This window comes from Acidovorax sp. HDW3 (genome assembly GCF_011303755.1).
Lineage (GTDB): Bacteria > Pseudomonadota > Gammaproteobacteria > Burkholderiales > Burkholderiaceae_C > Paenacidovorax.
Map to the genome: position 1 here is coordinate 1,749,842 of NZ_CP049885.1, position 56,006 is coordinate 1,805,847.

General features: G+C 64.4%; 54 protein-coding genes and 3 pseudogenes (2 of these 57 running past the window's edge). 26 read left to right on the forward strand and 31 right to left on the reverse strand.

Annotation, left to right across the window (positions count from 1 at the left end):
• From G7045_RS07920 to G7045_RS07995, 15 genes and pseudogenes are all read right to left on the reverse strand, one after another.
• A protein-coding gene (locus G7045_RS07920; RefSeq protein ID WP_166159135.1) for a TrbI/VirB10 family protein crosses the window boundary here: on the reverse strand, positions 1-423 show its 5' end (the start). 840 nt of this gene lie to the left of the window's left edge; the window shows 423 of its 1,263 coding nt (coding positions 1-423); it begins with the start codon at positions 421-423; the stop codon falls past the left edge of the window.
• Positions 424-425: 2 nt separating this feature from the next.
• On the reverse strand, positions 426-1,412 hold the full coding sequence (gene trbG / locus G7045_RS07925; protein WP_166160395.1) for a P-type conjugative transfer protein TrbG: 987 nt from the start codon (positions 1,410-1,412) through the stop codon (positions 426-428).
• 8 nt (positions 1,413-1,420) lie between these two features.
• Positions 1,421-2,122, reverse strand: coding sequence for a conjugal transfer protein TrbF (trbF, locus tag G7045_RS07930; RefSeq protein WP_166159136.1), 702 nt, complete (start codon positions 2,120-2,122; stop codon positions 1,421-1,423).
• Between the two features lie 18 nt (positions 2,123-2,140).
• Complete coding sequence (gene trbL, locus G7045_RS07935; RefSeq protein WP_166159137.1) at positions 2,141-3,472, reverse strand: P-type conjugative transfer protein TrbL; 1,332 nt, start codon at positions 3,470-3,472, stop codon at positions 2,141-2,143.
• Positions 3,473-3,484: 12 nt separating this feature from the next.
• Positions 3,485-3,661, reverse strand: a pseudogene (locus G7045_RS07940) (P-type conjugative transfer protein TrbJ); the annotation flags it as partial.
• Complete coding sequence (locus G7045_RS07945) at positions 3,651-4,634, reverse strand: IS481 family transposase (RefSeq protein WP_166159138.1); 984 nt, start codon at positions 4,632-4,634, stop codon at positions 3,651-3,653. The gene G7045_RS07945 and the pseudogene G7045_RS07940, both read right to left, overlap by 11 nt.
• Positions 4,635-4,738: 104 nt before the next feature.
• Positions 4,739-6,088, reverse strand: a pseudogene (locus tag G7045_RS07950) (relaxase/mobilization nuclease domain-containing protein); the annotation flags it as partial.
• Positions 6,089-6,536: 448 nt separating this feature from the next.
• Positions 6,537-7,112, reverse strand: coding sequence for a S26 family signal peptidase (locus tag G7045_RS07955; RefSeq protein ID WP_166159139.1), 576 nt, complete (start codon positions 7,110-7,112; stop codon positions 6,537-6,539).
• Positions 7,109-7,666, reverse strand: a complete 558-nt coding sequence (locus G7045_RS07960; RefSeq protein WP_166159140.1) for a DUF2840 domain-containing protein — start codon at positions 7,664-7,666, stop codon at positions 7,109-7,111. Before G7045_RS07960 ends, G7045_RS07955 begins: the two co-directional genes overlap by 4 nt.
• Positions 7,663-7,923 (reverse strand): chromosome partitioning protein ParB, encoded by a 261-nt coding sequence (locus tag G7045_RS07965; protein ID WP_166160396.1) that lies wholly within the window; start codon positions 7,921-7,923, stop codon positions 7,663-7,665. The genes G7045_RS07960 and G7045_RS07965 overlap by 4 nt, the downstream gene beginning before the upstream one ends.
• A complete protein-coding gene (gene parA, locus G7045_RS07970; RefSeq protein ID WP_166159141.1) occupies positions 7,920-8,558 on the reverse strand; it encodes a ParA family partition ATPase in 639 nt (212 codons plus the stop codon). Before parA ends, G7045_RS07965 begins: the two co-directional genes overlap by 4 nt.
• A gap of 253 nt (positions 8,559-8,811) precedes the next feature.
• Positions 8,812-9,669 (reverse strand): replication initiator protein A, encoded by an 858-nt coding sequence (locus G7045_RS07980; protein WP_166160397.1) that lies wholly within the window; start codon positions 9,667-9,669, stop codon positions 8,812-8,814.
• A gap of 26 nt (positions 9,670-9,695) precedes the next feature.
• Positions 9,696-9,977, reverse strand: a complete 282-nt coding sequence (locus tag G7045_RS07985; protein WP_166159142.1) for an AlpA family transcriptional regulator — start codon at positions 9,975-9,977, stop codon at positions 9,696-9,698.
• 83 nt (positions 9,978-10,060) lie between these two features.
• A complete protein-coding gene (locus G7045_RS07990) occupies positions 10,061-10,846 on the reverse strand; it encodes a DUF2285 domain-containing protein (RefSeq protein WP_166159143.1) in 786 nt (261 codons plus the stop codon).
• A 345-nt stretch (positions 10,847-11,191) separates the two neighbouring features.
• Entirely contained in the window at positions 11,192-11,539 is a 348-nt protein-coding gene (locus tag G7045_RS07995) for a DUF2958 domain-containing protein (RefSeq protein WP_166159144.1), read from the reverse strand.
• A gap of 224 nt (positions 11,540-11,763) precedes the next feature.
• On the opposite strand from G7045_RS07995, the gene G7045_RS08000 reads away from it, so the two are divergent.
• A complete protein-coding gene (locus tag G7045_RS08000) occupies positions 11,764-12,057 on the forward strand; it encodes a helix-turn-helix domain-containing protein (protein WP_076841609.1) in 294 nt (97 codons plus the stop codon).
• Between the two features lie 377 nt (positions 12,058-12,434).
• Here G7045_RS08000 and G7045_RS08005 read toward each other — a convergent pair whose 3' ends face one another.
• On the reverse strand, positions 12,435-12,749 hold the full coding sequence (locus tag G7045_RS08005; protein WP_166159145.1) for a DUF736 domain-containing protein: 315 nt from the start codon (positions 12,747-12,749) through the stop codon (positions 12,435-12,437).
• A gap of 904 nt (positions 12,750-13,653) precedes the next feature.
• Between G7045_RS08005 and G7045_RS08010 the strand changes: the two genes are divergently transcribed.
• Positions 13,654-14,322 (forward strand): hypothetical protein, encoded by a 669-nt coding sequence (locus G7045_RS08010; protein ID WP_166159146.1) that lies wholly within the window; start codon positions 13,654-13,656, stop codon positions 14,320-14,322.
• Here G7045_RS08010 and G7045_RS08015 read toward each other — a convergent pair.
• From G7045_RS08015 to G7045_RS08030, 4 genes are all read right to left on the reverse strand, one after another.
• Entirely contained in the window at positions 14,312-14,494 is a 183-nt protein-coding gene (locus G7045_RS08015; protein WP_166159147.1) for a hypothetical protein, read from the reverse strand. The genes G7045_RS08010 and G7045_RS08015 overlap by 11 nt on opposite strands.
• Complete coding sequence (locus G7045_RS08020) at positions 14,491-14,703, reverse strand: hypothetical protein (RefSeq protein ID WP_166159148.1); 213 nt, start codon at positions 14,701-14,703, stop codon at positions 14,491-14,493. The genes G7045_RS08015 and G7045_RS08020 overlap by 4 nt, the downstream gene beginning before the upstream one ends.
• A 61-nt stretch (positions 14,704-14,764) precedes the next feature.
• Entirely contained in the window at positions 14,765-16,819 is a 2,055-nt protein-coding gene (locus tag G7045_RS08025) for a ParB/RepB/Spo0J family partition protein (protein ID WP_166159149.1), read from the reverse strand.
• Between the two features lie 65 nt (positions 16,820-16,884).
• Complete coding sequence (locus G7045_RS08030) at positions 16,885-17,712, reverse strand: DUF932 domain-containing protein (protein WP_166159150.1); 828 nt, start codon at positions 17,710-17,712, stop codon at positions 16,885-16,887.
• A gap of 520 nt (positions 17,713-18,232) precedes the next feature.
• Here G7045_RS08030 and G7045_RS08035 point away from each other — a divergent pair.
• A complete protein-coding gene (locus tag G7045_RS08035) occupies positions 18,233-18,601 on the forward strand; it encodes a DUF3892 domain-containing protein (RefSeq protein ID WP_205737176.1) in 369 nt (122 codons plus the stop codon).
• A gap of 60 nt (positions 18,602-18,661) precedes the next feature.
• Here the strand turns inward: G7045_RS08035 and G7045_RS08040 are convergent, their stop codons facing one another.
• Positions 18,662-19,012: a DUF2958 domain-containing protein gene (locus G7045_RS08040; RefSeq protein ID WP_166159151.1), complete on the reverse strand. Its 351-nt coding sequence runs from the start codon at positions 19,010-19,012 to the stop codon at positions 18,662-18,664.
• A 556-nt stretch (positions 19,013-19,568) separates the two neighbouring features.
• Here G7045_RS08040 and G7045_RS08045 point away from each other — a divergent pair.
• A complete protein-coding gene (locus tag G7045_RS08045; RefSeq protein ID WP_166159152.1) occupies positions 19,569-20,495 on the forward strand; it encodes a hypothetical protein in 927 nt (308 codons plus the stop codon).
• Between the two features lie 79 nt (positions 20,496-20,574).
• Here the strand turns inward: G7045_RS08045 and G7045_RS08050 are convergent.
• Positions 20,575-20,853: pseudogene (locus G7045_RS08050) on the reverse strand (DUF2958 domain-containing protein); the annotation flags it as partial.
• A 77-nt stretch (positions 20,854-20,930) separates the two neighbouring features.
• Here G7045_RS08050 and G7045_RS08055 point away from each other — a divergent pair.
• The 6 genes from G7045_RS08055 to G7045_RS08080 all read left to right on the forward strand — a co-directional run bounded on the left by G7045_RS08055 (position 20,931) and on the right by G7045_RS08080 (position 28,781).
• A complete protein-coding gene (locus G7045_RS08055; protein ID WP_205737177.1) occupies positions 20,931-21,701 on the forward strand; it encodes a Hachiman antiphage defense system protein HamA in 771 nt (256 codons plus the stop codon).
• A complete protein-coding gene (locus G7045_RS08060) occupies positions 21,688-25,092 on the forward strand; it encodes a DEAD/DEAH box helicase (RefSeq protein ID WP_166159155.1) in 3,405 nt (1,134 codons plus the stop codon). Before G7045_RS08055 ends, G7045_RS08060 begins: the two co-directional genes overlap by 14 nt.
• Before the next feature lie 105 nt (positions 25,093-25,197).
• Complete coding sequence (locus G7045_RS08065; RefSeq protein ID WP_166159156.1) at positions 25,198-26,181, forward strand: IS481 family transposase; 984 nt, start codon at positions 25,198-25,200, stop codon at positions 26,179-26,181.
• Positions 26,182-26,298: 117 nt separating this feature from the next.
• Entirely contained in the window at positions 26,299-26,994 is a 696-nt protein-coding gene (locus tag G7045_RS08070; RefSeq protein ID WP_166159157.1) for a helix-turn-helix domain-containing protein, read from the forward strand.
• Between the two features lie 13 nt (positions 26,995-27,007).
• Entirely contained in the window at positions 27,008-28,288 is a 1,281-nt protein-coding gene (locus G7045_RS08075; RefSeq protein ID WP_166159158.1) for a hypothetical protein, read from the forward strand.
• 109 nt (positions 28,289-28,397) lie between these two features.
• Positions 28,398-28,781, forward strand: coding sequence for an AlpA family transcriptional regulator (locus tag G7045_RS08080; RefSeq protein WP_166159159.1), 384 nt, complete (start codon positions 28,398-28,400; stop codon positions 28,779-28,781).
• 14 nt (positions 28,782-28,795) lie between these two features.
• On the opposite strand, the gene G7045_RS08085 is transcribed toward G7045_RS08080, so the two are convergent.
• From G7045_RS08085 to guaB, 5 genes are all read right to left on the reverse strand, one after another.
• On the reverse strand, positions 28,796-29,320 hold the full coding sequence (locus G7045_RS08085) for an AlpA family transcriptional regulator (RefSeq protein WP_166159160.1): 525 nt from the start codon (positions 29,318-29,320) through the stop codon (positions 28,796-28,798).
• Between the two features lie 4 nt (positions 29,321-29,324).
• Positions 29,325-29,600 carry a hypothetical protein gene (locus G7045_RS08090; protein ID WP_166159161.1) on the reverse strand — a complete coding sequence of 92 codons (276 nt, stop codon included), beginning with the start codon at positions 29,598-29,600 and terminating at the stop codon, positions 29,325-29,327.
• Between the two features lie 59 nt (positions 29,601-29,659).
• Positions 29,660-30,916, reverse strand: coding sequence for a site-specific integrase (locus G7045_RS08095; RefSeq protein ID WP_042550681.1), 1,257 nt, complete (start codon positions 30,914-30,916; stop codon positions 29,660-29,662).
• Positions 30,917-31,217: 301 nt separating this feature from the next.
• A complete protein-coding gene (guaA, locus tag G7045_RS08100) occupies positions 31,218-32,834 on the reverse strand; it encodes a glutamine-hydrolyzing GMP synthase (protein ID WP_166159162.1) in 1,617 nt (538 codons plus the stop codon).
• A 99-nt stretch (positions 32,835-32,933) separates the two neighbouring features.
• The gene (gene guaB / locus G7045_RS08105; protein ID WP_166159163.1) at positions 32,934-34,409 is read right to left on the reverse strand and encodes an IMP dehydrogenase; all 1,476 of its coding nucleotides are present in this window, start codon (positions 34,407-34,409) and stop codon (positions 32,934-32,936) included.
• A 68-nt stretch (positions 34,410-34,477) separates the two neighbouring features.
• Here guaB and G7045_RS08110 point away from each other — a divergent pair, with 68 nt between their 5' ends.
• Positions 34,478-34,975, forward strand: coding sequence for a DUF4124 domain-containing protein (locus tag G7045_RS08110; RefSeq protein ID WP_166159164.1), 498 nt, complete (start codon positions 34,478-34,480; stop codon positions 34,973-34,975).
• 16 nt (positions 34,976-34,991) lie between these two features.
• On the opposite strand, the gene G7045_RS08115 is transcribed toward G7045_RS08110, so the two are convergent.
• Positions 34,992-35,312 carry an RnfH family protein gene (locus G7045_RS08115; protein ID WP_166159165.1) on the reverse strand — a complete coding sequence of 107 codons (321 nt, stop codon included), beginning with the start codon at positions 35,310-35,312 and terminating at the stop codon, positions 34,992-34,994.
• Complete coding sequence (locus tag G7045_RS08120; protein ID WP_166159166.1) at positions 35,305-35,745, reverse strand: type II toxin-antitoxin system RatA family toxin; 441 nt, start codon at positions 35,743-35,745, stop codon at positions 35,305-35,307. The genes G7045_RS08115 and G7045_RS08120 overlap by 8 nt, the downstream gene beginning before the upstream one ends.
• A gap of 122 nt (positions 35,746-35,867) precedes the next feature.
• On the opposite strand from G7045_RS08120, the gene smpB reads away from it, so the two are divergent.
• On the forward strand, positions 35,868-36,341 hold the full coding sequence (gene smpB / locus G7045_RS08125; protein WP_166159167.1) for an SsrA-binding protein SmpB: 474 nt from the start codon (positions 35,868-35,870) through the stop codon (positions 36,339-36,341).
• A gap of 40 nt (positions 36,342-36,381) precedes the next feature.
• On the opposite strand, the gene G7045_RS08130 is transcribed toward smpB, so the two are convergent.
• A complete protein-coding gene (locus G7045_RS08130; protein WP_166159168.1) occupies positions 36,382-37,470 on the reverse strand; it encodes an enoyl-CoA hydratase/isomerase family protein in 1,089 nt (362 codons plus the stop codon).
• An 81-nt stretch (positions 37,471-37,551) separates the two neighbouring features.
• Positions 37,552-38,175, reverse strand: coding sequence for an outer membrane protein OmpA (gene ompA, locus G7045_RS08135; protein ID WP_166159169.1), 624 nt, complete (start codon positions 38,173-38,175; stop codon positions 37,552-37,554).
• A 228-nt stretch (positions 38,176-38,403) separates the two neighbouring features.
• Between ompA and gyrA the strand changes: the two genes are divergently transcribed.
• The 14 genes from gyrA to G7045_RS08205 form a co-directional block, all read left to right on the forward strand.
• Positions 38,404-41,040, forward strand: a complete 2,637-nt coding sequence (gene gyrA, locus G7045_RS08140) for a DNA gyrase subunit A (protein WP_166159170.1) — start codon at positions 38,404-38,406, stop codon at positions 41,038-41,040.
• 114 nt (positions 41,041-41,154) lie between these two features.
• The gene (gene serC / locus G7045_RS08145; RefSeq protein ID WP_166159171.1) at positions 41,155-42,261 is read left to right on the forward strand and encodes a 3-phosphoserine/phosphohydroxythreonine transaminase; all 1,107 of its coding nucleotides are present in this window, start codon (positions 41,155-41,157) and stop codon (positions 42,259-42,261) included.
• Between the two features lie 20 nt (positions 42,262-42,281).
• Entirely contained in the window at positions 42,282-43,379 is a 1,098-nt protein-coding gene (pheA, locus tag G7045_RS08150) for a prephenate dehydratase (RefSeq protein ID WP_166159172.1), read from the forward strand.
• 9 nt (positions 43,380-43,388) lie between these two features.
• A complete protein-coding gene (locus G7045_RS08155) occupies positions 43,389-44,270 on the forward strand; it encodes a prephenate dehydrogenase/arogenate dehydrogenase family protein (protein WP_166159173.1) in 882 nt (293 codons plus the stop codon).
• A 4-nt stretch (positions 44,271-44,274) separates the two neighbouring features.
• Positions 44,275-46,302: a bifunctional 3-phosphoshikimate 1-carboxyvinyltransferase/cytidylate kinase gene (locus tag G7045_RS08160; protein ID WP_166159174.1), complete on the forward strand. Its 2,028-nt coding sequence runs from the start codon at positions 44,275-44,277 to the stop codon at positions 46,300-46,302.
• A gap of 56 nt (positions 46,303-46,358) precedes the next feature.
• A complete protein-coding gene (rpsA, locus tag G7045_RS08165) occupies positions 46,359-48,161 on the forward strand; it encodes a 30S ribosomal protein S1 (protein ID WP_370521590.1) in 1,803 nt (600 codons plus the stop codon).
• Positions 48,162-48,221: 60 nt separating this feature from the next.
• A complete protein-coding gene (locus tag G7045_RS08170) occupies positions 48,222-48,521 on the forward strand; it encodes an integration host factor subunit beta (RefSeq protein WP_166159176.1) in 300 nt (99 codons plus the stop codon).
• 25 nt (positions 48,522-48,546) lie between these two features.
• Positions 48,547-48,858: a lipopolysaccharide assembly LapA domain-containing protein gene (locus G7045_RS08175; RefSeq protein WP_166159177.1), complete on the forward strand. Its 312-nt coding sequence runs from the start codon at positions 48,547-48,549 to the stop codon at positions 48,856-48,858.
• Complete coding sequence (lapB, locus tag G7045_RS08180; protein WP_166159178.1) at positions 48,848-50,005, forward strand: lipopolysaccharide assembly protein LapB; 1,158 nt, start codon at positions 48,848-48,850, stop codon at positions 50,003-50,005. The genes G7045_RS08175 and lapB overlap by 11 nt, the downstream gene beginning before the upstream one ends.
• 29 nt (positions 50,006-50,034) lie before the next feature.
• Positions 50,035-50,412: a helix-hairpin-helix domain-containing protein gene (locus tag G7045_RS08185; protein ID WP_166159179.1), complete on the forward strand. Its 378-nt coding sequence runs from the start codon at positions 50,035-50,037 to the stop codon at positions 50,410-50,412.
• 105 nt (positions 50,413-50,517) lie between these two features.
• Entirely contained in the window at positions 50,518-53,508 is a 2,991-nt protein-coding gene (locus G7045_RS08190) for a monovalent cation/H+ antiporter subunit A (protein WP_166160400.1), read from the forward strand.
• On the forward strand, positions 53,508-53,873 hold the full coding sequence (locus G7045_RS08195; protein WP_166159180.1) for a Na+/H+ antiporter subunit C: 366 nt from the start codon (positions 53,508-53,510) through the stop codon (positions 53,871-53,873). Before G7045_RS08190 ends, G7045_RS08195 begins: the two co-directional genes overlap by 1 nt.
• Positions 53,870-55,573: a monovalent cation/H+ antiporter subunit D gene (locus G7045_RS08200; protein ID WP_240919182.1), complete on the forward strand. Its 1,704-nt coding sequence runs from the start codon at positions 53,870-53,872 to the stop codon at positions 55,571-55,573. The genes G7045_RS08195 and G7045_RS08200 overlap by 4 nt, the downstream gene beginning before the upstream one ends.
• Positions 55,570-56,006, forward strand: partial view of a Na+/H+ antiporter subunit E gene (locus G7045_RS08205; RefSeq protein WP_166159181.1) — the 5' portion only. The gene runs 52 nt beyond the window's last position; 437 of the gene's 489 nt are visible here — the first part of the coding sequence; it begins with the start codon at positions 55,570-55,572; the stop codon falls past the right edge of the window. Before G7045_RS08200 ends, G7045_RS08205 begins: the two co-directional genes overlap by 4 nt.

Here is a 56,006-nt window from a genome sequence, read left to right on the forward strand (position 1 = left end):
CGAGGAAGCTGCAGCCGCTTCAGCCTCTTTGCGCAGGGCGTCCTCGGAATCATGTCCCGGTGGCCCATACACCGGCTGCTGCGACTTCACAATGGCCGGCCCCAGATCGCCAGGCAGCGGTGGCCCCAGTTCAGGCACCCTCCGCAGTTTCGAGTAATCGGATGGAAGCTGGTCCAGGCCCTCCGACTTCGACACGCGGTCCACGTTGTACAGTTCGTTCTGCTCGCCAGCGCCACGCCGATGCGGCTGCAGCGACCAGATCATGGCGCCGAGTACGGCGACCGACAGACCGCCAGTCAGCATGGCCAGTGTGCGCCGGTTCAGGCGTGTCACCGGGCGGGGCGGGGCGCGCAGCGCTATGGCTTCAGGCGCCACCTTGCCCGGCTGCTGCACGGCTAGATCGGGAGTGTCTTCCTGGCTCATGCTCAGCCTCCCCGCTTGCCATCCATGCGCTCGATCCGCACCACCTCACCCTTGTCACCGCCCAGGCGCAGCTCCGCCGCGCCAAACAGCCGGTCCACGATGTAATACGGTGCGCGAAACCGGTAGTTCACCAGTTGCCCATCCCCCTGCGCCCCGATCACGAACAGCGGGGGCAGCTCGCCCTGGGCAATGCCCTGCGGGAACTGGATATACACCTTCTCGCCGTCATCGAAAGCAAGCAGTGGCTTCCACGGAGGGTTGCTGCCGCTGACCGCGTAGCGAAATCGGATCTTCTCCAGTGTCAGCCCGGACTCCACCGGCGCGGCAGCGCTGGCCGCTTGCGCCTGGCGCTGCAGGGCCAGCATCTTGTCCTTGGGATATTCCCAGGACACCGAGGCCATCCAGGCCTTCTCGGTCGAGGTCAGTTCGACCAGGTAGGTTCGGCGGTTGGTCGTGACGACCAGGTTGGTCTTGAGCCCTGAGCGGATGGGCTTGACCATAACGTTGACGCGCAGCGCATCACCCGCGCCGCTGGAGGTATCGCCCACGATCCAGCGCACCGTGTCGCCTGCGGCGACTGTCACCAGTTCCTCGCCCATCTGCAACGAGATCACCGTCACGCGCCCCACGGCCGCGTAGACCTGGTACAGCGCGCCATCGGTGAAGGGCCAGACTTGGATGGCGTTGACATAGCCTTCGCGCGTGGGTGCGACACGCGCCTCGAAGTTGGCGCGGGAAACCCGCTGCTTTTCATCGGCGGACTCGGGCGGCACCTTGGCTTCGGCGTCCGCCAGGGACTTCATCTGCGCCGGCATCGGCAGCACCTTGGGCACCTCGACCACTTCAACCGGCTTGGGGGGCTCGGGCAATGGGGTTGCCTGCACGGCTTCATCGAGCGCGATGGTCGGCGGCGGTTTGCCTTGCGTGGCACAGCCTGAAAGGGCCACGACTACAAGCGCAACTGCACCAATGCGAGAAAGCGGATTCAGGGATTTCATCATTTGGCTCCTTCGTTTGCATCCAGTTCCCGGCTCCACGACAGGCCGTTGACATAGATGCCCAATGGGTTCTTGCGCAGCCGCTGCTCGGTGCGCGGGGTTTGCAGCACCGTGGAAACCACGGCGTTCCAGCGTTCGGTGCCGGCGGGCGCGCCGTTGACGAAGCGCTGCTCCGTCCAGCGCACGTTGAACGAGGCATCGCTCGCCCGGACCACGCTGGTGATCTGCACCGACACCGATTCCTTGCCGATGCGGGTGAACGGATCGTTCACCCGTGCGTAGTCGTTGAGCACGACCGCACCCTTGTCGGTGGCGTAGTCGTAGGCGTCGAGCCAGTTCTGCCGCACCACGATGGGATCGATGGACAGCGAGCGCACCAGGCCGATGAAGCGCCCCAGGTGGTAGGCCACCTGGGCGTCGCTCGGCCGGTAGGGCGTGGCCGCTTCGCCCACCGCGCGCACTTGCCCTGCCTCGTCCACCTCGATGACATAGGGGGTGACGATGGACTGCGCCGAGCGCCAAACCAGGCCACCGGCCATCAGCAATGCCAGCGACAGGCAGCCAAAGGCCATCAGCCGCCAGTTCCTGGCCTGCACGCGGGCCGAGCCGATGCGCTCATCCCAGACCTGGGCGGCCGATTGGTAAGGGGTCGCAGGCTGCGGCGTATCGCCATAGCGCACCTGCGGTCGTTTGAATCGCATGAGGGTTCTCCTTGAGGGTCAAGAATCGGAATCGCGCAGGCTGGGCCCACTGCTTGAGCCGCCACCGTCCCCACCACGCAGCGAGTGGGCGGCGGTCGTGGCGGCGTGGGTGAGCTGCTGCCGGCGATGAAGGCGTTTGGCCCATGCCGGTTGCTCGGTGGCTGCGGCTGGGGCATTGCTTTCGGCGGCGGCAGCGCTGCTGGATGCCGAGGCAGCGTCCTCAGGCCGGAACGCTGCAGCCGCGCGCTCCTTGAGCGAACGCGCCCCATCCGCCACCTTCTGCCCGGCAGCTTGCGCGCCGGCCTTGGCGACGTTGCCCACGCCGGCCGCAGCACCCCGGACGCCACCGCCCGCAGCCGCGGAGCCTTCGTCGAAGGCCGCCTTGGCGCCGCGCGCGCCGCTGCCAGCGAGCTTGGCGGCACCCGGCGCCATGCGCGCCCCGGCAGCCACCGCACCGCCAACACCGGCTGCGGCAGCGCCCACGGCAACGGCAGCGCCAGCAGCGCCCACCGCCGTGCCGGCCATGGCTCCCGCACCCAGCTGCGGGCCGCCAGAGACCAGCCCCGTCGCGATCCCTGGCCCGAAGATCCCAAGTGCCAGCAAGCTCAATGACGCCAGCATGATGACCAACGCATGGTCGAGGGACGGCTCGCTGGGATGCACCCGGAACTCGGCGAACAGCCCCGAGCCGATGCCCACAATCACCGCCAGCACCAGCACCTTGATGCCCGACGACACTACATTGCCCAGCACCTTCTCCGCAAGGAACGCCGTCTTGTTCCACAGCGCGAACGGCACCAGCACGAAGCCCGCGAGTGTCGTCAGCTTGAACTCAATCAGCGTCACAAAAAGCTGCACCGCCAGCACGAAGAAGCTCAGGACGACGATGAACCACGCGATGAACAGCACCACGATGGGCGCGAGGTTGACGAAAACCTCGGGGAAGCCGGCCAGGTCGTTGATCTGCTTGAGGATGGGTGTCCCTGCATCGATGCCCTCTTTCGCGAGCCGCCCCGGCTGCAGGAAGTTGCCCATGCTCAAGGACGAGCCGCTTGCCGTGAGCCCAAGCCCCGCGAAGGATCTAAAAACGATCCCCGCGAGCATGTTGAAGTTGCCGATGATGTAGGCGAATGCGCCCACGTACAGCACCTTGCGCAGAAGCTTGGCGAACACGTCCTCACCCTGGCCGCTGGCATGGCCCATCGCCCAGAACAGCCCCGCCAGCGTAAGGTCAATGACGATCAGCGTGGCCGTAAGGAAGGCCACTTCCCCCTGCAGCAGCCCGAACCCGGAGTCGATGTAGCGCGAGAAAGTATTGAGAAAGCGGTCGATGACCGTCACGTCGTTCATGGCCTGGTCCGGTCAGTTGCCGTAGAAGCTGGTGGCCTGCGGCGAGTACGGAGTCCCCGCGCCCATGAACCTGCGCGTCACCTCCCGCCCTCGCTCGGCTGCCGCCGTCTGGCGGGCCAGCTCCAGCGACGCCGCCCGATCCTGCGTGATCTGCAGCCGCTGCACCTGGATGGACTGCTTAGCTGTCAAGTCCCGCTTGTTTATAAACACGCTTCTTGAACAATTCCGGTTTTTTGGCATACCAATCCTTCAACGCCTGAACGGGTGAAACGTGCTGGAGTGCACGCTGTGGAATCTGGTGGTTGTAGGTTTTGACGTAGTTCATCAATGTGGCCTCCAGTTGCGCTGCGGATGCAAAGCGCGTTTGCCGGATGACTTCGCTGATACGCCCGTTGAAGCGCTCCACCATGCCGTTGGTCTGCGGGTGACGCGGCGGACACAGCCGGTGCTCAATGCCCAACGCCTTGCAGCGCATATCGAACTTGTGCCGCCCGCTGGGTTCGCGTTTTTTGTTCGTGAACCGATCCGTGAACTGACTGCCGTTGTCGGTGAGTAGTTTGACGATCTTCATGGGTGCTGCACGCTCTAGACGCTCCAGGAAGTCCACGCTGGAGTCCTCGCTCTGGTCGGCATAGATGTGCATGAACACCCAGCGCGTTGCCCGGTCTATGGCCACGAACAGATAGCGCCGCTGGCGCTCGTCGGGCATCTGCGGCAGGTATTTGATGTCCACATGCACAAAGCCTGGTTCATAGTCCTTGAAGGTCTTGACGGGCTTGTCAGCAGTGCCTGCGTCGGCCTGGGCCTGGGCCTGAAGTTCACGCAAACTGGAGACACCGTGGCGGCGCAAGCAACGATCCAGACCTGCACGGGAGACCTGCGGGTTCACAAACTCTCGCACCACCGCCAGCAGGTCATCCAGGGGCAAAAACAGCAGGCGGCGCAGCTCCACAGCGATGGCCTCTTGCACGGGCGAGAGCGTTGTATGCAGCGTGTGCGGACGGTGCGAGAGATCATCCGGGCTGTCTCGGTGCTTCCATTTGCGTGCCGTCGCACGGGTGATGTTGTAGAGCTCGGCCAGTTGTGCAATGGATGCTGGAGAATCTTTGATCTCGGCTCTCGTACGCGGTGTGGTTCGTGCTTGCGCGTGCACTTGGCTCATGTCGATTGCTCCTGTTTGAAGGATTCCACCACGTTGCGCATTACCTCTCTTGCTTGGAAGAATGCCCAACTCCTGTGGGGTATATGATCACACGAGATGGGACAGATAACCTCCTGCGGATCGCGTCCGGGCGTGGCTCGGCCCCGTTCGATCGCCAAGTGGTGATCGGTGCGGTACAAACCACCGCTCGCCAGCGAGGCGATGTTCTCGTCGGCTGCGCGCACGTCGGAAAAACCCTTCACTTCAACCACCGCACCCGTTGGGTAGTTGGCCAGTTCGTCGCGGGCGTTGAGCGCGACATAGTGAGCTTTGCCGTCGATTCCGTCGATGACGAGATAGGCCCGGTCGCGCAGCTCGTCGGCCAGACCCTTGGCGGCCACGCGGCCGATGACCGTGCGGCCACCTCCTTCATCTTGACCAGGCTCGAAGACCGTCAGTTCACGCGGCTGGCCGCTCATGGCGCGCTGCATGGTGCGGATGATGTCGCCACGCTCGCCCAGAGCGCGCAAGGTCTTCTCGGCATCAGCATGGATGGCCCAGGTACCGGGCTGCACCTCATCGACCAGGCCCAGTCGCTGCAAGCGTTGCAGCCGACCGATCAGCAGCGAGCGCTGGCGTTGCAGCCGCGGTTCATTGAAACGTTCTACCTGCGCCCGGCCGTTTTCGCCAAATTCGCTCATCAGTGTGCGATCCAGGCTCGTCCACCGCTCCTGTCCCACCTCACGCTGCAAGGTCTGCTGGATCTCCAGCTCGGTGCGCTGCCCCAGCCATTCGGTCGCCAGCTCGGCGGCGCGATGCCTGAAGCCATCGGCGATGTAGTCGCCTGCGATGATGAGGTCTTTGCCCGTGTCGTCGCGCCCGCGCACGACGATGTGCGTGTGCGGGTTGTCGGTGTTCCAGTGATCGACCGCCACCCATTCCAGGCGCGTGCCCAGGTCGGCCTCCATGCGGCCCATCAGGTGCCGGGTGTAGGTGCGCAGGTCTTCCAGCTCAACCCCATCCTCGGGCGAGAGGATGAAGCGGAAATGGTGCCGGTCGTCGGCGCAGCGTTCCTTGAACGCATCGAGGTCGGCTTCTTCCGTCTGCGGCCCATAGGCTTGGCCCGGCTCACCATCGCGACCCACGCCGTCGCGCTCGATGTAGCGCAGGTGCTTGGCAAGCGACTGCGGACTGGCCTGACGCTGATTGACCAGCAGCGTCTTGATGGTCACGCGCCGCGACATAGGCGTCAGCTTTGCGCCCGCGAAGCGCGCCGCCGTGTGGCCGCGTCCCAGGCGCGAACCGGGACGCTGGCCGGCGCCCGCCCCCTTGCCAGTTCCCCGGGGAGAACGCACCGAGGACTTGCCGCTGCTGGCCTTACCGGCCTGCTTGAGCACCTTGGAAACGAAGCCCTGGCCTCGGTTCTTCGGGGCGCTGGGGCGAATGCGGAGATCGTCATCAAGGCGGTCGCTCATGACAGTCTCCTCGTGAAGCTACAGCGTGTCCCGTCGTGAGAAGCATGCGGACACACCAGCATCGGCGCGGGCCTCGCACCCCACGCGGCACGGCGGCGAAGCCGCGTCGTGTCGCGCCACCCCCACGTGCAGACTGGCTTTGCGGGCGGCTCCGTGCCGCCCCCTTTTGTCTTGCCTTCCGCATTGGCCTCTCGCATTCGCTCCCGGCCATTGCGGCCCGGTGGCGCTGCTGCGTGAGTAGCCAGCGCCCCCGCGAACACGGTCAGGGCCACAGGCCCTGCGCGTTCGAGGCAAGACACCTGCACGTTGGACGGCTGTGCCGGAGGCAGCGCAAAACGCGGTGCAGATGCGCACGCATTGCATGCACGACGGCACGCCGACGGCCACCAGCACGACACGCCTGATAGCACGACAAATTGCACGGCAACGTGCAACGAGTCGGCGGCCATCATGGGCGCGACTCCAGCCAGACCGGGCGCGCGATGCCGATCACGGCGGATGCGCTGACCGGCCCGAAATACCGGCTGTCGAACGACGCCGGATTGGTCGCGCTGAGCAGGAACAGTTCACCGGGCCGGAGCTGGCGGCAATGCGGCCAGGATGGCAGCGTACGGCCGAATCGGTCGGCTGGCAGCAAGGCGACCGAAGCCACGCCGTCGATGCGAACGCTGCCACCGACGATGCACACCTTCTGCGGCGCCACTGCGCCCACGCGTTTGAGCAGCGGTACGCGCGTTGGCAGGTAGCCGCGCTGCGAGGCCAGCGTGGCAGCGTCCGGCGGCAACGTGGTCAAAACGATGCTGCCCACGGACAACTGAGCGGACGGCGAACCTGCAGTGCGACCCAGCGGATCGATTCGATACCAGCCGACTGCCACGCTGTCGGACGGGTTGTAGGTCAGGCGTGGCAGCGGATGCACGAAGGACGCCCAGGCCAGCGCTGCGAGGCCGCAGGCGGACAAGCTTGCCAGCACGAGGCGAGCGCGCAGACGCGAGCGAGGAAGTTTCGCCGTCATCATGGTCATGGCAACGCCCTCCCGGCCAGCCATGCAGCGTGCCGTTCGGCGGTGTACTCGGGCAGCGGCAAGCGCGCCGCGAGCCGGTTGGCGAGCGTGCGCCAGTACGCGGGCGAGGCGCCGACTGGCGCGATGCCCAGCGCCTCGATCGCGTCGATACGCTCCAGCACGGCGCGCACCGATGGCTCGCCTTCGGCGTGCAATAGCAGGCGCGCGCCCGGCTGCACACCGGGGATGCGCTGCGCCGCATCGAGCGACGTGCAAGCCTGCATCACCATGAGCTGCCAGCGGATCGTTCCGTAGTCGTTGGACTGCCAGCGAATGCTGCAGAACACGGCGTTCGGCAGGAACGTGGCTACGCTGCGCCAGCGATCCATCCGCAGCGTGCGTACTGGCTCGCCGAAGCGCAGGTAGAGCTTGAATCGATGCTCAAGGAAGGCCAGCGAAACGCGCGTCAGCGGCGTTGCACCAGAGCGGCGGGAGAGCGTAGCGAGTGACGGCGACGCGGCAGTCACAGCCGCGTCAGTCTCGCCGGAATTGGTAGGCAAAGCGGATGCCCTCATGTTTGCTTCTCCGGAAACTCCCGCTCTAGCAACGCGCGCAGCAGGTCGGCCACCGTCACGCCCTGCGTGAAGGCCGATACCTTGATGCGCGAGCGCATGGCGGGCGTAATGTCGAGGGTCAGGCGGGCTGAGTAGACGTCGCCTTTCTGGAGGTCGTCGGCGCTCCCTTGGCGAATCCACGCCTCGGCGTGCGGATTCGCGGGCGGGCGTGCGCCGATGCCGATGCGCTTTGCGCGTGCGGGTGGCTTCGCTGTCATGTCGGCCACCGCAGCAGTTCGTCCACCAGCGCGGTGATCTCGCGAGCGGCGGTGCTGTCCGGCGCCGTCTCTCGGGCGAGCCGACCAGCCGCCACGCTGTCGGCGAATACGATGCGTTGGCACACCTCCGAGCGCAGCGCCGGGAGTGGCTGGTCGGCCAGCGCACCGCGCGCTTCGCGTCCGATCACCGTGGTGCTGACGCGCCGGTTGATGACAAAGGCCGCGCGCAGCGCAGGCCGGAAGACTTGCGCCTCACGGATCAACGCCACCATCTCGGCACTAGCCCACAGGTCGTAGGGACTGGGCTGCACCGGGATCAGCACGCGCTCGGCCGCCAGCAGCGCGGAGCGCGCCAGCGCAGCGATACGGGGCGGCCCGTCGATGACAACATGATCGGCCCGCCTGGCGAGTTCTGGCGCCTCTTGGTGCAGGGTTTCGCGTGCGAGGCCCACGGCGCTGAACAGCCGTGGCATGCCTTGCTGGCTTCTGCGCTGTGTCCAGTCCAGTGAAGAACCTTGCGGGTCGGCATCCAGCAGTACGACGTGCTGGCCGCGCATCGCCAGCTCGCCGGCGATGTGGGTGGCGAGCGTGGTCTTACCCACGCCGCCTTTCTGGTTGAGCAGCGCGACGATCATGGCCAAGCCCTCCTTGCTGGAAAGCCCGGCTGTTGCTGCTGCTCTTGTGGCCGCGTGATGGTTGTCCACCGTGGCGCAGTGCTTCTACTAAAAGTTAGAGAATTTAAGTTAGGGAAGTTAAGAGAGGCCCAAACCCGCGCCGTTATTGGCTTAGCGGCCGATCCGTACTCCTGATAGCACGATAGCCGTACTCCCGATAGCACGAGGCTCCGTACTCCTGATAGCACGAGGCCATCCACAGGCCACGCACCTGTTATCCCCGTGCCGTGGGCGGCACGGGCCGGAAGGCCAGCAGCTCGGCTCCATCGTCTGGCATGCGTTCGATGCCCAGGACATAGCCGGGCAGCGACTGCCGTGCCACCAGCGCACGCAGGTCGTAGGCGAAGTCCGAGAAGCGCGTGGTGCTGCCCGACTTGCGGTGCAGGTGCCGAAAGTCGAACTGCCAGCCGTGTTCCTGCCGCCCGCCGTGCTTGCGCACCAGGCGGTACAGCCACCGCTCGATGCCACCGGTGAGCCGGAAGTAGGCCGAATCGATGGTCAGCACCAGGGCCGAGTCGACCACGCCGGCATAGAACCAGTCCGGCAGGATCAGCTCGATGCCCTGCGGCGCGCCGCGGGCGTCGGCCAGCTCCTTCCACTCGTTGATCCACGAGAAGCGGTGCAGACGCCTTCCCGTGGTCTCGCGAATCGATGTGGCCACCGTGGTGGACTGCAAGCGATCCAAGGCCGCCTTGAGGCGCTGGTAGTCGCGCAGCGATGTGCCGCGCCCGATGAAGCGCAGGATCTCGTAGGGCGTGGCTTGCATCAGCCGCGACGGGCGCAAGCCCGTGTCGCGCGCTTCCACAATCTGGCTGGCCGCCCAGATCAGCACGTCCGCATCCCAGATCGTGGCGATGCCATGTTCCTGCGTGCCCTCCACACGGATCGTCACACCGCTGGCCTGGAAGTCGATCGGCGCCGTGCGCCGCGACTTCGCCAGCGAGAAGAACGGAAAGGCCATTAAGTCCTGGCTGTCGCGCGGCGCCATGTCGCCCGGCAAGGCGCGGAACAGGTCGAGCTGCTCGCGATCTTGCGACGGCCGCTGCTGGGACGGCAGCGCAGGGCTGGACACGGCGAAGGCCACCCGCGCGCCAGAGATCAGCGCGCACGGCTGTCCGCCGCATGGTGTTCGGCGTACTCAGGATCGGACGTGCTCTCGAAGCTGCGATCCGCGGCCCAGGCATCGAGGTCGGCCACGGCGTACATGACGCGACGGCCGAACTTGCGGAACTTCGGCCCACCGCCGAGCACGCGCTGCTTTTCCAGCGTGCGCGGCGACAGGCGCAAATAGTCAGCGGCTTCGTCGTTGGTCAGATAACGCTGCGGCTGTGCGGCAACGGGCGCGGGAGCAGCGGCAGGCCGCAAGGGAGCAGGACGCATGGTGTGAACCTCCATCGGTTGGTAACCCCCGACCACACAGCGCGGCCGGATGGAGGCAGTCTCAGAAAACGCGGCCTTCCTGCTCAGGGACGTTTTGCGTCCCCTTCGAAACGTCCCTTCTCAAGCGGCGCAAGCTGTGCTAAGCGGCGATAGCCGCCGCGCATCAACGCATCTCCGCGCCGTACCAGACGGCGCACGCGAGCGCGCAGGTCGCCATCGGCGTGCCAGTCGGCGGCCACAGCGTCGGCGCCGAACAAGCCCTCGGCCACCTCGCGCAAGGACGCGCCCGCCAGGGTCGCGTCGAGCGCCTGCAAGGTGTGCAGATCCAACAGCGCGGCCGGTTTCGGCCTGGGCTTGGCGTCGGCCAAGGCCGCGCCGGGCGCACGCTCGCACGCAGGCGCGGCAGCGCCGCTGCGACAGGCATAAGAGACAGCCATGCCGTCCTCTAGGCCGGGCGCCAGCGCAAAGCGCGCGCAATGGCCGGGGCTGCGCGCGATCAGCGCCAGCCCTTTGCCGTCATGCAGGAGCTGCTTATGACCCGGAATGCGCCAGAACGCGAAGGCCGCAGCATCGGGCGGCGGATCGGCATCGGGATAGAGCTGCAGCACGGTATCGTGGCCGGGCAGCCAGGCCGGATGCGCGTCGCGCGCATCCAGTGCCGGGTCTTCCAACAGGCGCAGGCCCCAGCGAAGCGCCGCGTGTTGCGCCGCCTGATGTATTGGTCGCCGGCGATGGTGGTGCAGCCAGTCGAGCCGGTAGTCGGGATGGCGGCGCACGTACTCCCAGGCCAGCGCGAGCGCATCCAGGCACAGGACGTAGAGATACGCGGCCGTCGGATACCAATGCGCAAATCGGTGCGGCTCGGCCATGACGCAAGCTCCCGTGAAACCGCAGGACTGCCGTCACAGACTTCACGCGCAAACCTCACCACATCGAATCAGCATCCAATCGTGAATAAGCTGGTAGATTAGTAACTTGCGTGTCAAGACGAAAAGCAATACTGTCCGTTGTGCGAATCGTCTGAATGCGACGGTGGCGCGCGAGGAAATGCCGCCTCCTGCGGTATCCACCGTGCCCCATGACGCCCGTTGCGTCATGGCCGGTTTCGCCAGAGTCGCACCGGTTTAGTGCAACAGTGCAGACTGAGACTTGGCAGGCCTGGAGCAAGACCGAAATAGCCTCAATTCGCCCGGCTCGGCCGTGGCGCGAACGGCTCAATCGACGATGGAACCGTTCTCCTGGGCAAGTCTGGTGTACTCCGACAGCGTACGCGCCGCCCGGAAATACCGATCCCGCATCACGGGCTGCCGACGCGGGCCGACGATGGACGCGAGGTCGGACAGCTTGATCTCGCCCAGCTCGGGCATCCCCAAGCCCAGGTCGATCAGGCAATAGGCCGTGTCGCCATCGGCGGGGTCGAGCGAGGCCAGCAGCCAGGTGGCGTGCGCGTCCGGGGTGAACAGCCGCACCGCGGGCAGCGGGTCGATGGCACGGCCGGCGGCTCGGGCCTGGCCGTGTTCCAGCAGCAGCCTGCGCTCGTCCTCGGTGATGAGTCGGTCCATGGCTACCCCCCTCATTCGCACAAATCCGCCGAAGCGTGAATGCACAGAACCGTCTCGGCTGGTTTGAGGAAAAGCACGAACGTGGCTTTGCGCCTCTGCCCAAAGCCGCAGATACGGTTTTCCGCAAAGGCACAAAAGCGGCAAGCCGGCATGAATGAACACTATAGATTGTAGCCCTATAGGGCGCAATCGACTGTCATCTTGGATTTTGGGGAGATCCAGGGTTGGCAGCGAAACATACATTGTCGGAGGCACTAAAGACCATCAGGAAAGCGCGTGGATTGAGCCAGGAGGCGTTCTCCGACGTGTCCAGCCGCACCTACATGAGCACGCTGGAGCGGGACATGAAAAGCCCGACGCTGAACAAGCTGGCCGAACTGTGCGAGGTCATGGAGGTCCACCCGCTCACGCTGCTGACGCTGGCCTATGCCGGTGACGACCTGCGGCAGGCCGACCAGCTGCTGGCGCAGGTGCGGCAGGAGCTGGAGACGGTGACGAAGAAGGGTGGCACGCCATAGCGTGTGCGCATGCGCTGGCAAGGCCGATCCGGCTCAGCCGGTTCGGCGGTATTCCAGGGGCGCCAAGCCTGCGCGGCGGGGATAGCCCGCAGGGCTTTCCCCCGGAGGCAAGCGAAGCGCGCAGCGCCGCAGGCGCGAAGGCGTGAGGGATTGGAGCCGAATGGCCGTGACGGCAAAGACGGCACGGGGCGCAGCCCGCAAAGCCCGGCGGCGCACCGCACCGACACGCCAGGCCCAGACAACCACTGCAGACGCTGCCTCTAGACAGGAAGACCAGGAAGACACGGCCCGCCATGGGCCACGACCTGCTGCCGCCGCGTTGGGGGCGAACCCACAGCGCAGCGCCCCGCCGTGTGGCGGGGCGCTGCGGGCGGCGGTCACGCCGCCTGGGGCTTGCTGCGCGACCAGATCAGGTCGTGCGTGCCGTTCTCGCCCTCGATCAGGCGGGCGTAGACCGTGGCCGGGAACGAAGGATCGTCGATGGTCACGGACACATAGTCCCGCCCGGCCTCGCTGGTCTTCTTCCACGCCGCGCCGATGTCGTGACCGGCGGCCTGCAGGCGGAAGTCGGGGGCCTTCTCGTTGTCGCCCTTGTCGTTGGGAGCCAGCTTGACCTTGACGTTGAGCGTCAGGGTGCGAAGCGTGCCGGTGAAGCCGTCTTTGTCTACGTTGAAGCTGCCGATGTTGGCCATGATGAAACTCCTTTTGGTGGAACAAGGTTCGCGCCCATCGCGTCCTTGTTGTGATCCGGCCGGCGGGGGACGGGCGGGCTGCATCGCTTGCGGTCGCAACGCAGTGGAGAGCCAGGAGGCGAAAAGAATTTGTCGCGCGAGGAATCTGCGCAGCAGAGGGGAAATTATTTTCGCCCGACGGTTGCAGCCATGAAGCCCGAGGCGCAGCTGCGCCACCGCCAGGATTCACAACAACACAAGGACGCCTTGGGCCGAACCGCACCGCAAGGAGACGGGGCCGGCTCGGCATCCCCGCAAGAAGGCTGCGCCGGCTCGCTCACTAACGCGGGCCAGGCCCCCCCCCCCCCGACGACAGGCGAGAACGCCCCCGCCGCACCTTGCGGCGCCGGTCTTGAGGCGTGGCGTGGAAACTCCATGGCGATGCCGGGCGGGGATGACGTGAACTGGCGTCAATCGTCCTTCGCGACGTGATGGGCAGGATTCGCCAGCGTTGAGGACAGCACGCATTTGCACAACCTGCAGCAGCAAGCGCCGGCGTGTTCGCCAGCGCCCCTTCCATCGCAGCGGGGCGCTGGCCCGGCCGATCCGGCGCATGCCGGTTCGGCGGTATCGAGGGGCGCCAAGCCATGCGCAGCGGGGAGAGTCCGTGGGACTGCCCCCCGGAGGCCAGCACAGCGCGCAGTGCCGCAGCCGCGAAGGCGTGAGGGATGGAAGCCGAATGGCCGTGGTAGCGAAGTCGGCACGGGGCGCAGCCCGAGAGCCCGACGGCGCGTTGCGCCGGCACGCTCATGGTTGTCGAACTGCGAACCACCAACCTTCATGAATTAATCAATTTACGCACAATATTGACATTTCATGCGTGAAAAAATAAACTCACGCACAATATAGGCAACCGAGGTCAATCATGGCATTCAGAGCGGACGAAGCGGCACAAGCTGGTTACGACGAAGTGGAGAAATACCTTGTCCCTCGCCCCCGAGATGCGGAAGAGTCGGAAAGAGCGCGAAGCAAGCAAGCACTGAGGGACATCGTGGATGAGCTCGGACCTGTGGTTGACAGATACCCCACATGGCACCCGCTGGTGCGCAATCACCATGGACGTCACCCTACGACCAGACCTAGTGATCGCTGCGGGTACAAGGGCCTCGATCACACGCGGCACTTCGTCAACGGATTCATCACCTGCCCCTATGGCGATGGCCAAGATGTACTGGACTCCGTGGTCGCCCTTCCCCGCCACCACGCTGCTCACATCACAGCGGAAAGGCTGGATGTGCAGTTCTACGCCGCAGAGACCACCCCGATTTTGGTCAAGTGCAACTGGGAAGAGCCGTTGCCGATGGACAAGATGATCCCCCTGGCTATCGCTGTGCCCCTGATCTTGGAGAAAGAAGTTCCGTGCTGGACCTGGTCACAGGTCGCGGAGACCTGGGAGTCGATGCGTTCGTATTTCCTGGGCGCCCCTCACGGCGCCAGGTCGTCGCTGTTTGTGAGCCAGGAGACCGGACAGGGGATCAAGAAGGTTTGGGAAACGCTGATCTACACGGGAATGTTCGGCCCGATCAAGGTGTGATCGTGCTCTCGCCATCGACCGACGCGCCAACGCCGCAACCGAGGCGGTAGCGAAGGCTGCGGCGTTCTGGCTGGTCTTCGGGGTTCAACACCGGGCGCGGCCACCGCCGCGCCCGGATTTTTGAATCCACCCGGCCCAGGTCGGAACGGCCTGGGCCGGGTGCTGGCGTCATTCCTTCGTCTCGATGATCCACCACACGGCCCGCGCCAGGGCGCGGCCCGTGATGGGGTGAACGTCCGTGAGGTCGGCGTGGGCCGTCCAGCCCGAGGGTGGACGGTAGCCGCGCACATCGCCCGCGCCGTGCCAGCGGCGGGCGCGCACCGTGCCCGGTGCATAGATCGCCGCCATCCGCGGGCGGCTCGTAGTGTCGGTGGTAGGCATGGGTCTGGCTCCTGCAAGCTAACACCCCGGCCGGGGCCGGGGCGCCGGTCTGTATCGAGGGTCAAGCGGCCAACGCTTCGGCCGCTTCATCCACCACGGCGGGGGTTTCTTCCGGGCCGTCCTCCGATGAGGTCTCCTGCGGCCCCTCGGCCTTGAAGATGGCAGGCATCCAGCCCGTGCCCTCGGCCAGCCGCTCGGCCTCGCTGGCAATGTCGGCCTTCTTGAGCTTGCCAAGCCGGTTGACGTGATCCGGCGCGAACTCGCCCACGGCTTGCAGGATTGCAGCCTTCGGAACGTGCTTGAAATACCCCTCGGCGCTCGGCTTCCACCATGCCGCCATGTCGAGGCCCACGGCCTGCGCCAGTTCCGCGCCGGGCTGGTGCGGCGTGGCGCGAGGCGTCACCACGTCCACCGCCCCCGCCACGCACACGGCCAGCAGTTGGACCAACTCGCCTTGCTCCATCGCCAGCAGCGCGGCGAACAGTGCGGCGCTGTCCTCGGGCAGCTTGTCGCCCCATGCCTGCTGCACCTCGCGCAGCGCCAGGGCGGCGGGTGATTCCGGCCAGTCCGGGGCCATGCCTTCCAGCCGGTCTTGCACGGTGAGGCGAACCCCCATCGGCATGTCGTGCCCGTAGTAGCGACCCTGCAAGACGCTCTGCACCACGCCATGCACCAGCGCGGCCAGCGCCGCTTGCGGATGCCGGGCGACCTCGATTTGCAGCGCGGCGGTGCGGTGCGCGCTCAGGCGCTGCGCCAGCCGGTCGGAGACGGCGGGGGCCTGGGCCTGGGCTTCTTCCGTCGCTTCGTCTTCATCGTCGTTCGCGCCTTCACCCTCGGCAAAGCCTTGGCGCAGCTTCTCCAGCGTGCGCAGCGCCTTGGCCTCGGCCTCGCGCAGCAGCCCGCGATGGACCACGGCGTCCCCGTTGCGGTCGATGGTGACGATGGCACCGGCTGCGGCTTTCACACTCGCGCTGTAGCCCTGCAAGCCGTCTTCCAGCGCCTGCAACTGCTCGCCCAGGCGTTCGCCTTCTTCCTGCAAGGCTTCCGCCTTGTCTTCGTCGTCGGCGTCCATCGCCGCATCCACAGCAACGCCTGCGGCCTGCATCTTCTCTTGCAGCCGCTCGATGCACTGCGCCTCGCGCTTGTTCGGCGTGCGCCGCTCCCTCGGGGCACGCTGGAAGGCTTGCAGGTCGGCATGGGTCATGGCGGGGGTGGCGTCCACCCAGGCCCAGCCCTCGGTGCGGATGGTGTCGGCCATACCGGTCAGCTTCTCGCGCACCAGCGTTTCCAGCATCGCAGTGTCGGACACATACACGCCCGCATCGCCTTCCGCGAACAGGTCGCGGCGGATGCCGCCGCCTGCGGCTTCGTAGGCGTCCAGCCCGACGAAGCGCACCAGCGGATGCGAGGCTCCAATCTCGCGCTCGGTCAGGCGCTCGCGCAGCGCGGACGGGTTGCGCTGCCACTGCGGCGCATCGTAGAACGCGGCCTCCTGCGCGGCATGGTCGTCGGTGATGGCAAGGGCCATCAACTGATCGAGCGTCACGGCATCGGCACGGTAGTCGTCTATCAGGCGCGGCGAGACGTTCGCCAGCTTCAAACGGCGCTGCACCACCAGCGGCGTTACGGAGAAATCCGCCGCAATGTCCTCGATGGGCCGGCCCTCGGCCACCAGGGCGGCGAAGGCCTCGAACTGGTCAGCCGGGTGCATGGCCTCTCGCTGCACGTTCTCGGTGAGGCTGGCAGTCCGTGCCGTGCCATTGGCCACCTGCAGGCAAGGCACGTTCCAATCCTTAGCGATGCGGTGCTTTTTCGCCAGCAGCTTGAGCGCCGCGAGGCGACGGCCACCGGCCACCACCTCGTAATGCAGGCCATCGGCAGCGGGAATCACGATCAGGTTTTGCAGCAGGCCCACGCGCTGGATGGACGCGGCCAGCTCGGGGATGGACATGCGCGGGACGGTCTTGCGCACGTTGCGGCCCGTGGGGCGCAGCACCAGCCGCGACAGCGGCACCAGGATCATGTGCTTGCTCGGGTCGGCAGCTTGCAGCACGTTGGCGACGCTGCTGGCTGCGGTGTGGACGGCTTGGGCTTCGGTGGTGGTAACGGCGTTCATGGTGAATCTCCAATCGAGTGAAACAAGGGAATGGAGGGAACCGCCCCTCCGGCGGGGGGAACGGTTCAAGCCTTCAACTGGCGCATGCCATCGGCCAGCAGCCACAGGGCGCGGTTCAGGCGAATGTCGGAATCGATGCCCTGCACGGGGCGGGTCTGCTGCCTGCGGCCATTGGCAGCACGGCCGGACAATCCGCCCTTGGTCAGGTTCTCCTGCGTGCGGTTGAACACACTCCACAGGTCGGGGCGGCGGTCGTCGAAGCGGCGCGGCATCAGGATTTGCGATTCCGTGATGGGCGCGGGCTTGGTCGGATCGTCGTACCTGAGGGCCAGCGCGGCGCGGGCGAACACCTGCGATTCACTATCGTCCAAGGTGACGCCGCGCATCAGGTCGCGCGACTCCTTCACGCGGTCAAAACCGTGCAGCACCTCGAAGGCGCCTTCAATGACCTGGCCCGCCACGTCGCCCTTGTGCGGCACCCGCACATCGGCCACGGTGTCGCCGCAGACAAGGCCATTGCTGCAAACGAATCGGAACTGGCCCGCCAGCATCTGGTAGCTGCTGGTGCCGTCGTGCGAGTTCAGCAGAATGATTTCGTTGGCCTCTGCACCGTTGATCTGGCTGGCATGGCGCAGGCGCAGCATGTGTTTCGTGTGCTCGCGCTTGCCTTCGTTGCGCACGCGGGTTTGCGTCACCATGAAGGGCTGAAACCCTTCCTTGCGAAGCTCGGTCAGCACCGCCACCGTGGGGATGTAGGCGTACCGCTCGGAGCGGCTTTCGTGCGGGGCGTCCGCGAAGATGGACGGGGCCACCCTGCGAATCTGGTCATCGGACAGCGGGGAGTCGCTGCGCAATGCCGGGGAATGGGAAGCGAAACGGGATGCGAGTTGCATGGTCTTTCTCCTGACAAAGTTGGCTATTGAAGAAACCGCACACCGGATTCCTAGATTCGAAGCCCAGCCTTTCGGCTGTTCGGTGCGGTCGGCACGAAGAACCCGGTTGGCCTCGTTGCCACCGTCTTTCCTGAGTTCATCGCCCGCGACGGTCAGGAGCGCGCGAACGGGCGCCGTCAAGGAGACAAGCGCAGGGCTGGTGCGGCCCGCAGGCGCAGCCGAGGACACGGCCCTGCGCGCCTTGATGGCACACGGGAGCGGGCTACAGTCGCGAGCAAGGTGATGGAGTCAGGGGAGACGGCTGGACAGGCAACGGCCACCTCGATGTGCGGACCGCACGGCAAGCGAAGCGCGCAGGCCCGGATCTGGAAGCCGGGCCGGAGGCGTCAGCCGAGCGGAGTGAGGGAACGATGGAAGCCCGTCAGGGGCGAGACGCCGCAGGCGGCTCGATGCGTAGCACGACAGCGCGACCGGCCGTGCTCCTTGGCCGGGACGCCCATTTCAACTTGGGCAGGTACGGATGGATACAGCAGTTGAAATCCATGCCGGTGCCTTCACTTATCCCTTGGACATTCGCCATCTACACAAGGGGAGGGATATGGCAGATTTTTGCATCACGGCTGTCAGGTACAACCAAGACCGGAGCCACATCGAATACGTTCGTGTGAACGAAGAGAAGCCTGAGAAGATTGGGCTAAACCGTACCGTGTCACGCGCGTTCGTGGCCGACCTCATCCGCCTCGGCAAGGTGACATTCCAGACTAGAACGAAAACGGCTGAAGGGAATTGGAAGGTGGGTGCGCAGGTGCATCTCATCGACGATGTCTACCTGACGACCAACAAGAACAGCACCAAGCGGGACAATCTGGAGAACCTGCCGGAGTTCTAAGGGGCTCGTGTTGCCTCGCGTCGGGTTTGAAGGGGCGTCCTGCGACGCCCCAGGGCTGGGTCAGACTACGACCCGCCCAGCCAACCGCGCATCGCGCGCATAGGAGCTCAACCGCTTATCGGCGCGGAACGACAGGTCACGCTCGATCGGCAGGCCCAGCCCACCACGCACAGTCGCCAGCTCGTCCAGGCTGACCCAGCCGATTTCCGGCATCCCCAAGCCCAGATCACACAAGCCGAAGGCGTGATCGTGGTCATCGGGATCAATCTCAGTCAGCAGCCAGGTTGCGCTGGCATCCGGCGTAAACAGCTTGACCACAGGCGCCGGATCGAAGTCCGGATTTTCCAAAGATTCGCGGCCGTTGGCCAGCAGCATCACGCGCTGCTCGTCGGTGATGAGTGCGTTGTTCATGGTGAACTCCTGAAGATTGCCGGGCGGAATTGCCCGTCACCTCCAAGTCACGGCGCAGCGCAAGCAGTCAGGGGTCGAAGACGGTCGGAGGCCGCCAGCGTGCTTGCACGCGCAGCCCTTGACGGTGAGAACGCCGTGGTACGGTGAAGGGAACAGCAAGACCGCCCTGCCCCACACAGACTTGACCGGGCAAGCGGAGCGCGCAGGCCCCGATCACAAAGCGGGGCCGGAGGCGTCAGCCGAGCGCAGCGAGGGAATGATGGAAGCCCACCGGGGGCGAGACCCGCACAGTGGGGCTCGATGCGCAGCACGACAGCGCGACCGGCCATCCCATGGCCGGGGACGCCCCTGCGGCGATCCAACCACAGATGGGGTTTGTGCTTGGGCTGATTTTGCGGATAATGTGCCCAAGGCCTCGTCCGCCTGAGCTTCGAGCGGCTCAATCAAGACCGTTTTCTTCCTGATTTCTCCCTCTTTGTGCCACCCACCATGCGATGTCGCCTGGGCGTGGACCAAGTAAGCGCTCGATTGGTCCCCGCTGAAACAGGAGAATCGTATGTCCCTCGGCATTTCCGACCTCGCCCATTCCGTTCGCAAGAACAGCGCCGCTGCTGCCGTGCCTGTGCCGCTTGGCCATGCGCAGCAACTCGTCGCCGCCGCATTGGGCTACAAGACGTTTGCCGCCTACCAGGCGGCACAAGCCACCACGCAAGAACCCGCGAGCCTGACCGACGTTCACCACGTTGTGCTGGACGAAGACCTGCTCGATCAACGCGCCAGTGAACTGGGGGCAGCCCTGCCCCCGGATCGCTTGCAAGAACTGATCGAAACGGCCTTCCGGGAGCGAGCGCCCCATACGCGCATCCATGCCTCTCATGCCGCCTTCGAGGACTACCTGCGGCAGCACGTTGACCAGGTGGTTATCGAGGATGACCACGTGAACAGCGAAATGGCCAACGCCAACTTCGATGGCGTCAATGAAGTCTATTTCGATTTCGAGGTCGAGTTCGAGAACGTCCCTGTCGGCGGTGCGCTGGATATCGACCTCGACGGACACGTCGGCCTTGGCATCGACACCGAGCGCCCCTACGCGGGCCACATCGTTAATGTGGAAGGCACCCTGAGCGTGCAGCGTTTGGGCCGCCGCTGCTTTGGGTCGGTGGACTGCCAAGTGACCAACGCAGATCTCGATATGGACTGGGGCGGCGACGACCACGAAGACGGACCGCCCGTGCGCAGCATGTCCCAGGCCTATGCCGATCTGTTGGGCCTGGACCTGCACGAAGTGGGGAACCTCGTCGATGTGGACGCCGAACCGCAAGACGGCCACAGCGGCGAGATGGTCTACAGCTACATCCTCGATTTCACGGACTACGCCTCACCCGTAGTGGCACGGAAGATCCTGCAGCGCCACGCTTCGCTTCGCATCGAGGTCGGCCCCGACTTCTTCGAGAACGTGCGCAGCGACGACTGGCCTCGCTGAAGGTCCATTGAAGGAAGCCGATGCAGCGCTGAAACGCGCTGTGCAATGAACGGGGCGCCTCTCGACGCCCCGTTCAAGCTCAAGTGACGATCCGGCCGGAGTGCCGCGCATCGCACACATGGGCGCTCAGCCGCTTCCCAGCCCGAAAGCTCAGATCACGCTCGATCGGCAGCCCCAGCCGACCACGTACCGTGGTCAGTTCCTGCAGGCTGACCCAGCCCAGTTCGGGACAACCCAAGCCCAGGTCGCACAACCTAAAGGCGTGGTCGCGCTCCTCCAGGTCGATCTCAGTGAGCAGCCAGGTCGCGCCGGTGTCGGGCGTAAACAGCTTGAGCATGGGTGCGGGATCGAAGTCCGTTTTGTGCTGGGTGTCCGAACACAGAGTCTCCGGCACAATGTAGCAAATCGTAGCAAGTCAATCAGGGAGGGAGCGTGTTGTATCAACCTTGGTGCGATAGAGATGTCGAAGAAGACGCCAGTAAGCAGCTCTGGCGACTGGCCGAGCGCGAAGGGGGAAGAGCCGCCATTAAAGCGATTCTCACCACCCGCATCCGATCTCACTACGACAACCTGGACCAAATTGCCGATGACGTGCGCGAGCTGGGGTATCCAGGTGCAGCTGCTATTTTGTCCGAGCGCATGCCACGCTCAGCCCGAGCGCGTTCTGGAGAACTTGGCGAAATCCTCGCAACCGAGTTGGTCGAGGAACACCTTGATTTCAAGATTCCGGTACGTCGGTTGCGTTACAAGGACGGGCGAGAAATGGCGCTGCGCGGCGATGACTTCGTTGGATTGAGGCTCGATGACCAAGCCAATCTGCATTTTCTGAAAGGGGAGTCGAAAAGTCGCGCCAACCTTTCCAGAGCCACCATTTCAGAGGCCCGCGAGGCGCTATCTCGGGATGACGGCCGCCCCACCGCTACTTCTCTGCTGTTTGTCGCGGATCGCCTTATGGAAGGGGGCGGTGAGCGCCGGGACGTGGGCCGGAAAATTCGCAACGAAGTCGCCAGCAGAGCAGCGCCCCCCGCGAGGACCAGCCACATGCTGTTCACCATGTCGGGCAATGCGACCCCTCAGGCGCAGCTTGATGACCTAGCAGCGGCGGGCGGAAACCGCCCTCAGTTATCTGCACACCTGCGCATAGAAGATCACCAGGCCTTTATCCGGGCCTGCTACGAAAGGGCGCTGGCACTTGGAAACGATTGAAGAACTGACCGGCTTCCTGCGCGAAACCACCCAAGACGGATATCGAGGTCGCCTGCAGGCCCGTGGTCAAGCACGGGCGCTGATCCGCCATGACGGACACCTGCCACCGGATGCCCCCGCTTTCAGCGAAGGGATCGACTCAGACCTCGCTGACTATGGCTTTTCGGTGCTGCGCGCCTCACTGGCACTGCGCGAGCTTGGAGGCGATCAGGAGACTTGGCGGCGTGGCTTCGTGCATGCGGGTGGTGCTTTCGAGGCATTGGTCCAGAACGGCGCGCAGGAAGACACATTCCGAGGCTTCTATCGAACAGTCGGGGCTGCAGCCTATCACTTGGCAAACTACTCCGCACTGGCGTTCTCTCTTCTGACACAAGCGCAGGCTGACCAGAACCGCTCGCCAGCCGAGGATGCACTTGCACTGCTGATCGTGCGCGATCTGAAAGGACTTGGACAGCGTGCAAGGGCGTGGCTACATGACCCCGTCAACGGCGATGAAGGCATCAGCCGAGCGGCGGCCGAAGGGGAACTTGACCCCGACGACGTAGTCTCCCGCGTGGCGACATCAACGATGTTCAGGGCGCTGGTGTTCTTCGAGTTTGGCCTGCAGACCGGCCATGACTCCCTCGTCGTGGAAGCGCGCAACCTGCTAAGGCGAGCGATTTCGTTGACCAAGGCTGCCAGCGCGGTTTCGCTTTGGTGGATTCTTCGAATCACAGCAAACCTCATCGACGACCTTTGGTCAAGCAGCCTGCACAAGGTCTTGCCCCTCGAAGGCCCACCCGGCTCAGGAGACTATGCCCAGCTAAGGAAGCTGTTTGTTTCCGAGCTGTACAGCCGGCGCTCGTCCGAGGTGGAGCTGTGGCCTTCTCAGTTGCTGGCGGCACAACGGGCCGTCGATGTATCCGACGACTTGGTGGTAGCCCTCCCCACCAGCGCAGGCAAGACACGAATAGCAGAGATCGCGGCATTAATGGCACTGACCTGTGGACACCGGGTTTTGATCGTAACGCCACTGCGAGCACTTTCGGCTCAAACCGAGCGCTCCTTTCGCAGAACATTCACGCCTCTTGGATTCTCCGTCTCGTCACTTTATGGAAGCAGCGGCATCGCCGGGACAGACGAGGATGCGCTGCGGGAACAGAACATCGTCATCGCCACGCCAGAGAAACTGGACTTTGCTCTGCGAAATGACCCCGACATCATCAATGACGTCGGGTTGATCGTTCTCGACGAAGGGCATCTGATTGGCCCCAGCGAACGCGAAATCCGCTATGAGAACTTGGTACAGCGATTGCTGCGGCGCCCCGACCATGCAGATCGACGAATCGTCTGTCTTTCGGCGATCCTGCCGGCAGGAGATCAACTCAACGATCTGACTGCATGGATTCGTAGTGATGCTCCCGGCGATCCAATCCAGTCCAGTTGGCGACCCACGCGCCAGCGCTTTGGCACGTTATCTTGGCTCGGCACTTCTGCACGCCTGAGCTTCGACCTTGAGCCAGATGGCCCGTTCATTCGACACTTTGTGCCGGAGGTTCCGCCTATTCGCCCCCGTCGAACGCCGTTCCCCAAGGACAACAAGGAATTGACTCTCGCAGCGGCGTGGAAATTCTCCGAGCAAGGAAAACGAGCACTCGTTTTTTGCACTCAGCGCGATCATGTCGAGGGATTTGCAGAAACCGCCCTGGATATGCAACGACGGGGCTTTCTGCCGTCTCTGCTTGCCAACGTCCAGGAAGTCGAACGTGCCATGGCCGTGGGTCGGGAATGGCTAGGAGCCGAGCACCCAGCAGTCCGCTGCTTGGCTATCGGAGTTGCGATTCATCATGGGCGTCTCCCAGGCCCCTTCCTTCGAGAAGTGGAAGCACTGCTTGCCGCAGGCGTTCTGCGGGTTACTGTGGCCTCGCCAACCTTGGCCCAGGGCTTGAATCTTAATGCTGCGGTACTCCTGATCCCCAACCTGTACAGGGCGGGCACCCTGATCACGGGAGAAGAATTCGCCAATGTCGCGGGCCGTGCTGGCCGAGCATTTGTAGACCTTGAAGGGCTGGTGATTCATGTGATGCATGAACCGGAAGCCTGGCGTCACCAGCGGTGGCGAGAGTTGGTCACGTCGGCCAAGGCCCGCTCACTTTCGAGCGGCATCATCGCCGTAGTCAATGAGGTCATACGGCGCCTCTCGACTTCGGGAGTATTTGCGCGCGGGGATGCCATGGAGTACCTGTCCAGCACACAGGGCGCTTGGTTCCCAGATGCCGCAGGGGACGACCAAAATTCAGATTCAATGGAAAGCCTTATCGAGCGGTTGGACGCAACCGTGCTTGGCCTGGTCGAAGCGCTTGATGCGGAAAGCGCGGATCTTCCACGACTGTTGGATGAGGCCCTTGTGGGCTCGCTTTGGGCAAGGCAAATCGCGCGCCTGGATGCCCTCGAAAAGCAAAAGCAGCTCTGGATTCTCGTCAGTAGAGCGCAGCTCATCTGGAACAAGACAACGATCGAGCAACGCAAGGGCCAGTTTGCAATGGGCGTGGGTCTTGAATCGGGGCTTGCCATCGACGCATTGGCAGCGAAACTGACCGAGTTTCTTGATCTAGGTGATGCGGCTGCGCTCGTTGGAGATGCCGATGCCTTGATCGCCGCACTCGTTGGGATGGGGGAGCGGCTTCTTGCGATCCGTCCCTTTGTTCCAAATGATCCACTGCCTGCGAACTGGAAAGAACTACTTGGAGCCTGGATTCGGGGGGAAGACGTGGCGGCCATCGGCCAAGAGGGCATGCGCGTAGTTGACGATGCGTTCGTCTATCGTCTGGTATGGGCGATTGAAGCCGTCCGAATGAATCGGCGGATCAACGGCGGCGAATCAGAAATGCTTGTTGAGGGCGCCGCCGCCGCGTGCCTGGAAGCCGGACTGCCATCCAACGCCATGGCCATGCTTGTTCGAGCAGGCCTGCCCTCGCGCGTTGCCGCTAAGACAGTCATTGAGCAGATGACGCCTGGGTTCACGAATCGCGCAGAGATGAAGGCTTGGCTACGATCGGCAGAAGTGGCGGCCTTCGACCACGCTCCCGGTTGGCCCACTCTCGAAACGCATTCAATCTGGCAACTGTTTCGACGCGACGTTCTTTCGAGCGTAGACGGTAAGTGGGCGTCACAGGAATGGACGATGCAATGGCCCTCTCGGTCCGCTTTTCCTATGCGGGTTGAGGTTGATCCGCAAAGTGGCCAAGTGTCTATCGCAACGCCTGACTTTGCCCAGCTTACGACGATCAGACAGAAGCTTCAGGCGGAATCACCGAGCCTGTTTGAAGTCGAGCCGCGGCAGGACGGAACGAGTGTCAGCATCCGCCGCATTGGTCGAGGCGAGGCGCGCTGGGTGGAACAGGGTGCGTAACTGTCCCATCTCGTGTGATCATATACCCCACAGGAGTTGGGCATTCTTCCAAGCAAGAGAGGTAATGCGCAACGTGGTGGAATCCTTCAAACAGGAGCAATCGACATGAGCCAAGTGCACGCGCAAGCACGAACCACACCGCGTACGAGAGCCGAGATTAAAGCTTCGTCAGCATCGATTGCAGAACTGGCCGATCGCTACAACATCAACCGTGCGACAGCACGCAAATGGAAGCACCGAGACAGCCCGGATGATCTCTCGCACCGTCCGCACACGCTGCATACAACGCTCTCGCCCGTGCAGGAAGCCATCGCTGTGGAGCTGCGCCGCCTGCTGTTTTTGCCCCTGGATGACCTGCTGGCGGTGGTGCGAGAGTTTGTGAACCCGCAGGTCTCCCGTGCAGGTCTGGATCGTTGCTTGCGCCGCCACGGCGTCTCCAGTTTGCGTGAACTTCAGGCCCAGGCCCAGGCCGATGCGGGCACTGGTGACAAGCCCGTCAAGACCTTCAAGGACTATGAACCAGGCTTTGTGCATGTGGACATCAAATACCTGCCGCAGATGCCCGACGAGCGCCAGCGGCGCTATCTGTTCGTGGCCATAGACCGGGCAACGCGCTGGGTGTTCATGCACATCTATGCCGACCAGAGCGAGGACTCCAGCGTGGACTTCCTGGAGCGTCTGGAGCGTGCAGCACCCATGAAGATCGTCAAACTACTCACCGACAACGGCAGTCAGTTCACGGATCGGTTCACGAACAAAAAACGCGAACCCAGCGGGCGGCACAAGTTCGATATGCGCTGCAAGGCGTTGGGCATTGAGCACCGGCTGTGTCCGCCGCGCCACCCGCAGACCAACGGCATGGTGGAGCGTTTCAACGGGCGTATCAGCGAAATCGTCAGGCAAACGCGCTTTGCATCCGCAGCGCAGCTGGAGGCCACATTGATGAACTACGTCAAAACCTACAACCACCAGATTCCACAGCGTGCACTCAAGCACGTTTCACCCGTTCAGGCGTTGAAGGATTGGTATGCAAAAAAGCCGGAATTGTTCAAGAAGCGTGTTTACAAACAGGCGGGACTTGACACGTAACCTGGCGCGGGCGCGTAGATGTATCACTGTCGGCTGACTGTCGGGTTCCTGTCGTGTTGCTGTTGCCTCTGGCTCCCCATACTTCGCCACATCGGTTGAAAACAAAGGAGCTACAAAATGAGCACTGCAGAAAGCACTCAACAAACCCGCCTGCTGACGCCGGCTGAACTGGCCGTTTGCATCAGAATGTTCCGCGAAATGCGTCAATGGTCGCAAGAACAATTGGCTGAGATTTCCGGCCTCAACGTGAGAACGGTCCAGCGGGTCGAACAAGGCTTATCCGCCAGTCTCGATACCCGCCGCGCCCTTGCCAGTGCGTTCGAGTTCGAGGACATCGATGCACTCAACAAGCCGTTCACCATTCCATCGGAAGAAGAACTTAAGGCGGCAAAGGAAAAATTCGATCGTGAGCACGTCACCTTGACGGCGATTCCGCTGACCACAGGCAAGCAGTTGGCCAAGCTTGCGGAAATTTGCTCAATGGACTTGTCGGAGCCTGGTTTCGAGCTGACCCGCGAAGCGGACGAAACCTTCGCCGCCCTTGTGGACTATTTCAGGGACTACCGGGATTGCGCGGATGTCTACAGCGAAACACAGAAATTCGAGATTTATGACGAGATGCAATCCAACATCGACGCGCTCAAGACGCTTGGCGTGTCGCTGCGCTACGCCGAACGCAAGATGCAGGTGAAATGGGGAACGGAGCCGGACAGCAAGCCGATGCTGGTCAATGTGCTGTACGTGGTCGCCTTTCCACTCGGCAAGGAACCAGAGCAATTCGCCACACCGAAATCCGGTGGCGTCCGTTTATGACAAGGACCGATCCATGACCGATACCCCAATCATAGACGCCTTATTTTCTGCTCTCATCAACAGCGACAAGGATGCACTCGACGAAATCGAGTCCCAACGCGCGGCGGAGTGCGCGTTCCTGCGTGCAGTCATCTGCACCGATGCCCCAGGTGCGATCGACCTCGAACTTGGCCTCAGCGTGACCTCCAGCGAGTACGTTACCCCCTTCTTCGAAGGCCCGCGAGCATTCTTCATGTCAGCCGGGGCCAGCATCGAAGCACGACGCACGGGTGGCAGATCGAATGCACTGATCGACTTTTCGCTGAGCTTCGATTCGAACTTCGCGGAGAAGATGCGTGCGGCAATCGCCGGTGAAATGATCCAGCAGGTCGATCGCGATCGCGTCAACGAGGTCCTCATGCTCAAGGCCCGTAATCGCAACGTGCAATTCGATGTTCTGCCATTCCTTATTGAGAACACCCGCCTGATCCGCGACGATCCACGCAACGAACGTCCCCTGAACACGTTGATCGCTTTCCGCATGCTCGATCATCTGGATTGGGATGTTTTTCGGGATGATCCCAGTCGCTTCGTCTTCGATGCCCCGTGCGAAGAACTAAAGACTTCACTTCGTCCCGAAGCCATGGCCTTTCAGTCGGAACTACAGACCAGCGGGGATGTCATTCGGCACGAAGCCAAGAGCGCAGGGACGCAGGCGCTTCTCTTGCGGTTCGCCCGGCTGTGGCACGAGAAACGCAAACCCGATAAGAGCCGCATTCTGCGTGAACTGCTGCGTTTCAGCATCCATCACCTCGGGGCCATCCCGCTCACCGAGTTGCACCTCGTATGGAGCGGCATGACCTCCGAATTGGGGGCGCCGTTCTTCGGCCCGATCACAGGACGATCCAAGACAATGTTGGAGGACGTTCGCGGCATGGCTTGGGACATGACGCTTCTGCGCGCCCTGGAGAAAAATGCTACGGCCAGCCGGCTCGGCTCCTTCTTCATTCCATATTTTGTGTCGATCGATCGCCGCTGGCGTCATTTGCTGCGCCTAAATCCCGTCAGGATGATGCTGATCGATGATGCGCATCGACGCGTGCTCTTTGCGCGTGCCGATGAGCTATCGTTCCGGCGTTTCTTTGAAGAATGCGCGCAGACCGAGTTGCAGGCAGAGATGACGCCTGAGAAGGTTGAAGCTCGTCGCAGGGCGGCACAGACCGCCAAATTAGACGCAATGCGGCAACTTGTCGTCGATGAGGAGAATCTTTGGTTTGAGCAAGTCTCGCAGCAAACGGCGAGCGAGATCCGGTAGTTCTGCGTTGCTGTCATGCTCGGAAAATCGCACCGAGTTCGCTGCGTTACGCCACAGCAGGTTGTCCCGATAGGTACCGAACTTCATCATGTCTCCATGCAGTGTGCTCATGGAGTCCGAGGTGGAACACCTATCGCAAAAATCGATCGCGGCCGGCATCGACACCGGCCAATCCCTAGCTCCGCCTGGCACGGAAGCCTACGAGGCGCTGCCGCAGTTCCCAAAGAGCAGCCCGCTTCCTTTCCGGCGCACGATCCGCCGCCACGAATTGCGGCAGATCGTCCCTCTGGCCGAAACGACGATCTACGAAATGGAGCGTCGAGGAGAATTCCCCCGGCGCTTCAATCTGACACCGCGCTGCGTGGTATGGGACCTCGCCGAAGTAGAAGCCTGGATCGAGGAACGCAAGCAAGCCTCTCGCGCCAACGTTGCAAAGCCCGATGTCCACCTACGAAAAACCCGCCCTGTTCGGGCGGGTTCCGGTCAGGGGTGAAGCTGGCGACAGCCTCATCCAACAAGAGCTTCCAACTCCTTGGAAGCCGAGCCCGATAGCCGCCGCCCTTCCTTGGCCACATTGACCTGCAAGGCAACGCAGGCCACCTCCAGAACATCGCCGGCCAGCGTATAGCTGCCCTTGGCCTGCAGCCAGGTCAGCACATCCGCCAAGTGCCAGATTGATGCACTGCCCTCATGCACAGGCGCCGGGAAGCTGCCCGGATGGGCCAACATCAGCTTGCGCATGTTCTGCCGCGACACGCCGACTATGTCAGCCACATCGGTCAGCCCGACCAAATCCGGCGCAACCTCGATCAGCCTGGCCGACGATACGGCACGCCGCACGTCAGCCAGCGCACTGCGCACCGCCGCACACGCACTGTCCGCCTCACGGGTGAACTCCAGGGCAAGCCGCCCCGGCTGCCCGATGCCGACCAGGGCATCGTCGCAGCCGGCCGCGCCCAGGCGCTCGACCAGCGCATCCACGTCACGGTCATCGTCGGCAAGCTGGTATTTCAGGGTGAAGGTGTATTCCATTGCGCTATTCCTCGGCATCGTCGGCCGCGTCCTGCTGCTTGCGATGCGTCGTGCAGTTGTCCACGACGCGCCGCAAGGCGCGTGCGTGGTTCCCTGGGTTCTTCGGCGTGCTCCACACGCTGGTGATACAGAACTCGCCGCAACGACACTCCGCGTCGTTGTACGGACAGTAAATCCGCCCCCAAGCGTGGCTGCCGCCGACTTCCACGCGCCAACCCTGCCCTTCGGCATGCCTGAGTGCTTCCTCGACCTCTTTCTTCGGATGAGAGGAACGGGCCATCACAGTCTCCAGTATGGGAATGATTGGCCAGGTTGTCAAGTGACAACCTAGCCACTGCTTCAGGCCATTGCACTCAACACCGGCACGACGACGTTGTCGGGCATCAGCTTTGGAACGTAGGTCTGCCCGTCGATCCAGGCATCGACCATGCTGGCCCACTCCTGCAGCATGTGGCGCCGCTGCTCGGCGTATTCGGCTTTGTTGTAGATCGAACGCGAGGAACGCCCCTCCTCGTGCGCAAGGCACTTCTCGATCCAGTCGCGGTTGAACCCGATCTCGTTGAGCAGCGTCGAGCCCGTGCGGCGCAGGTCATGGACGGTGAACGGCTCCAGAGGCAGGCCTGCAGCCTTGGCCCGCTGCGCCACGATCTGCGTGACCCGGTTGAGGGTCGCGTGAGACATGCAGCGGTCGGAGTCGTAGCGCGACGGCAGCACGAACTTCGATCCAGCCGCGCAGGTATGCAGCGCCACCAGGATGTCCAACGCCTGGCGCGACAGGTAGACCACATGCGGATTGCGCCCCTTCATCCGCTGCTTCGGAATGGTCCAGGTCGCGTTCTCGAAATCAACCTCGTCCCAGGTGGCCTCGATCAGCTCGCTCTTGCGCACCAGCGTCAGCAGGACCATGCGCAGCGCCAGACGGATGGTCGGATAGGTGGCCACCGACTCCATCTGCCGCGACATCAGGCGGATCTCCAGCGGTGACAAAGCACGGTCCTTCGGTACGAAGGTCGCAATCGAGGCTGCGCCCACATCGGCCGCCGGGTTGTCCACCTTCTCCCCATGCAGGATGGCGAAGGCATAGACCTGCTTCACGATGTCGCGGACGTGCACCGCGGTGGCTGGCGCCCCGCGCCCCTTCACCTTGCCGCACAAGGCGCGCAAGTCATCAGCGGTGATTTCGTTGAGCAGGCGGTTCTGGAAGGCCGGCAGGATGTCCCGATCGACGATGCTCTTACGCATCGCTCGCGTGCTATCGGCCATCCTGGCGCCGGCCAGCCATTGGGCCGTCATATCGCCAAAGTTCTTGGCGGCGGTCAGGCGGCGCTTCTCGCGCTGTTTCTCATGCGCCGGAGACTTGCCCTGGGCGACGGCCTTCTTGGCATCCAGCAGCTTTTCACGGGCCATCCCCAGCGAAATGCCCGCCGGCCCGTAGCGGCCAATGGTCAGGGTCTCGCGGCGGCCGTTGAGACGGTAATCGAAGCGGAAGGTGACGGTACCGGTGGGCGATACCGTCACGTACATTCCATCCCGGTCAGAAGCCTTATAAGTCAAGGACTTAGGCTTCAAATTGCGTAATGCGGTGTCGGTAAGCATCGAGGTTTTTCCTCCTGTTCATGACGGCTTTTACCGTCAGGGGTCAGGAGACCTGCTGATGCTCGGAAAGCCGCATGAAACAAGCTTTCCTGAGGAGTGATTTACCGTCAAAGACCGGTTTGGTCTGGATAGTAAACGGGAGGGTCTTAATCCGGCCTCCGGTTTCTACCGTCACCTCTACCGCCAATCCGTTTTGCTGGCCGGCGATAGCTACCGATAGTTGTCGTAACATATTTCTTTTTAAATCAACACGTTACGACAGTTTTTCGATAGGCCACGATAGTCTCCGAAGGACCTGATTTCACTCCCACTCGATCGTCGCCGGTGGCTTGCTCGATACGTCGTAAGTCACGCGATTGATGCCGCGCACTTCGTTGATGATGCGGCCCGACACCTTCTTGAGCAGCGCATACGGCAGCTCCGCCCAGTCGGCGGTCATGAAGTCGGATGTCTGCACGGCGCGCAGCGCCACCACGTAGTCGTAGGTGCGGCCGTCGCCCATCACGCCCACGCTTTTCACGGGCAGGAACACGGTGAAGGCCTGGCTGGTGAGGTCGTACCAGGTCTTGCCGGTGGTTTCGTCGCGGAAGTTGCGCAGTTCTTCGATGAAGATGGCGTCGGCGCGGCGCAGCAGGTCGGCGTATTCCTTTTTCACTTCACCCAGAATGCGCACGCCCAGGCCGGGGCCGGGGAAGGGGTGGCGGTACACCATGTCGTGCGGCAGGCCGAGCGCCACGCCCAGCTCGCGCACCTCGTCCTTGAACAGGTCGCGCAGGGGTTCGAGCAGTTTCAGGCCGAGCTGCTCGGGCAGGCCGCCGACGTTGTGGTGGCTCTTGATGGTGACGGCCTTTTTGCTCTTGGCACCGCCGCTCTCGATCACGTCGGGGTAGATGGTGCCTTGGGCCAAGAAGGTTGCGCCCTTGTGGCCTGCGTTGGCGGCCTTGAGCTTGGCGGCCTCGGCCTTGAAGACATCGACAAACAGGCCGCCGATGATCTTGCGCTTTTGCTCGGGCTCGCTCACCCCAGCGAGTTGGCCCAGGAACAGGTCAGCAGCATCGACGCGGATGACCTTGGCGTGCAGCTTGCCAGCGAACATGTCCATGACCATGTCGCCCTCGTTCAGGCGCAGCAGACCGTGATCGACGAACACGCAGGTGAGTTGGTCGCCAATGGCCCGGTGGATGAGCGCTGCAGCCACGCTGGAATCGACACCGCCCGAGAGGCCGAGGATGACTTCCTCGTCGCCCACCTGCTCGCGGATTTTTTGCACCGCTTCTTCGATGTGGTCGCGCATGATCCAGTCGGCCTGGGCAGCGCAAATCTCGCGCACGAAGCGATTGAGCAGCGCCGCACCCTGCACGGTGTGCGTGACCTCGGGGTGAAATTGCACGGCGTAGAAGCGCCGCGCCTCATCGGCCATGCCGGCGATGGCGCAGGCGGGCGTGGACGCCATGAGCTTGAAACCCGGTGGCAGCTGCGTGACCTTGTCGCCATGGCTCATCCAGACTTTCAACATGCCGTGGCCCTCGGGCGTGGCGAAGTCTTCGATGCCTTGCAGCAGCGCCGTGTGGCCGTGGGCGCGCACCTCGGCATAGCCGAATTCGCGTGTGTGGCCGCCCTCGACCTTGCCGCCGAGCTGGTTGGCCATGGTTTGCATACCGTAGCAAATGCCCAGCACCGGGATGCCGAGCTCGAACACGGCGTCGGGCGCCTTGTCATCGACCTCGTACACGCTGGCGTGGCTGCCCGAGAGGATCACGCCCTTGAGCTTGCCGTCGGCGGCAAACTCGCGCACCCAGTCGCTGCTGACGTCGCAGGGGTGCACCTCGCAGTACACATGGGCCTCGCGCACACGGCGGGCGATGAGCTGGGTGACCTGGGAGCCGAAGTCGAGGATAAGAATCTTGTCGTGTTGCATGGCGATTTATAAGGAAATCGGCCTCTAGCGCCCGACTGGCAAGCGCAAGCAGCTATCAAAAACAGAGCAGAACTGCGGTGTTTCAACCGCAGTTCTGAATCAATCAGCGCGGTAGTTGGGCGCTTCTTTGGTGATTTGCACGTCGTGCACGTGCGATTCGCGGATGCCGGCTGCCGTGATCTCGACGAACTCGGCCTTGTCGTTCATCTCGGCAATCGTGGCGCAGCCGCAGTAGCCCATGGCGGCGCGCACGCCACCGGCCATCTGGAACACGATGCTGACCATGCTGCCTTTGTAGGGCACGCGGCCCTCGATGCCCTCGGGCACGAGCTTGTCGGCGTTGGGGTTGCCGGTGGTCGCTTCCTGGAAGTAGCGGTCCGCGCTGCCCTGCTGCATGGCACCGATCGAGCCCATGCCACGGTAGCTCTTGTAGCTGCGGCCCTGGTACAGAATGACCTCGCCCGGCGCTTCTTCGGTGCCGGCGAACATGCCACCCATCATGATGGTGGAGGCCCCTGCCGCAATCGCCTTGGCGATGTCGCCCGAGTAGCGGATGCCGCCGTCGGCAATCAAGGGCACGCCCGTGCCTTTGAGCGCGGTGGCCACGCTGTCGATCGCCATGATCTGCGGCACGCCCACACCGGCGACGATGCGCGTGGTGCAGATCGAGCCGGGGCCGATGCCGACCTTGACCGCGTCCGCACCCGCTTCCACCAGCGCCAGCGCCGCTGCGCCGGTGGCGATGTTGCCGCCGATGACTTCGACCTGCGGATAGTTTTGCTTGACCCAGCGCACGCGGTCGATCACGCCCTTGCTGTGGCCGTGGGCGGTATCGACCACGATGGCATCCACACCGGCCTTGACCAGGGCGGCCACGCGCTCCTCGGTGCCGGCGCCCACGCCCACGGCGGCGGCGACGCGCAGGCGCCCCTCGGCGTCGCGTGCGGCGTTGGGGAAAATGGTTTGCTTGTTGATGTCCTTGACGGTAATGAGGCCCTTCAATTCAAAGGCGTCATTCACCACCAGCAGGCGTTCGAGCTTGTGCTTGTTGAGCAGCGCCTTGGCTTGCTGCGGGCTGGTGTGGTCTTTTTCGTTGACGGTGATGAGCTTTTCGCGCGGCGTCATGATCTGGCTGACCTTGACGTCGTAGCGCGTCTCAAAGCGCACATCGCGGCTGGTGACGATGCCGATCACCTTGCCGCCGTCGCACACCGGAAAGCCCGAGATGCCGAGGTTTTCCGACAATTCAAGCACCTGCAGCACCGTGTGCTCGGGGGTAATCACCACCGGATCGTGCACCACACCGGATTCGTGGCGCTTGACCTTGGCGACCTCGGCCGCCTGCTGCTCGGCGGTCATGTTCTTGTGAATGACGCCAATGCCGCCTTCTTGCGCGATGGCAATGGCCAGGCGCGCTTCGGTCACGGTGTCCATGGCGGCGGACACGAGGGGCAGGTTGAGCTGGATGTTGCGCGTGAAGCGCGTGGCGAGGGTGGTGTCCTTGGGCAGGACCTGGGAGTACGCGGGCACCAACAACACATCGTCGAAGGTGAGCGCTTTTCCGAGTAGGCGCATGTGAAAGCTCCAAAAGAGGGATTGTACCCGTCCCACAAAAACTGTGGCAGCAGATACACTGACACCCCATGAAAACGCACCGCATCCTCCTGGCCCTCGCTGCCTGCTGGTTTTCTGTGAACGCCACCGCCCAATGGCAGTGGCTCGACAAAGATGGCCGCAAGGTCTTCAGCGACCGCCCGCCACCAGCCGACATCCCCGATTCACGCGTGCTGCAGCAACCCCAGCTGCGCCAGCCCGCCGCCAAGCCCGCTGCAGCAGCAGACAGCGAAGCCAGCGCCCCCCCCGTAACCGAAGCCAAAACACCAGCCAAGGACAAGGAGCTGGAAGAGAAAAAAGCCAAGCAAGAGGCCGAACAAGCCGCCAAGGCCAAGGCCGAAGAAGCCCGCCAGGCAGCGGTGCGGGCCGACAACTGCGAGCGTGCGCGCCGCGCCAAAACCACCTACGAATCAGGCCGGCGCATTGCGCAAACCAATGCCCAGGGCGAAAAAGTCATCGTCGATGAGGCCATGCGCGCAGCCGAAGTGCAGCGCCTGGACGGCATCATCAACAACAACTGCCGCTAACTCGCGCCAACCGCCTTCAATACCCCGCCTTACCCCCGGGGCGCTGGCGGGCAAAAAGCCCGCTGGTGCGCGCCCCCTGGCGGGCAAAGCGCTGGCGCCGGGCCACTTTGGGATCGACGGTCAACACGCGGTAGCACTCGATGCGGTCCCCGTCGTGCAAGGGCGCGTTACGCGCTACCACCTTGCCCCAGATTCCGCAGGCCATGTCCGCTGGCAACGCCCAGGCGCTGGCTGCCAAAGCGTCCGCCACACAACTGCCCGGCGGCAGGCACAACGCCAATTCCTGCACCGCCCCTGCCTGCAAGCTAGCGCACAGCGTGATGCGCAGATCAGCCATAAATTTGCTCGGCCCGTTTCACAAAGGCATCGACCAAAGAGCCGGCGATGCGGTCAAACACCGGGCCCACCAGCGTCGCCAAGGCTTTGTTGTCAAAACCGTAACGCAGCAACAGCTCCACCCGGCTGGCGCGCTGGCTGCCATCGCCAACGGGGTAAAAATGCCAATCCCCTTCGAGTTGCGAGAATGGCCCCTTGATCAGCTGCATCTGCACGCGCCGCCCCACCTCGTGCACATTGCGCGTCACAAATGCCTGGCGCAGCCCCCCCATGGCAATGCCCACCTCGGCTGTCATGCCTTGGGCGTCGTGCGCCAGCACCTGGGCGTGGTCACACCAGGGCAGAAAAGCCGGGTAATGCTGCACATCCGTCACCAGGCTGAACATTTCCTCTGGGGCGTACCAGATCAGGACGGATTTATGGACGGTTTTCATGAGAACAAAAGCGAGCTTCCGCCACCGCACCCTGCCGGGCAGGCTTGAGAATCTAAAATCGAGGCAAAGCTGCCAATTGTAGGCAAGCCGTTTTCCTGCACAGGCATCACAGCAATCATTCCATGGCCAAGAAACCCGATACTGCGTCCCGCATTGCCGACAACAAAAAAGCGGCGTTCAACTATTTCTTCGAAGAACGCCACGAGGCCGGCGTGGTGCTGCACGGTTGGGAGGTAAAGGCGCTGCGCGAAGGCAAGGTACAACTGACGGACGGCTACGTCATCATCAAGGAGGGCGAGCTGTTTTTGATCGGCTGCCAGATCAACCCACTCAAAACCGCCTCCACCCACGTCAACCCAGATGCCGCGCGCATCAAGAAGCTGCTGCTGCACAAAAACGAAATTTTGCGCCTGATCGGCAAGGTCGAGCAAAAGGGCTACACCCTCGTGCCGCTGAACCTGCACTGGAAAAACGGCCTGGTCAAATGCGAAATCGCCCTGGCCAAGGGCAAGGCCGAGCACGACAAACGCGACACCATCAAGGAGCGCGAAGGCAAGCGCGAGGTCGAGCGCGCCATGAAAAGCCGCCACCGCTGACCGCCACCGGCACAGCCATGGCAGCGGTCAATGCCCTCAATTACGCCAGCGACTGCAGCGGGTGCGCGTAGGCCGGCCAGGGGCTGACAAAGAAGGGCTGCCACATCGCTGGCGTGACCTCTTCAATGCGCGCGGGCTGCCAGCGCGGCTGCTGGTCTTTGTCCACCGCCAGGGCGCGAATGCCCTCAATGGTTTCGCTTTGCCCGGGACGCAGGCAAAAGCAGTGGCGCACCATGTCGCGCTCCATGCGCAAGTCGTCTGCCAGCGAAAGCCCACGCGCACGCCGAATTTGCTCCATCACCACGTGCAGCATCAGGGGCGAGCGCTTGCGCAGTGTTGCCGCCGTGGCCTGCGCCCACGCATCCGCCGAAGCCTCCAGCGCAGCGATGATGGCGCCCACGCTCTCCAGGGCAAAAAAAGTATCAATTTGGCCTCTAAGGCTTGCTGATAAAGCGTCAGCAGCTATTGTTTTTGAAGCAATAAAATCTTCTACCGCTGCACCATCGGCAAACGATCGTGCGCCCAGCTCATCCCACAGGGCTGGCAGCTGCGCCACCGGCACACAGACATCGGCCAAACCAAGGGCGACGGCGTCGCCTGCGCCAATCGTCTCGCCGGTCAGCGCCAGCCATTCCCCACTGTGGCCAGGGCAGCGCGCAAGAAAGTAGCCACCACCCACATCCGGGAACAGGCCAATAGCAGTTTCCGGCATGGCCATCTTGGTGCGCTCGGTCACCACCCTCAGGGTCGCCCCTTGGCTGATGCCCATGCCGCCACCCATGACGATGCCATCCATGAACGCGATATAAGGCTTGCCATAGGTATGGATGAGGTGGTTGAGGGCATATTCCTCGGTAAAAAAATCTTCCAATTCAGGATTTCCCAGCGTCCCCGCCTGGTGCAAGAACCGAATATCCCCGCCCGCACAAAAAGCGCCAAATACGCCATCCTTATTACTGCCGCGAATGGCAACAGCCAGCACCAGGGGGTCATCACGCCACGCCAGAAGCTGAGCCATCAGAGCCCGCACCATCTCCAAAGAAAGGGCGTTCAGCGCCTTGGGGCGATTGAGGGTGATGCAGCCGATGCACCCCCGCAGCTGCGCCACCACGTATTCACTTTTTTGCATATTTGTCTCCAATCACGGTGAAATGATTTTGCAGGCGAAAAAAAAGCCCCGTCACCGGGGCTTTCATGCGTAATCGGGAGATTACTTGCGGGTACCGACCACTTCGATTTCCACGCGACGGTTCTTGGCGCGACCTTCTTTGGTCTTGTTGTCAGCCACAGGCTGCTTCTCGCCCTTGCCTTCGGTGTACACGCGGTTCTTTTCGATGCCCTTGGACACCAGGTAAGCCTTCACGGCTTCAGCGCGGCGCACGGACAGCTTCTGGTTGTAAGCATCAGAGCCCACGGAGTCGGTGTGACCCACAGCGATCACGACTTCCAGGTTGATGCCCTTGATCTTGCCAACCAGGTCGTCCAGCTTGGCTTTGCCTTCAGGCTTGAGCACCGACTTGTCAAAGTCGAAGAAAGCGTCGGCAGCGTAGGTCACCTTGGAGGCAGCCACAGGAGCCGGAGCGGGCTTGGCAGCCGGAGCAGCGGCAGCCGGAGCAGCAGCGGCAGCCGGAGCAGCAGCAACCAGGGCGCCGTCGCAGCCTTGAGCGGCGGTGGCAGGGGTCCAGTTGGCATCGCGCCAGCACAGTTCATTGGTGCCGTTCTTCCAAACCAGGTCACCAGAACCGTTCTTCCAGTTATCGACGGATTGGGCGCCAGCGGCGGTTGCAAGCGCAGCGGAGGCCAACAACATAGCCACTTTGTTGAGTTTCTTCATGGTTCTCCTCTTGGGGATTAAGCCGCAGCCGCGCTGCGAATTAGGGACGTCGTCAGTGACCATCACCAAAAACGTTGAAAAGATTGTGCCATACGTAACTGCCGAATTCCCAACCCGCAAGGTCCGGCGAGCCCCTATGGGCGGGCATTCCTTGCTACATGTTGCGCAGGTGCTACATGCTCTTGCGCCTAAAATGACCCTTTCGCCCTGTCGCACGTGCCCTCCCCTATGACCCAGTTTGCCAAAGAAACCCTGCCCATCAGCCTTGAAGAGGAGATGCGCCGCAGCTATCTGGATTACGCCATGAGCGTGATCGTGGGCCGCGCCTTGCCCGATGCGCGCGATGGCTTGAAGCCTGTGCACCGGCGCGTGCTGTTCGCCATGCACGAGCTCAACAACGACTGGAACCGCCCGTATAAAAAGTCGGCGCGTATCGTCGGTGACGTGATCGGTAAATACCACCCGCACGGCGACATCGCGGTGTACGACACCATCGTGCGCATGGCGCAGGATTTTTCGCTGCGCCACATGCTGGTCGATGGCCAGGGCAACTTCGGCTCGGTCGATGGCGACAACGCCGCCGCCATGCGTTACACCGAAATCCGCCTGTCGAAAATCGCCCACGAGATGCTGGCCGACATCGACAAGGAGACGGTGGACTTCGGCCCCAACTACGACGGCAGCGAAAAGGAGCCGCTGGTGCTGCCCAGCCGCCTGCCCAACCTGCTGGTCAACGGCAGTGCCGGCATCGCCGTGGGCATGGCGACCAACATCCCGCCGCACAACCTCAATGAAGTGGTGGACGCCTGCCTGCACCTGCTGCGCCACCCGGATGCCTCCATCGACGAGCTGATGGAAATCATCCCCGCGCCGGACTTCCCCACGGCCGGCATCATCTACGGCATCACCGGCGTCAAGGACGGCTACCGCACGGGCCGGGGCCGCGTGGTGATGCGCGCCAAGGTGCATTTCGAGGACATCGACCGGGGCCAGCGCCAGGCCATCATCGTCGATGAGCTGCCCTACCAGGTCAACAAGAAGACGCTGCAGGAGCGCATGGCCGAGCTGGTGCACGAGAAGAAGCTCGAAGGCATCAGCCACATCCAGGACGAGTCGGACAAGTCCGGTATGCGCCTGGTGATCGAATTGAAGCGCGGCGAAGTGCCCGAGGTGGTGCTCAACAACCTGTACAAGCAGACGCAGCTGCAGGACACCTTCGGCATGAACATGGTGGCCCTGGTCGATGGCCAGCCCAAGCTGTGCAACCTCAAGGACCTGATCGAGGTCTTCATCGGCCACCGCCGCGAGGTCGTCACGCGCCGCACCGTGTTCGAGCTGCGCAAGGCGCGCGAGCGCGGCCATGTGCTCGAAGGCCTGGCCGTGGCGCTGGCCAATATCGACGAGTTCATCCGCATCATCCGCGAATCGCCCACGCCGCCCGTGGCCAAGGCCGAGCTGATGGCGCGTTCGTGGGACAGCGCACTGGTGCGCGAAATGCTGACCCGCACGCGCGCAGACGGCGCCGTGGTCAACGCCGACGACTACCGCCCCGAAGGGCTGGAGCGTGAATTCGGCATGGGCGCAAACGGCCTGTACCGCCTCTCGGACACGCAGGCGCAAGAGATTCTGCAAATGCGCCTGCAGCGCCTGACGGGCCTGGAGCAGGACAAGATCGTCGCCGAGTACAAAGACATCATGGCGCACATCGAGGACTTGCTCGACATCCTCGCCAAGCCCGAGCGCGTTGCCGTCATCATTGGCGACGAGCTGACTGCCGTAAAAACCGAATTCGGCCAGACCAAGCTGGGCGCGCGCCGCAGCGAGATCGAGCACAGCGCGCAAGACCTCTCCACCGAAGACCTGATCACCCCCACCGACATGGTGGTGACGCTCTCGCACACGGGCTACATCAAGAGCCAGCCCCTCTCGGAATACCGCGCGCAAAAGCGCGGCGGGCGCGGCAAGCAGGCCACCGCCACCAAGGAAGACGACTGGATCGACCAGCTCTTCATCGCCAACACGCACGACTGGATTCTGTGCTTCTCCAACCGGGGCCGCCTGTACTGGCTCAAGGTGTGGGAGGTGCCCGCCGGTTCGCGCGGCTCGCGCGGGCGGCCCATCGTCAACATGTTCCCGCTGGCGGAGGGCGAGAAGATCAACGTCGTGCTGCCGCTCACCGGCGAGATGCGCAGCTTCCCCGCCGACCGCTACGTGTTCATGGCCACCAGCATGGGCACGGTCAAGAAAACGGCGCTCGATGAATTCTCCAACCCGCGCAAGGCCGGCATCATCGCCGTCGGCCTCGACGAGGGCGACTTCCTCATCGGCGCGGCGCTGACCGACGGCGCGCACGACGTGATGCTGTTCAGCGACGGCGGCAAGGCCGTGCGCTTTGATGAAAACGACGTGCGCCCCATGGGCCGCAACGCGCGCGGCGTCAAGGGCATGACGCTCGAAGACGGCCAGAGCGTGATCGCCATGCTGGTGGCCGAGGACGAATCGCAAAGCGTGCTCACCGCCACCCAGAACGGCTACGGCAAGCGCACCAGCATCGTTGAATACACGCGCCATGGCCGGGGCACCAAGGGCATGATCGCCATCCAGCAATCCGAGCGCAACGGCAAGGTCGTCGCCGCCACCCTCGTGCGCGCCGATGACGAGATCATGCTGATCACCGACACCGGCGTGCTGGTACGCACCCGGGTGGCTGAAATCCGCGAACTCGGCCGCGCCACCCAGGGCGTGACGCTGATCGCACTCGACGCCGGCGCCCAGCTGATCGGCCTGCAGCGCATTGCCGAAAACGACGCCAACGAGGGCGGCGCCGACAGCAACCCCGCCGAGGACGACGCACCCCAAGCCTGACCCCGTCACCACCCGACCGCCCTGAGCGCTGCCCAGGGCGGCACAAGTACTATCAATTTAATAGCTGCTCGCGCTTACCCAGCAAGCGCTAGAGGCCAAAAAGACTCAAAAACCATGCGCCCCTACAACTTCTCCGCCGGCCCCGCCGCCATCCCCGAAGCCGTGTTGCAGCGCGCCGCCGCCGAGATGCTGGACTGGCACGGCAGCGGCATGGGCGTGATGGAGATGAGCCACCGGGGCAAGGAGTTCATCAGCATCTACGAGCAGGCCGAGGCCGACCTGCGCGAGCTGCTGGCCGTACCGCCCGCGTTCAAGATTTTGTTCATGCAAGGCGGCGGCCTGGCCGAGAACGCCATCGTGCCGCTGAACCTCTCGCGTGCGGGCGCGGTGGACTTTGTCATCACCGGCGCCTGGAGCCAGAAATCAGTGAAAGAGGCGCGCAAATACGCCGCCGAAGTGCACACCGCCGCCAGCGCCGAGGCTTCGGGCTTTACCAGCCTGCCCGATCCGGCGAGCTGGCAGCTCTCGCGCGGCGCGAGCTACGTGCACATCTGCAGCAACGAAACCATCCACGGCGTTGAATTCCACCAGCTGCCCGACCTGCGTGCCCTGGGCTCGGACGCGCCGCTGGTGATTGACTGCTCCTCGCACATCGCCTCGCGCCCCATCGACTGGAGCCGCGTGGGCCTGGCCTTTGCCGGCGCGCAGAAAAACCTGGGCCCCGCCGGCCTGACCCTCGTCATCGTGCGCGAAGATTTGCTCGGCCACGCCCTGCCAATTTGCCCCAGCGCCTTCAACTACCAAACCGTGGCCGAGAACCAGTCCATGTTCAACACCCCACCCACCTGGGGCATCTACATGGCCGGGCTGACGTTTGACTGGCTCAAACAGCAGCGCGAGGGCGACTTGACCGGCCTCGCCGCCATCGAGGCGCGCAACAGCGCCAAGGCGCAGCTGCTGTACGACTGCATCGACCCATCGAGTTTTTACGTCAACAAGGTGGCCGCCAACTGCCGCTCGCGCATGAACGTGCCCTTCTTCCTGGCCGACGAATCGCGCAACGACGCCTTCCTCGCTGGCGCCAAGGCGCGCGGCCTGCTGCAGCTCAAGGGCCACAAGTCCGTCGGCGGTATGCGCGCGAGCCTCTACAACGCCATGCCCATCGCCGGCGTGCAGGCGCTGGTGGACTACCTGCAAGAATTCGAACGCAGCCACGCCTGAAAAGCCAAGATACATACCCCATGACAGAGCCCCAAGCCTCCCCCGATCTGGCCAGCCTGCGCGTGCAGATCGACAACATCGACCAGCAGCTGCTCACGCTCTTGAACCAACGCGCCCTGGTGGCCGAGCGCGTGGGCGAGGTCAAGAAGCGCGAAGGCACGCCCTTCTTTCGCCCCGACCGCGTGGCGCAGGTGATAGAGAAAATCACCGCCGCCAACCCCGGCCCCCTGAAAAGCGCGCATGTGGCGGCCGTCTGGCGCGAGATCATGTCCGCCTGCCTGGCGCTCGAATCGCCCCAGCGCGTGGCCGTGCTCGGGCCCGAAGGCACGTTCTGCGAAGCCGCCGCCATTGAATACTTCGGCGGCGCCGCCGACCTGATGTACTGCAACAGCTTCGACGAGGTGTTCCACGCCACGGCGGCGGGCAGCGCCCAGTACGGCGTGGTGGGCGTGGAAAACTCCAACGAGGGCGTGGTCACGCGCTCGCTCGACATGTTTTTGCACACGCCCTGCCACGTGGTGGGCGAAGTGAGCCTGCTGGTGCGCCACAACCTGCTGCGCCAAAACAGCAGCGCCGAAGGCATTACCGCCGTGCTGGCGCACCCGCAGGCGCTGGCGCAGTGCCAGAGCTGGCTCTCCAAGCACCTGCCGCACGCCGAGCGCCGCCCGGTGTCGAGCAACGCCGAGGGTGCGCGCCTGGCCGCCACCAACCCGGCCTGGGCCGGCATTGCCAGCGAGCGCGCGGCGCAGCAATACGGCCTGCATGTGGTGGCCCACGCCATCCAGGACGAGGCCTACAACCGCACACGCTTTGCCGTCATCTGCCTGCCGCACACGCTGGCCACGGCCGCGCCCTCGGGGCATGACTGCACCAGCCTCATCATCTCCGTGCCCAACCGCCCCGGCGCCGTGCACGACCTGCTGGTGCCCCTGAAGGAAAACGGCGTCTCCATGACGCGCTTCGAGTCGCGCCCGGCGCGCACCGGGCAGTGGGAGTACTACTTCTACATCGACATCAGCGGCCACCCGGCCGAGCCGCACGTGGCCAAGGCCCTGGCCGAATTGCAGCGCCTGAGCGCCTTCTACAAAGTGCTGGGCACCTACCCCGTCGCCGCATAAGGAACCGCCATGTTTGAACAACTCGGACTCATAGGCTGCGGCCTGATGGGCGGCTCGTTCGCCCTGGCGCTGAAGAAAGCCGGACTGGTCAAACGCGTGGTCGGCTACAGCAAGTCGCCCTCCACCACCGACCGCGCGCGCCAGATGGGCGTGATCGACGTCGAAGCGCCCTCGGCCCTGCTGGCCGTCGCTGGCGCCGACATCGTGCTCGTCGCCGTGCCCGTGGCGGCCACCGAGGCCACGCTCAAATCCATCAAACACCTGGTCACGCCGCAAATGCTGGTCATGGACGTGGGCTCGACCAAGGCCGACGTGGTGCAGGCGGCGCAGCGCGCGCTGCGCGATCAAATCGGCTCCTTCGTGCCCGCGCACCCCATCACCGGGCGCGAAGTCTCGGGCGTGGAGCACGCCGAAGCCGGGCTGTACGAAGGCCGCCAGGTCATCCTCACGCCCACCGAGCGCACCCTCACGGCGCAGCTGCACCGCGCCGAAGAACTCTGGGCCGCCCTGGGCAGCCGCGTCACCAGCATGTCGCCCGAGACGCACGACGCCGTCTTTGCCGCCGTCAGCCACCTGCCGCACCTGCTGGCCTTTGCCATGGTGCACAGCGTCATCCAGCAAGAGCACAGCGACCAATTCCTCTCCCTCGCCGGCCCGGGCTTTCGGGACTTCACCCGCATCGCCGCCAGTGATCCCAAAATGTGGCGCGACGTGCTGCGCGCCAACCGCGACGAAATCCTGGCCCAATCGCGCCACTTCCAGCAATCGCTGCAAGCCCTGGAGCACGCCATGCAAGCCCGCAGCGACCAGCCGCTGGAAGACATCCTGACCCTGGCGAGCGAAACCCGCGCCCACTGGCGCATGGGCGCCCAACGCAAAGGCCAAGCCTGAAGCCATGTACCGCACCGCTTTTCTCGATCTGCCCCCCCTGCAAGGCGCCGCCGGCTGCGTGCAGCTGCCCGGCTCCAAGAGCATCTCCAACCGCGTGCTGCTGCTGGCCGCCCTGAGCCATGGCCGCACCACGGTGCGCGACCTGCTCGCCAGCGACGACACCCGCGTCATGCTCGACGCACTGCGCCACATCGGCTGCACCGTAGAAGAAGAAAGCACCAGCACGGTGCACATCACCGGCCTGGGCACGCGCACGCCGCAGTCGCCCGCCAAGCTCTTTTTGGGCAACGCCGGCACCGCCATGCGCCCGCTCACGGCAGCGCTGGCGCTGCTGGGCGGCGAATTTGAGCTCTCGGGCATCGCCCGTATGCACGAGCGCCCGATTGGCGACCTGGTCGATGCCCTGCGCCAGCTCGGCTGCCAGATCCATTATTTGGGCAACGAGGGCTTTCCGCCGCTGCGCATTGCGCATGGCGCGGGCCTGCCGGCACTGCGGCTCGATGCCCCCATCCAGGTGCGCGGCGACGTCTCCAGCCAGTTTCTCACCGCCCTGCTCATGGCGCTGCCGCTGGCGGCGCAGCAGCAGGACGTGGTCATCGAAGTGGTGGGCGAGCTCATCTCCAAGCCCTACATCGCCATCACCCTGGCACTGCTGGCGCGCTTTGGCATTGCCGTACAGCAAGACGGCTGGCAGCGCTTTACCATCCCCGCCGGCAGCCGCTACCAGTCGCCGGGCGAAATCCACGTCGAGGCGGATGCCTCATCTGCTAGCTATTTCATAGCGCTTGGCGCAATCTCGGCAAGCGTTACAGGCGAAAAAGGCATCAAAATCCAGGGCGTGGGGCTCGACTCCATCCAAGGCGACATCCGCTTCATCGACGCCGCCCGCGCCATGGGCGCGCACATCGAGGGCGGGCCCAACTGGCTGCACATCGAGCGCGGCAGCTGGCCCCTCAAAGCCATTGCGCTCGACTGCAACCACATCCCCGACGCCGCCATGACCCTGGCCGTCATGGCGCTCTACGCCCAGGGCACGACGCGCTTGACCAACATCGCCAGCTGGCGCGTGAAGGAAACCGACCGCATCGCCGCCATGGCCACCGAACTGCGCAAACTCGGCGCCGTGGTGGAAGAAGGCGCCGACTTCATCGCCATCACCGCCCCCGCGAGCGCCGCCGATTGGCGCGCCGCCAGCATCCACACCTACGACGACCACCGCGTCGCCATGTGCTTCTCGCTCGCGGCCTTCAACCCGGCGGGCCTGCCCGTCCGAATTGAAGACCCCCAGTGCGTGGCCAAGACCTTCCCTGATTACTTCGAGGCGCTGTTTGGCGTGGCGCAAACCACGCAGGTGCCGGTGCTGTGCATCGACGGCCCCACGGCCTCGGGCAAGGGCACGGTGGCGGCTGCCGTAGCGCAGCAGCTGGGCTACACCTTTCTCGACTCGGGCGCGCTCTACCGCCTGACGGCGCTGGCCACGCTGCAAGCGGGCATCGCCATCGACGCCGACAACGAGGCGCAAATTTCCGCCATCGCCCGCAGCCTGCCGGTGCGCTTTGCCGACGGCAAAGTCTGGCTGGCCGAGGCCGACGTGACCGATGCCATCCGCAGCGAGGAAATCGGCGTCAACGCCTCGTGCCTGTCGAGCCTGCCCGCAGTGCGCAGCGCCCTGGTGGCGCTGCAGCACAGCTTTGCGCGCCTGCCGGGCCTGGTGGCCGACGGGCGCGACATGGGCACCGTCATCTTCCCGCACGCGCCGCTCAAAGTTTTCATGACCGCCAGCGCCGCCTGCCGCGCCGAGCGCCGCTACCAGCAGTTGATTGCCAAGGGAATTGCGGCTAACATCGACACTCTTCGCGCCGACCTGCAGGCGCGCGACCTGCGCGACCAAACCCGCGCCGTCGCCCCGCTGCAGCCGGCCCCAGACGCCATCCCCCTGGACAACTCCACGCTCACGATCGACCAGACCGTGGCGCAGGTGCTGTCCTGGTGGCAGGCACGCCAGCCTTTTGCCGCCCCGGCAAAAGGCTGACAACCCGGCCCACACCGCCCCCACCGTGCTGCACGAGGCAACTCCAGGCACAACTGGTGGTGTGGTTCTTTCACTCCAACCCCGTGGCGCAAGCCACCACCCCTGCGCCCACAGCCTTTAGAAACGGTTGCAATCGTGCTGCCGTCAACCCTGTGGTGCGCACAAGGAAACACATGTCCGAATCTTTTGCCGCCCTGTTTGAAGAATCGCTGCAACGCACCGAAATGCGTCCTGGCGAGGTCATCACCGCCGAAGTCGTGCGCGTTGAGCACAACTTTGTCGTCGTGAACGCTGGCCTGAAGTCCGAAGCCTACGTGCCAATCGACGAATTCAAGAACGACCAGGGCGAGATCGAAGTCCAAGTGGGCGACTTCGTGTCCGTGGCCATCGGCTCCATCGAAAACGGCTACGGCGACACCATCCTCTCGCGCGACACCGCCAAGCGCCTGGCCTCCTGGCTGTCGCTGGAAAAGGCGCTGGAATCGGGCGAATTCGTCACCGGCACCACCTCTGGCAAGGTCAAGGGCGGCCTGACCGTGCTGGTCAACGGCATCCGCGCCTTCCTGCCCGGTTCGCTGATCGACACCCGTCCGATCAAAGACCTCTCGCCCTACGAGAACAAGACCCTGGAATTCAAGGTCATCAAGCTCGACCGCAAGCGCAACAACGTGGTGCTCTCGCGCCGCGCTGTCGTTGAGGCTTCCATGGGCGAAGAACGCGCCAAGCTGATGGAGACGCTCAAGGAAGGCGCCATCGTCAACGGCGTGGTCAAGAACATCACCGAATACGGCGCCTTCGTGGACCTGGGCGGCATCGACGGCCTGCTGCACATCACCGACATGGCATGGCGCCGCGTGCGTCACCCGAGCGAAGTGGTGACGGCTGGCCAGGAAATCACGGCCAAGATCCTCAAGTTCGACACCGAGAAGAACCGTGTCAGCCTGGGCCTCAAGCAAATGGGCGACGACCCCTGGATGGGCGTGGCCCGCCGCTACCCGGCCAACACCCGCCTGTTCGGCAAGATCACGAACATTGCCGACTACGGCGCGTTCGTCGAACTCGAGCCCGGCATCGAAGGCCTGGTGCACGTCTCCGAAATGGACTGGACCAACAAGAACATCGCCCCCAACAAGCTCGTGTCGCTGGGTGACGAAGTCGAAGTCATGGTTCTCGAAATCGACGAAGACAAGCGCCGCATCAGCCTGGGCATGAAGCAGTGCCGTGCCAACCCCTGGCAAGAGTTCGCGCAGAACACCAAGCGCGGCGACCGCGTCAAGGGCCCGATCAAGTCGATCACCGACTTCGGCGTGTTCGTCGGCCTGGCTGCCGGCATCGACGGCCTGGTGCACCTGTCTGACCTGTCGTGGAACGAAACCGGCGAAGCCGCCGTGCGCAACTACAAGAAGGGCCAGGAAGTCGAAGCCATCGTGCTGGCCGTGGACGTGGAGCGCGAGCGCATCTCCCTGGGCATCAAGCAGCTCGACGGCGACCCGTTCACCACCTTCGTGACCGTGAACGACAAGGGCCAGATCGTGACCGGCAAGGTCAAGACCGTGGACCAGCGCGGCGCTGAAATCGACCTGGGCGAAGACATCGTCGGCTACCTGCGCGCCTCCGAAATTTCGCGCGACCGCGTGGAAGACGCCCGCAGCGTGCTCAAGGAAGGCGACGAAGTCACCGCCGTGGTGGTGAACGTGGACCGCAAGACGCGCAACATCCAGCTGTCCATCAAGGCCAAGGACCAGGCAGACCAGCAAGAAGCCATGGCTTCGCTGTCGGCCCAGTCGGCCAAGGAAAACGCCGGCACCACCAGCCTGGGCGCCCTGCTGCGCGCCAAGCTGGACAACTCCGACAAGTAAGCCACGCTGCAGGCGCCGGCCCCTGGGCCTGGCGTCTGTGCGCTACTGCACCAGCCCTCCATGACCCGATCCGACCTCGTCGAAGAACTGGCCGCCCGTTTTGGCCAGCTCACACAGCGCGACGCCGAACTGGCCGTCAAGACCATTCTCGACGCCGTCGGCGACGCCCTGGTGCGTGGCCACCGGATCGAAGTGCGGGGCTTTGGCAGCTTTTCGGTCACGCACCGCCCGCCGCGCCTGGGGCGCAATCCCCGCAGCGGCGAAGCGGTGCACATCCCGCCCAAGCGGGTGCCCCACTTCAAGCCTGGCAAGGCCCTGCGCGAAGCGGTGGCGCAATTGCCGCCTGAAACAGGCGCATAGAATCGCCCCACCACCGGGGAGACCTATGAAATACCTCCTGTGGCTGCTCAAGGCAGCCATTTTTTTTACCCTGTTTGCGTTCGCGCTCAATAACCAGCAAGACGCCAGCGTGCACTTTTTCTTTGGCACGCAATGGCGCGCGCCCATGGTGCTGATCGTGCTCTCTGCCTTTGGCCTGGGCATCGTGATGGGCGTGCTGGGCATGGTGCCGCGCTGGTGGCGCCACCGCAGCGCCGCACGCCGTGCGCAGGCTGCAGCGGCCAGCGCCCAGACAGCCCCTGCCACCGAACCCGCCCCCCTGCCCGCCAGCGCCGAACTGCCACCCCATGGAATTTGACCTCAGCTGGATTTTGCTCGGCCTGCCCCTGGCCTTTGGCCTGGGCTGGTGGGCCTCACGCTTTGACCTGCGCCAGCTGCGCCGCGACAACAGCCAGGCACCCCGGGCCTATTTCAAAGGCCTGAACTACCTGCTCAACGAGCAGCAGGATCAGGCCATCGACGCCTTCATCGAGGCCGTACAAAACGACCCCGACACCTCCGAGCTGCACTTTGCCCTGGGCAACCTGTTTCGCCGCCGGGGCGAGTACCACCGCGCCGTGCGCGTGCACGAGCACCTGCTCTCGCGCGCCGACCTCTCGCGCGCCGACCGCGAGCGCGCCCAGCACGCGCTGGCACTCGATTTCCTCAAGGCCGGCCTGCTCGACCGCGCCGAAGACGCACTCAAGCCCCTCGAAGGCACGCCCTTCGAGCAAGAAGCGCGCTTGGCGCGCCTGGCCATTTACGAGCGCACCCGCGACTGGCCCCAGGCCACCGCCATCGCCGCCAAACTGCAGGCGGCGCAGCAAGGCGATTTCAGCACCCGCCAGGCGCATTACCTGTGCGAGCAAGCACTTGCCGCCTCGGCCCAGGGCGACGAGGCCAGCGCACGGCGCCTGCTGCAGCAAGCGCAGGCCGTGGCACCGCAGGCCCCGCGCCCCTTCATTGAGCGCGCACGCCAGCAGCAGCGCTGCGGCGAAGCCAGCGCCGCCTGCGACACCCTGGAGCAGCTGGCGCAACAAGCCCCCGCCGCCCTGCCCCTGGCGGCGCCGCTGCTGCTCGAAGCCGCCGCCGCCTGCGGGCGCAGCGCCCAGGCCCAGGCCCTGCTGGAGCAGCACTACCAGGCCACGCCGGGCCTGGACCTGCTCATGGCCCTGGTACAGCTCGACGACAACAGTGGCGAAAGCACCCGCCCCGGACGCGCGCGCTACGCCCAGCACCTGGCGCACGAGCCATCGCTGGTGGCGGCCACGCAATGGCTGGCCGCTGAGCCGCTGCAGCACGAAGAACACCACGGCGACGTGCAACGCGCCCTGGAGCTGGCCACCAAGCCCCTGCTGCGCTACCGCTGCGCGGCCTGCGGGTTTGAAGCCCGCCAGCATTTCTGGCAATGCCCCGGCTGCCAAAGCTGGGACAGCTACCCCGCGCGGCGCGTGGAAGAATTGTGATTTTTGACACCACCTAAAGGAGCTTTGCCATGACCTCTGCCCTGTCTCTGCTGCGCTCGACCCTGCTCGCCGCCCTGGTCTGGCTCTGCCTGGCCCCAGCCTGGGCAGGCGTCGAAGTCAATAAAGCCAAAGAAGCCGAGCTCGACGGTGTGCGCGGCCTGGGCCCGATGCTGACGGCGCGCATCCTCAAGGCGCGCGAAAAAGGGCCGTTTCGCAGCTGGGAGGAGTTCATCACCCGCGTCCCGGGCATTGGCCCGACCCGCGCCGCCCAGCTCTCGGGCCAGGGCTTGACGGTCGATGGCCAAAGCTACTCGCTACACATCCCCGCCGCGCCCCAGGCGGGCAACATCCCGCAAGCGCCCAAGGCCCCGCCAGCACCGGACATGCCGGCCAAACCCAAGCTTTGAACAAAATCGGCAGCCAAGGCGCAACCTGAGTGCGCCAGTAGCTCATATTTTTATAGCAAAGCAGCCCAGGAGAATGGCCACATCATGGCCGTAGAATGCAGCGCAATGCCGCTGGTTCACATCCTCCTCCTGCCCTTTCTTGGCAGCCTGCTCGCTGCCATCCTCCCCGCCAACGCCCGCAACACCGAATCCACCCTGGCCGGCCTGATCGCCCTGTGGTGCACGGTGCAGATGGCGCTGCTGTTTCCTGAAATCTCCCAGGGCGGCGTGCTGCGCCACGAAATTGCCTGGCTGCCGCAGTTTGGCCTGCAGCTGGTGCTGCGCCTCGATGGCTTTGCCTGGATGTTTGCCATGCTGGTGCTGGGCATTGGCACGCTGGTGGTGCTCTACGCGCGCTACTACCTCTCGCCAGCCGATCCGGCGCCGCGCTTTTTTGCTTTTTTGCTCGCCTTCATGGGCGCCATGCTGGGCGTGGTGCTCTCGGGCAACCTGATTCAGCTGGCGTTTTTCTGGGAGCTGACCAGCCTGTTCTCCTTTTTGCTCATCGGCTACTGGCACCACCGCCAGGACGCACGCCGGGGCGCGCGCATGGCGCTCACCGTGACCGGCGCAGGTGGCCTGGCGCTGCTGGCGGGGCTACTGGTGCTCGGGCACATCGTCGGCAGCTACGACCTTGACCATGTGCTCGCCGCCGCCAGCCAGGTGCAGGCGCACCCGCTGTACCTGACGGCGCTGGTGCTGATCCTGCTCGGAGCGCTGACCAAAAGCGCGCAATTTCCCTTTCATTTCTGGCTGCCGCGCGCCATGGCCGCGCCCACGCCGGTGTCGAGCTATCTGCATTCGGCCACCATGGTCAAGGCCGGGGTCTTCCTGCTGGCGCGCCTGTGGCCAGTGCTCAGCGGCACCGAGCCCTGGTTCTGGCTCGTCGGCGGCGCCGGCCTCATCACCTTGCTGCTCGGCGGCTTTGCCGCCATGTTCCAGAACGACCTCAAAGGGCTGCTCGCGTACTCGACGATCTCCCACCTGGGGTTGATCACGCTGCTGCTGGGCCTGGGCAGCCCGCTGGCGGCGGTGGCGGCAGTGTTCCACACCATGAACCACGCCACCTTCAAAGCTTCGCTGTTCATGGCGGCGGGCATTGTGGACCACGAAAGCGGCACGCGCGACCTGCGCCGTCTCTCGGGCCTGCGCCACGCCATGCCCATCACCGCCACCTTGGCCATGGTGGCCAGCGCTGCCATGGCCGGCGTGCCGCTGCTCAACGGTTTTTTGTCCAAGGAAATGTTCTTTGCCGAAACCGTGTTCATCGACGCCACGCCGCTGGTGCGCTGGGGCCTGCCCGTGGCCGCCACGCTGGCGGGCATGTTCAGTGTGGCCTACTCGCTGCGCCTGACGCTGGAGGTGTTCTGCGGCCCACCGGCCCAAGACCTGCCGCACGCCCCGCACGAGCCCCCGCGCTGGATGCGCGTGCCCGTCGAGCTGCTGGTGCTCACCTGCCTGCTGGTGGGCACGCTGCCGGGCCAGGTGATTGCGCCCTTTCTCAACGCAGCGGCGGCCCCGGTGGTGGGTGGCGCACTGCCGGCGTTCAGCCTGGCGCTGTGGCATGGCTGGAATGCCCCGGTGGTGATGAGCCTGCTGGCGCTGCTGGGCGGCACGCTGCTGTACCGCGCCCTGCGCCCGGCGCAGCGCAGCGGCCGCATCACGCGCACGCCGCTGTTGGCGCGCTGGGATGGGGAGCAGATTTTTCAGGCCCTGCTGGCGCACCTGTCGCGCGCAGCACGCCAGGGCCGGCGCCTGCTGGGCACGCGCCGCCTGCAGTGGCAAATGCTGTGGCTGGTGCTCGCCGCGCTGGTGGCGGGCGCAGCGCCGCTGCTGCTGCACGGCCTGCGCCTGGGCCAGCGTGCCAGCCTGCCGCTGTCCAGCGCCTTCGTGCTGCTGTGGTTGCTCGGGGGCCTGTGCGCCATCGCCGCCGCCTGGCAGGCCAAGTTCCACCGCCTGGCGGCGCTGACGCTGCTCGGCGGCGCCGGGCTGGCGACCTGCATCACGTTTTTGTGGTTTTCCGCCCCCGACCTGGCGCTCACGCAAATTGCCGTCGAACTGGTGACCACGGTGCTGATCCTGCTGGGCCTGCGCTGGCTGCCGCAGCGCAACGAGGCCCTGCACCTGCGCGCACGCGGCACGCGCCGGCGGCGCCTGCGCGACCTGCTGCTGGCGCTCGCTGCTGGCGCCGGCATGGCCTGGCTGGCCTTTGCCATGATGAGCCGCGACTTTCCCGAGAGCACCTCCACGTTCTTCCTCGAACGCGCGCTCAGCGAGGGCGGGGGCACGAACGTGGTCAACGTCATGCTGGTCGATTTCCGGGGCTTTGACACTTTTGGCGAAATCGTCGTCCTGGCCATCGTCGCCCTGACCGTCTATGCCTTGCTGCGGCGCTTTCGCCCGGCGCGCGAGAGCATGGATCTGCCGCCGCAGCAGCGCGCCGTGCCGGCCGACCTGCAGACCGATCTGCTCAACCCGCGCCACGCGCAAGACACCGCCGTGGGCTATCTGATGGTGCCCGCCGTGCTGGTGCGCCTGCTGCTGCCGCTGGCAACGCTGGTGGCGGCCTATATTTTTCTGCGCGGGCACAACGAGCCCGGCGGCGGCTTCGTCGCTGGGCTGGTGCTGTCGGTGGGGCTGATCTTGCAGTACATCATCTCGGGCACGGAATGGGTCGAGGCCCATATGCCGCTCTCACCCCGGCGCTGGATCGCCGCCGGCCTGCTGTGCGCCCTGGCCACGGGCGTGGGCGCCTTTGCCTGGGGCTACCCTTTCCTGACCACACACACTGCGCACCTGCACCTGCCCTGGCTGGGCGAGGTGCACGTGGCGAGCGCGCTGTTCTTCGACATCGGTGTCTTCGCCCTGGTGGTGGGCGCCACACTGCTCATCTTGACGGCGCTGGCGCACCAGTCGATCCGGGGCCACCGCTGGCACGCACGCTTGCTCGAAGAAGCCGATTTCACCCCTGAAATACAAGCAAAAACAGGCTCTAGCGCTTATAGAACAAGCGCGAGCAGCTATAAATTAAATAGCAAAATACAAGGCGGACTGTAATGGAGATCGTGCTCGCCCTGGCCATTGGCGTGTTCACTGGCGCTGGCGTCTGGCTGCTGCTGCGCCCGCGCACCTTTCAGATCATCATGGGGCTGTCGCTGCTGTCGTACGCCGTCAACCTGTTCATCTTCAGCATGGGGCGGCTGGGCCTGCAAATGGGCAAGCCGCCGGTGCTGCAAGCGGGCCTGGCACAAGACCTGCAGCATTACGCTGATCCGCTGCCACAGGCGCTGGCGCTCACCGCCATCGTCATCGGCTTTGCCATGACGGCCCTGTTCCTGGTGGTGCTGCTGGCGGCGCGCGGCATGTCGGGCACCGACCATGTGGACGGCAGCCACGCGCGTGAACACCGGGAGATGCCATGAGCAGCACCGACTGGCTGCCCCTGGTTGGGCCTTGGGTCGAGCGCCTCATGCCGCACCTGCTGCTCGCCCCCATCTTGCTGCCGCTGGCCAGCGCAGCGCTCATGCTGCTGCTGGGCGAGGAGCGCCAGCGCGGCAAACTCGTGCTCAACATCGGCTCCACCCTGGCGGGCCTGTGCGTGGCGCTGGCGCTGCTGCTCTACAGCGACCGGCCCGGCCCCAGCGCCACCCTGGGCGTGTACCTGCCGGGCAACTGGCCGGCGCCGTTTGGCATCGTGCTGGCGCTCGATAGGCTCAGTGCGCTGATGCTGGTGCTGTCCTCCTTCATCGCCCTGGCCTCCATCGTCTTTGCGGCCGCGCGCTGGCACCGCGCCGGCGTGCATTACCACCCGCTGTTCCAGTTCCAGCTGATGGGCCTGGCCGGCGCCTTTCTCACCTCCGACCTGTTCAACCTGTTCGTCTTTTTTGAAATCCTGCTGGCCGCCTCCTACGGCCTGCTGCTGCACGGCTCGGGGCGGGCCCGGGTGCAGGCCGGGCTGCACTACATCGCCATCAACCTGGCCGCGTCCACGCTGTTTTTGATTGGCGCGTCCATGCTCTACGGCCTCACGGGCACGCTCAACATGGCCGATCTGGCGCGCAGCATCGCCCATGTCACCCCCGGCGACCGGGGCCTGCTGCACGCCGGCGCCGGCATTTTGGCCACGGCCTTTCTCATCAAGGCAGCCGTCTGGCCGCTGAACTTCTGGCTGGTGCCGGCCTACGGCAGCGCCACGGCGCCGGTGGGCGCGCTCTTTGCGCTCATGACCAAGGTCGGCATCTACACCCTGCTGCGCCTGTGGACGCTGCTGTTTGGCAGCGAAGCCGGCCCCAGCGCCCTGTGGGGCGGGCCTTGGCTGGTGGGCTGCGGCATGGTCACCATGGTATTTGGCGCCATCGGCATGATGGGCTCGCAGCGCAGCACGCACCTGGCGGGCTACGCCGCCGTGCTCTCCTCGGGCACGCTGCTTGCCACCATGGGTCTGGGCCAAACCGAGCTCACCGCCGCCTTGCTGTACTACCTGCCCAGCTCCACCCTGGCGGTGGCAGCGCTGTTTTTGCTCGCCGACCTGGTCGAGCGCTGGCGCAACGACGGCACACGCCCGGATGCGGACGACGAGGACGCACCCTTTCTCACCCCCGAGCTGCTGCCCGCCCAAGGTGTAAACCTCGACGATGAGGAAGAAGCGCTGATCGGGCGCGTGATTCCGGCCGCAGCCGCCTTCCTCGGCCTGGCCTTTCTGGCCTGCACCTTGGTGATTGCGGGGCTGCCGCCGCTGTCGGGCTTTGTCGGCAAATTTGCCATGCTCACCGCCTTGCTCAACCCGCTGGGCCTGGGCGCCTCGGGCGGGCTGCGCCCCGGGCCCATTGGCTGGAGCTTGCTGGCGCTGATGGTGGGCACCGGGCTGCTGGCGCTGCTGGCGCTCACGCGCACCGGCATCCGCCACTTCTGGGCCGCGCAAGATCGCCAGGCGCCACAGCTGCGCGTGCTCGAAGGGCTGCCCATCGCCGCCTTGCTTGCCGCCTGTCTGTGGCTCACGGTGCAGGCGCCGCTGGTGCTGCAGTTCACCCAGGCCAGCGCCAACGCCCTGCACGCGCCGCACACCTACATCCGCGCCGTCATGCAGGCCCAGCCCATCCCTGGCGCGCCGGAGGCACCATGAAAAAACTCCTGCCCTCGCCCCTGCTCTCGGGCGTGCTGTTCGTGCTCTGGCTGCTGCTCAACCGCTCGGCCAGCAGCGGCCATTTGCTGCTGGCGCTGCTCTTGGCGCTGCTGATCCCGCAAATCACCGGCGCGCTGCGGCCGCTGCCGGTGCGCATACGCCGCCCGGGCCGCATCCTGCAGCTGGGCCTGCGCGTCATGGCCGACAGCGTGCTCTCCAATTGGCAGGTGCTGCGCATCATCTTGCGCCCCGGGCTGCAGCGCCACCCCAGCGCCTTTGTGCACATTCCGCTGCAGCTGCGCGACCCCAACGCTCTCGCGGTGCTGGCCACCATCGTCTGCATCACCCCCGGCACGGCCTGGGCAGAGCTGGCCCTGGACCGCTCCATGCTGCTGCTGCATGTGCTGGAAGTGAAAGACCCGCAGGCCATCGT

Excerpts from the sequence above, each read along its gene's own strand:
- trbF (WP_166159136.1), bottom strand. The coding sequence starts at position 2,122 with ATGCGATTCAAACGACCGCAGGTGCGCTATGGCGATACGCCGCAGCCT.
- trbL (WP_166159137.1), bottom strand. The coding sequence starts at position 3,472 with ATGAACGACGTGACGGTCATCGACCGCTTTCTCAATACTTTCTCGCGC.
- G7045_RS07945 (WP_166159138.1), bottom strand. The coding sequence starts at position 4,634 with ATGAGCCAAGTGCACGCGCAAGCACGAACCACACCGCGTACGAGAGCC.
- G7045_RS07955 (WP_166159139.1), bottom strand. The coding sequence starts at position 7,112 with ATGACCATGATGACGGCGAAACTTCCTCGCTCGCGTCTGCGCGCTCGC.
- G7045_RS07960 (WP_166159140.1), bottom strand. The coding sequence starts at position 7,666 with ATGAGGGCATCCGCTTTGCCTACCAATTCCGGCGAGACTGACGCGGCT.
- G7045_RS07965 (WP_166160396.1), bottom strand. The coding sequence starts at position 7,923 with ATGACAGCGAAGCCACCCGCACGCGCAAAGCGCATCGGCATCGGCGCA.
- parA (WP_166159141.1), bottom strand. The coding sequence starts at position 8,558 with ATGATCGTCGCGCTGCTCAACCAGAAAGGCGGCGTGGGTAAGACCACG.
- G7045_RS07985 (WP_166159142.1), bottom strand. The coding sequence starts at position 9,977 with ATGCGTCCTGCTCCCTTGCGGCCTGCCGCTGCTCCCGCGCCCGTTGCC.
- G7045_RS07990 (WP_166159143.1), bottom strand. The coding sequence starts at position 10,846 with ATGGCCGAGCCGCACCGATTTGCGCATTGGTATCCGACGGCCGCGTAT.
- G7045_RS07995 (WP_166159144.1), bottom strand. The coding sequence starts at position 11,539 with ATGGACCGACTCATCACCGAGGACGAGCGCAGGCTGCTGCTGGAACAC.
- G7045_RS08005 (WP_166159145.1), bottom strand. The coding sequence starts at position 12,749 with ATGGCCAACATCGGCAGCTTCAACGTAGACAAAGACGGCTTCACCGGC.
- G7045_RS08010 (WP_166159146.1), top strand. The coding sequence starts at position 13,654 with ATGGCATTCAGAGCGGACGAAGCGGCACAAGCTGGTTACGACGAAGTG.
- G7045_RS08015 (WP_166159147.1), bottom strand. The coding sequence starts at position 14,494 with ATGACGCCAGCACCCGGCCCAGGCCGTTCCGACCTGGGCCGGGTGGAT.
- G7045_RS08020 (WP_166159148.1), bottom strand. The coding sequence starts at position 14,703 with ATGCCTACCACCGACACTACGAGCCGCCCGCGGATGGCGGCGATCTAT.
- G7045_RS08025 (WP_166159149.1), bottom strand. The coding sequence starts at position 16,819 with ATGAACGCCGTTACCACCACCGAAGCCCAAGCCGTCCACACCGCAGCC.
- G7045_RS08030 (WP_166159150.1), bottom strand. The coding sequence starts at position 17,712 with ATGCAACTCGCATCCCGTTTCGCTTCCCATTCCCCGGCATTGCGCAGC.
- G7045_RS08035 (WP_205737176.1), top strand. The coding sequence starts at position 18,233 with ATGGATACAGCAGTTGAAATCCATGCCGGTGCCTTCACTTATCCCTTG.
- G7045_RS08040 (WP_166159151.1), bottom strand. The coding sequence starts at position 19,012 with ATGAACAACGCACTCATCACCGACGAGCAGCGCGTGATGCTGCTGGCC.
- G7045_RS08045 (WP_166159152.1), top strand. The coding sequence starts at position 19,569 with ATGTCCCTCGGCATTTCCGACCTCGCCCATTCCGTTCGCAAGAACAGC.
- G7045_RS08065 (WP_166159156.1), top strand. The coding sequence starts at position 25,198 with ATGAGCCAAGTGCACGCGCAAGCACGAACCACACCGCGTACGAGAGCC.
- G7045_RS08070 (WP_166159157.1), top strand. The coding sequence starts at position 26,299 with ATGAGCACTGCAGAAAGCACTCAACAAACCCGCCTGCTGACGCCGGCT.
- G7045_RS08075 (WP_166159158.1), top strand. The coding sequence starts at position 27,008 with ATGACCGATACCCCAATCATAGACGCCTTATTTTCTGCTCTCATCAAC.
- G7045_RS08080 (WP_166159159.1), top strand. The coding sequence starts at position 28,398 with ATGGAGTCCGAGGTGGAACACCTATCGCAAAAATCGATCGCGGCCGGC.
- G7045_RS08085 (WP_166159160.1), bottom strand. The coding sequence starts at position 29,320 with ATGGAATACACCTTCACCCTGAAATACCAGCTTGCCGACGATGACCGT.
- G7045_RS08090 (WP_166159161.1), bottom strand. The coding sequence starts at position 29,600 with ATGGCCCGTTCCTCTCATCCGAAGAAAGAGGTCGAGGAAGCACTCAGG.
- G7045_RS08095 (WP_042550681.1), bottom strand. The coding sequence starts at position 30,916 with ATGCTTACCGACACCGCATTACGCAATTTGAAGCCTAAGTCCTTGACT.
- guaA (WP_166159162.1), bottom strand. The coding sequence starts at position 32,834 with ATGCAACACGACAAGATTCTTATCCTCGACTTCGGCTCCCAGGTCACC.
- guaB (WP_166159163.1), bottom strand. The coding sequence starts at position 34,409 with ATGCGCCTACTCGGAAAAGCGCTCACCTTCGACGATGTGTTGTTGGTG.
- G7045_RS08110 (WP_166159164.1), top strand. The coding sequence starts at position 34,478 with ATGAAAACGCACCGCATCCTCCTGGCCCTCGCTGCCTGCTGGTTTTCT.
- G7045_RS08115 (WP_166159165.1), bottom strand. The coding sequence starts at position 35,312 with ATGGCTGATCTGCGCATCACGCTGTGCGCTAGCTTGCAGGCAGGGGCG.
- G7045_RS08120 (WP_166159166.1), bottom strand. The coding sequence starts at position 35,745 with ATGAAAACCGTCCATAAATCCGTCCTGATCTGGTACGCCCCAGAGGAA.
- smpB (WP_166159167.1), top strand. The coding sequence starts at position 35,868 with ATGGCCAAGAAACCCGATACTGCGTCCCGCATTGCCGACAACAAAAAA.
- G7045_RS08130 (WP_166159168.1), bottom strand. The coding sequence starts at position 37,470 with ATGCAAAAAAGTGAATACGTGGTGGCGCAGCTGCGGGGGTGCATCGGC.
- ompA (WP_166159169.1), bottom strand. The coding sequence starts at position 38,175 with ATGAAGAAACTCAACAAAGTGGCTATGTTGTTGGCCTCCGCTGCGCTT.
- gyrA (WP_166159170.1), top strand. The coding sequence starts at position 38,404 with ATGACCCAGTTTGCCAAAGAAACCCTGCCCATCAGCCTTGAAGAGGAG.
- serC (WP_166159171.1), top strand. The coding sequence starts at position 41,155 with ATGCGCCCCTACAACTTCTCCGCCGGCCCCGCCGCCATCCCCGAAGCC.
- pheA (WP_166159172.1), top strand. The coding sequence starts at position 42,282 with ATGACAGAGCCCCAAGCCTCCCCCGATCTGGCCAGCCTGCGCGTGCAG.
- G7045_RS08155 (WP_166159173.1), top strand. The coding sequence starts at position 43,389 with ATGTTTGAACAACTCGGACTCATAGGCTGCGGCCTGATGGGCGGCTCG.
- G7045_RS08160 (WP_166159174.1), top strand. The coding sequence starts at position 44,275 with ATGTACCGCACCGCTTTTCTCGATCTGCCCCCCCTGCAAGGCGCCGCC.
- G7045_RS08170 (WP_166159176.1), top strand. The coding sequence starts at position 48,222 with ATGACCCGATCCGACCTCGTCGAAGAACTGGCCGCCCGTTTTGGCCAG.
- G7045_RS08175 (WP_166159177.1), top strand. The coding sequence starts at position 48,547 with ATGAAATACCTCCTGTGGCTGCTCAAGGCAGCCATTTTTTTTACCCTG.
- lapB (WP_166159178.1), top strand. The coding sequence starts at position 48,848 with ATGGAATTTGACCTCAGCTGGATTTTGCTCGGCCTGCCCCTGGCCTTT.
- G7045_RS08185 (WP_166159179.1), top strand. The coding sequence starts at position 50,035 with ATGACCTCTGCCCTGTCTCTGCTGCGCTCGACCCTGCTCGCCGCCCTG.
- G7045_RS08190 (WP_166160400.1), top strand. The coding sequence starts at position 50,518 with ATGCCGCTGGTTCACATCCTCCTCCTGCCCTTTCTTGGCAGCCTGCTC.
- G7045_RS08195 (WP_166159180.1), top strand. The coding sequence starts at position 53,508 with ATGGAGATCGTGCTCGCCCTGGCCATTGGCGTGTTCACTGGCGCTGGC.
- G7045_RS08200 (WP_240919182.1), top strand. The coding sequence starts at position 53,870 with ATGAGCAGCACCGACTGGCTGCCCCTGGTTGGGCCTTGGGTCGAGCGC.